The organism is Streptomyces sp. NPDC002623, from assembly GCF_053592635.1.
This window is the reverse complement of the sequence record NZ_JBSFWB010000050.1, coordinates 1-57,671: the sequence shown is the minus strand read 5'-3', so window position 1 is coordinate 57,671 and position 57,671 is coordinate 1. Positions and strand designations below refer to the sequence as shown.

Below are 57,671 nucleotides of genomic sequence, written 5' to 3'. Positions count from 1 at the left end.
CTCGATGACGACACGTGGCCACCTTGGACATCCCCTACGATCCGGCGGTTGTCTCCAAGGCCCGCTCCGCATATGCGCCGCGCCCGCGCCTTCGACGAGGGCGACCCACAGAGAATTGCCCGGCAGTGGTCGGCCGCTCATGGGACCACTGCCGGGCTTCTCCACCGCACCGCTCCCGTCCCTAGGGCGCGGTGCGGTCACCGGGGGGTGTCACGTCAGGGTGAGATGCCCCCGGAGTACTGAAGAAGCATCAGAGACGGTCAGCTCACGCTCCTCGTCTGACTTCTGCTGTACTTCCGTCAAAATGCTCAATCAGGCCCTCTCCATCCACGTCCAGGGCGAGAACGGCCGGGCCAACAGTCATGCGGACCACGAAGGCGTCGAAGAGAACCGCGATGGAGAGGCCGAAGCCGACCATTTTGACCATCGCGCCATGGGATTCGAATCTCCTCAGCCGCGGCGTGGATCGTGCTGGGCGGTCGGATCAGGCACGTCCGCCTTGGCGAGCAGGGCGACGCCGACACCGAGACGGGCGCGCGGCCACGCCGATGCCCTGGCTGCCACCGCACATGGGCATCCTGCGGCCCTCAAGCGGCTGGCCGATCACTTCTTGACGAACTTACTGATGGACGCCCTCGCCTCGTCGGTCAGCGAGGCTGCGGCAATGCTCTCCGATTCATCCTGCCCGCTGTCCACTCGGGACTGGTCGAATGAGGAGCGAATGAGACGCCGGGCCTGACCAAGGGCGAACGGCGACGCCGCGGTCAGCCGCGCCGTCAGTTCGGCCATAGCGTCGTCGAGGCCGTCGTCGTCAACGACAGTAGTGACAATGCCCCACGCCTGGGCCTCCTCGGCCGACAGGATCCGACCGGTGAGGGCCAGCTCGAGCGCACGCTGCTGGCCGACAGCTCGCGGCAACAACCACGAGACACCGCAGTCGGGCGTGAGGCCGATCCCGGCATAGGCCGTGAGGTAGCGGGCAGTGCGTGTTGACACGACGAGGTCTGCGGCGAGTACAACCCCGAGACCGGCCCCTGCGGCGGCGCCTTGCACCGCCGCAACCACCGGCTTGGGGATCCGTCCGAGCCGTTGAAGTGCACCGTCGAACACGCCCGCCAGCTCTAGTAGTGCTGCATGCGTGTCGCCGGCCGACGATATCCACGCAGCGTCGCCGCCGGCACAAAACCGCGGTCCGTCGCCCCTGAGCACCACGACTCGCACGGCATCGTCGGCCGCTGCACGATCGACTGCGGCACCGAACGCGGTCGCAGTGTCGAGGTCGACACTGTTGGAGACCTCAGGACGAGCCAGGGTAATAGTGCCGACCGCCGCCTCGACTTCGAATCGGACTCCGGACAGTTCAGACATCGGTGCTCCTCGCCACGGCCAACGCCGCCTTAATCGATACTTCGTCGATCAGCCCTATTGCAGGGTTGGGTTCAGATCTCGAGCGGTGTGGTCAGCTCGTCCCACGGACGGGGACCACAGTCGGTCGGCCTGTCGCGGCAGGCTTTCTCGCGAAGTACGAACCCCACCGGTACTGCATGAGTTGGACAGCTCCGTGAAACAACGCGCCACGGCCATTGACCAGTGCACGGTGCGGCTTCGTACGGTCGACATCCAGAATTTCGATCTCGCCGCGAACGTCCATGCCAGGTCGCAACGGGCTCGTCAGCTGGATCTCGTAGATCGTCCGCCCGGCGAGGACGTTCCAGTCCCGGTAGAACCCGAGCACGGCCAGGCGCTGGAAGATCGCCATCGTGTGGGAGCCCGAGCCGACCAGACCTCCGAAGACCGAGGAGGCAGCCGCGTCTTCGTTCGTGTGGAAGTCGAAGGGATCCCACTGCTGGGCGTAGGCGATGATCTCCTCCCTGGTGACGTGATATGACCCGAGGTCGATCGGTGCGCCGATGGGGAGGTCGTCGGCGTATCCCTTCGCGCTCATGGGCGAGGCACTCACTGGGAGAACGAGTAGCCGCCGTTGACGGGATAGGTCTGTCCCGTGATCCAGCTCGACGCATCGGAGGCCAGGAATAGCGCCATGTTGGCCACGTCCGTCGGCTCACCCACACGACGGATCACATAGTGCCGCAGCATCTTCTTCATCGCCTCGGGGTTGGCGAGCGTTGCCTCGACGGCGGGCGTGTTGATGCTGCCGAGGGAAATGGAGTTAACACGGACGTTCGCAGCGCCGGCCGACTTCGCCAGAGCGCGAGAGAATCCCGCTACGCCGGCCTTCGCAGCCGAGTAGATGGGCAAGTGGCCCTCTCCGACACGTCCGGCGTCGGAGATGATGTTGATGACGCTCCCCGCGCCTGAGGCCAGGATCGTCGGCATGGCCGCCCTGGTCACGTTGAGCACGCCGTACAGGTTGGTGCCCAGCCAGGGCGCCCAGTTCACGGGTTCCGACTCCCAGAACGGAGCCAGCTGGACGTCGTCGAGGACGGGCCCGGCGTTTCCCGCGTTGTTGACGAGGATGTCCAGGCGGCCGAGCTGCTGGACGGCTTCGGCGATCTTCGCGGACATCGTCGCGTAGTCGGTGACGTCACCGGTGAGGGCGATTGCCTTCGAGCCGAGCGCCTGGACCTCCGCGGACACGGCAGCAGCTCGCTCTTCGATGAAATCGTTGACGATCACCGCCTCCGCACCGTTGGCGGCGAAGTGAAGAGCGACCTGACGGCCGACGCCCTGGCCGGCGCCCGTCACCAGTGCGACACGACCTTCGAGTGAGAGAATGTTGTTCATGACTTCCTTCTGAGGGTGGTGGAGTCAGCGGTGATCAACGGCCGATGAAGACGGGCGCGCGGCGTTCCCGGAAGGCCGCGAGACCCTCCTTGCGGTCTTCGGACTTGGAGTACTCCACGGCTACCGACAACTCGTTGTCGAGCGCCTGCTCGGGACCCAGGCTCAGTCCGGCATGTACGAGTTCCTTCATCAGGCTCACGCCGATCGGGCTCGCCGCACCGACAGCGGCGACGATCTCGTCGACGGTGTCCTGCAGCTGCTCGTCCGGTGCGACCTTCTCAACGAGAGAAGCCGCCAGCGCTTCCTCGGCAGTGAGTACGGCGCCGGTGAACATCAGGTACTTCGCGAAGGACGCCCCGACGCGACGGGGCAGGCGGACCGTCCCGCCGCCGGCCGGAAGCTGACCGAACTTCACGTGGCCGTCACCGATCTTCGCCGATGCAGCTGCCACGATGATGTCGCAGGCCAGGGCGATCTCCAGACCGCCGGCGAGCGTGATCCCGTTGAGAGCGGCGATCGTCGGGCGCTTCGCGTTGTCGAGACGCGAGAACAGCTTGAGCGCGCGTTCGAGCATCGCGCGGTACTGACCCGTGCCTTCGCCCTCGTCGCCGTCGGACCCGCCTCCGATGCTGAGGTCGGCACCGGCGCAGAACGCCCGCCCTGTGCCGGTCACCACCAGTGCGCGAAGGTCCGGGTTTTCGTCGATCTGGTCCAGAGCCCATTCGAGGGTCTCGATGATGCCTTCGGTAAGGCTGTTCATCGCCTGGGGGCGGTTGAACGTGACCCACAGCGCGCCGTTCCGCACCTCGGTCAGAGCGTCCTCGCTGATGGTCACTGTCTTGGCTGTGGTAGACGCCACGATCCTGGTCCTTCCAGTACGGAGCTCCGATCTCGTGTCGGAGCAGCTTGCAGTTGCCACTGAGCGGCAACGAATCGGTGATGACGACACGCTGCGGGGTGGTCACGCAGCCGAGCGGGGGCCGACAGTCCGCGATGATCTCGGCCTCAGTGACGTCGCCAGCCGGGCACAGGGGACCCACGGCGAGAACTGCCTCGCCCCCGCTTCCCGTCCGGGATACCGACGCCCGCACATTCCTGGACCGAGTACAGAAACGCATGGCCATCGTCGGAATATCCGACGTCAACGGAGTGCCACCACCCGTGCGCCGGTGGTTCCGCGGTCACGTCTGAGTTTTTGTCGCGCTCCCCCATGACACTGCCGCTGCGCACGACGATCCGTGGTTCGGCAAGTAGATCGCGACGTCCGTTCCGGGTTCGAGACCGTCCCCGATCGGACCTGCTGCGCAGTCGAGATGCAGCTCCACGACGGACACCTCTTTTCGTCAGGTCATTACTCACATGCCCCCACCTGATCGGTCGGCGGGCCTGCGACCTGTAACGCCTGGAGTTCATGGCACACACAGATCAATGAGTGCAGAGTATGATTAACTAACTCTAAAGTCAACTTGTTAGGGGCACCATGCAGAAGATCGCCATTGCAGGTACCGGCATGACGCCGTTCGGCCTGTTCCCCGACGTCTCGAGCGCGGAGCTCGCCCAGCGGGCGGTCGCGGCCGCTCTGGCCGATGCGCAGTGCACACCCGCGGACATCGGCTTCGTCGCCTATGCGAACGCCACCGACGCGATGGCCGGCCAACACTCGATCCGTGGCGAGGTCGCCCTGCGTCACACCGGCTTGCTCGGTCGCCCGATGGTGAATGTCGAGAACGCGTGTGCGTCCGGCTCGTCTGCGTTCCGGCTCGCTTGCAACGAGATCGCATCGGGTTCCACTGACATCGCCCTCGTCGTCGGAGCGGAGAAGATGTCCTACCCGGACAAGGTGGCGGTCCTCGGCTCGATCGCCTCGGGTACCGACGTCAAGGACATCGACCGCCTCCGCGAGCGGTTGGGGGGCAACCCACGCGGGTCGATCTTCATGGACATCTATGCGGCGTCGGCGCGCAGCATGGTCGAGGAGCAGGGCGTGACGCCCGAGGACTTCGCCGCCGTCGCCGTCAAGAGCCGCACGGCCGGGGCGCTGAATCCCAACGCCCAGTTCCGCACCCCCACCACCGTCGACGAGGTCCTGTCGATGCGGAGTGTCGCAGGGCCGTTGACGCTTCCCATGTGCTCGCCCATCGGCGACGGCGCGGCGGCGCTCGTGCTGATGTCTCCCGAGGCAGCGCGCAAGCGTGGCATGGATCCCGTGTTCGTGCGCGCCAGCATCCTGCTCACCGGGCTGGATGAGCAGGACGGCCCGCTGGTCGCCGAGCGTGCAGCACGTGCGGCCTACGAGCAGGCAGGAATCGGACCTGAGGAGGTGCATGTCGCTGAGGTGCACGACGCCACGGCGTCGGCCGAGATCGCACTGTACGAGGAACTCGGCTTCTGCGCTCCCGGTGACGGCGTCAAGCTGCTGCGCTCGGGCGACACCCAGATCAACGGGCGGATCGCGGTGAACTCCGGTGGCGGTCTGCTCTCGCGCGGCCACCCCATCGCCGCGACCGGGTGCGCGCAGCTGGTCGAGCTCTCCGACCAGCTGCGCGGCCGCGCCGGCGCGCGGCAGCGCGAGGGTGCGACCGTCGCCATCGCGGAGAACGGCGGCGGCTGGCTGGGGAACGACTCCGCCGTTGCCGTCGTGACCATTCTCAGCCGATGAGCGGATCCTGGCGCCGAGCCGCCCACAAACCGGCTCGGCGCCAGGGGCCCCAAGCACCCGAAACTCCGGTGGGCCGACCTCGATCGAACAGGACGGCAACTGGCAAGACACCGGCTCCTGATCGGCGAGCAGAGGGAAGCTGCCGGACCATCGACACCACTCAACTCACCAGCACGTGGTGGCGTAACGGCTGGCGGCCGATCGGCAGACACAAGGGCGGCCCGCCATTCATACCGGCCAGGGACAGCCGAGTCAGGCCCCAGCCTCTCCATAGTCAGCCGGGAGCTCCGGCCCAACGGCACGCCCGTCGAGGGCGGCCCCAAGACGATCTACCGAACCCTTTTTGTCCAGGACCGAAGTGAACCGCACCGCGAACTGCCCCGAGCCATGCGCAAGCCCCGCCGTGAGGCTCCGCAGCACCGAGTCAGTGCCGCCCCGCGGAAGTCGCCGCCTGGCCGAACCCGAACACGGGGAGGACGACCTGTCGTCAGGAGGGGTCGATGCATTTGGAAGCGAGATCCTTCCGCGCTGGCCAGGCCGAGCAAATCAACGTGTGCTCCCGTGACCGCGTCCCACGGTGACGTTGCAGTCAGCGAGTTTGACTACTGGGTTCAGTACACTGTCCCGAGCAGTCGAACTCGATGAAGTCAGGCACGAGAGGGGGCCCAACTTGGCTCGTTGGGAGAATCAGAGGAACACCGGCGGCGAGATCCGCCGGCTGAAACGAGAGGCCGTGCTACGCGAAGCCGCGCTCGCCTTCGGCAGGCACGGCTATCACAACACCACCTTGGACGACATCGCCGAGACACTCGGGATCTCCAAGGGGACGCTCTACAACTACGTACGCGACAAGCAGGAGATCCTCTACGAGTGCCACCGAGAGGCCCTCGAGATCGGAGAACAGGCCGAGGCCCACGGAGCGAAGCATGGCGGCTCTGGCGCCTCCCGGCTGCGGGCGTCGATGGAGTACTACATCGAGAACCTCGTCCGTCAGCTGGGTGCTTGTGCGGCACTGATGGAGGTCGACGCACTGCGCCCGCCGGAGAAGGAGATCATCGTCAAGGGACGCAGGGCGTTCGAGCAGAAGTTCAAGGACGTGGTCCTGACTGGACGCGAGGATGGAACGCTGCGACCCGATGTCGACCCCGACCTCGTGCTCGTCACCTTCATGGGGGCCGTGAACTGGATCCCCCGGTGGTACTCGCCGGAGGGGAGGCTTGGAGCTGCCGACGTCGCCGCCAAGATGGTGGACCTTCTGATGAGCGGCGTCGAGGAGACCCGTTCGGGCGAGACGTCAGCCCAAGGCTGAAACCACAGCGCAGAGCTGAGCAAGATCATGCCGGGTGAGGTTGGCGAGGGACCTCTTGACGTGCGACCACACACCTCGTCCGTGGTGAAGCTCTTTCTCCACGGACGGGACCGCAGTCCAGCGGCTCGGCTGGCCGCGACCTGCAGGACATGGGCGGAAGCTGTCGATACACGGGCTGGGGCACCCGCCCGGTCTGATCCTCTGCGTGATGCGCCGGAAATCAGTCGGTGAGGACGGCGTCCGCAGTGTTCGACGAGCGCGGGATGGCCAAGGCAAGCAGCGCAGCGAGGACCGCGACGGTCGCGCAAATGACGAAGAGCAAGCGGTAGGCGCTCAGCGACGGCAGGGTGTGCCCGGCCAGGTCGATGGTTTGCGCGGCCAGGATGGCGCCGCCGATCGCGCTGGCCAGAGAGCTGCCGACACTGCGGAAAAGGGTGTTGAGGCCGTTGGCCGCGGCGAGTTCCGAGCGGGGGGTGGCGTGCATGATCAGACCGGGCATCGCGGCGTACGCCATACCGATGCCGGCGCCGACAATCGCGTTACCTGCGACGACCTGCCACATATGCTCGGCGAGCACAATGCGAGTGGCGAAGCCCACTGCGATGACCAGCGCGCCGACGGCCAAGGCGGTACGCGCGTTGAGCCTGGATGAGGCGAGGGAGAGCACCAACATCATCAGGCCACCCGGCAGCATGCACAGTCCGCCAGCAAGGATCGATGAGCCGAAGCCGTACCCGCTGATGGCCGGGGCCTGTACGTATGAAGCGGTGCCGATGAGGCTGGCGAAGAGCGTGAAGCCCACGCAGACCGAGGCCAGGTTGGTCAGGAGCACGGGGCGGCGGGCGCTGGTCCGCACGTCCACCAGCGGGGACGTCCGGCGCAGCTCCAGCAGAACGAAACCGGTAAGGAGCACCACGGCGGTGGCGAACAGGCCGAGGGTGAGCGGGTCGGTCCAGCCCCATGACTGTCCCTGGGCAAGCGGCAGCAGGAGTGCCGGCATCGCGGCGCCGAGCAGCAGCGTGCCGGGGACGTCCATCCGACCCTCCGCGTCCCGCGCCGGCTCCGGCACCAGCCGCAGGATCAACGGGTAGACGACAGCGCCGCCGATGATGCAGATCCAGAACAGCAAGTGGTAATCCGCGTACTGTGCGACCAGTCCGGCCAGCGGCAGGCCGAGCGCACCGCCCACCCCCAACATCGCGCTGATCAGAGCGATACCCGCACCGGCGTGCTCACGCGGCAGGATCACACCGACCAGGCTGATGCTCAGCGGGATCGCGGCCGCAGCGAGCCCCACCACAGCCCGACCGACGATCATCATGGCCAGGTTGTCCGCCACAGCGCAGATCAACGATCCCACAACCAGTGTGATGAGGGCGACGAGCAACATCCTGCGGGTGCCGTACAGGTCGCCGAGGCGGCCGAAGGTCGGGACGGCAACCGCGCCGACCAGCAGGGTCGAGGTGAAGATCCAGGCGACGCCGTCTGCGGACGCGTCGAGCTCGGTGCCGAGTTCGGACATGACCGGTATCAGCAGCGACTGAGTCAGTGACACCACCAGCGCAGCGAGGCCGATCACCAGCACAATCACGAGCTGCTTGCCGGTCCAGGCATGCGTCTCGGATACCGGCGCCTGGGTCGGCCGGGCGATGCCAGAGGTTTGGGACACGCAGGACTCCAACGGTTGTAGCTGCATCTGACCCGCGGTCAAACTGCCTCCTGGCAGGGAGAACTCTCCGTCAGATCTGCGATGGGCACACCGACACCCCTGGCAGGCGTGCTGGAAATTGGCATGATCACGCACCTTGATGGGAGGCGACCGCGATTGCAGATTACACTCAAATTTGAGCGCAGTCGTTAATTCGCGGTACCGGCTCCATGAAGGGCGCGGATCGACAGGTAGGGGTGTCGGAGGCGCTCGCTCATGAGTTCGACCTGGAGAGCGCTCGACGACATGACGATCGGGCCGGCCGAGCATCGCAGCGCATCGGACGTCGACGCCCAACTCGACCCGGCGAGGGAAACGGCGAACCACCCGGGCACACTCGACAGGTCACACTTCTCGTACCTCGACCCGCTCCTTGCCGTCCCGGCCATGAACCCGCACAGGCCTGGCCACGTCGGGCACAACAAGGCCGCACAGATCAGCCCAGCCCGCGAGAAAAATACGACTACGATCGAAAATGAGTATAGTCTGTTTCAGTGGTAACGAAACATCGGAGTGATGCAGTGAAGGAACCACCCGTGATGACGAACGCCGCCGCGCCACTGAGTCGGCGCGAGAGAAACAAGCAGGACAAGCTGGCGCGGATCTTCGAAGCGGGTGTGGAGCTGTTCGACGCCCACGGGGTGTCGGCGGTCACGACTCAGGAGATCGCCGAGCGCGCCGATATCGGCACCGGCACCTTGTTCCAGTACGTCGCGACCAAGACCGAACTGCTCGTCATGATCTACAACCGCCGGTTCGGTCAGTCGGTTCAGGACGGCTGGGAGGCCCAGGCCCGAGAGCACGGGCTCCGGCCGCGGCTCCTCGCGCTCCTGGAGCCGGTCGTTGAATGCAACCGCCGGCATCTGGAGAACGGGCGCGCCTATGTGCACGAAATCGTCTACGGGACGACGAACACGCGCTACCGCAACGAGGCACAGGAGATCGTCGAAGAGCTGCAGCGGCACATCGAGCATGTCCTCGTCGACACCGGCGCTGCCGAAGTGCAGTCCGCCGAGCCGAGCGGCCGGGTCGTTTTCGCCGTCGTTTTCATGGCGATGTCCACCGCCCACACCGCTCAGCGCGACGCGCATGTGTTGATGACAGAAATCGATCGGCTGCTCGCCACCCACTTCGCCGACTGGAGGGACGACAGACTCGAGGCTGAAGAGGAACGATGACATCTCGAGAACACCAGCCTTGACCAATAGCTCAAGCAGCACGGCCGCTTCGCGATGGAAGCGGGCTATCACGTCACACTCGTCACCGACGCAACTGCGGCCTGAACCAGTCAACGTCTCGACTCCACGCAGTTGTTGGCGGCACTGGCTGCGCCCCCTTCATCGAAGCGAGACCGGCGCATGAGCGAAGTCCAAGCAGTTCGGCATCAGCAATGCCTGTAGCGCAGTCAGGAAACAGGAGTGAATCATGGATAAGACCATGCTGGCCGGGCGAATGAACTTCGCCACCAAGTCGTTCGCCGTCACAGAGGTCCCGGTGCCGACGCCCGGGCCTGGTGAGGCCCGTGTGAAGGTCCGTGCGGCCGGAGTATGCCTTTCGGACGTACATCTCATCCAAGGTGTCCTCAGCCCGCTGCTCCTGGCCGGGGACGAAGTCACCCTCGGCCATGAGGTCGCCGGTGAGGTCGACGTTCTCGGAGACGGTGTCACAGGACCCGCACCGGGCACCCGCGTCATCGTCGGTGCGGGCAAGCACGTCGGCGACGCTGTTTGGACGATGGGCGTGGACTACGACGGCGGTTGGGCCGAGTACGTCGTGGCCCCCGTCGAGGAACTCATCCCCATCCCCGACAGCCTCCCTTTCGAACAGGCCGCGATCATCCCCGACGCCGTCTCCACTCCCTGGGCCGCGATCGAATGGACCGGAAAGATCAAGCAGGGAGAGTCCGTTGGAGTGTGGGGCATCGGTGGCCTCGGCGCACACGGAATTCAACTGCTGCGTTTCTCTGGCGCCGCCCCGATCATCGCTGTCGACCCTGTCCCGGCTGCCCGCGAGCGCGCTCTCGAATTCGGCGCCGACCTCGCTCTGGATCCCACCGACCCCGAGTTCGCGGCCAAGATCACGACCGCTACGAACGGGAAGGGCCTCAACGTGGCCCTCGACTTTGCCGGCGTCGCACCTGTACGCACTCAGGCGCTGGCCTCTCTCGGCATCGGCGGAAGGCTCGTGCTGGTAGGCATCAGCGGCGGCTCGTTCACAGTCGACAGCGACGTGGCCTTCCAGTACGCACGGAAGCAGATCCTCGGCCACTACGGTTCCGAGGACGGGCACGTTGCGGAGCTGGTACGCCTCGCCGAGCTCGGGCGCCTCGACTTCAGCCGATCTGTCAGTGCCACCTTCCCTCTGGCCAAGGCCGCCGAGGCCATCGAGCGCCTCGAGTCGAAACAGGGCAACCCGATTCGTCTTGTCCTCATCCCCTAGCAGTACTTGGACAGGTTCGTATGCGGCGGAAATGCCTGCCCGAGCCCTGTGGGAGAGATGAAGTTGTTAGTCATGACGCCGACATCTCCAGCACGATCTTTGCCGCGGCCGAATTCGAGTACGACGTCGAGCTGCTGATCGCCGGTCTGGCGGCGCGCGCGTAGGGGCGTCGTACGACGGAGGAACGAGAAGGGCGTGCCCGTGAACCCGTCCGCGGGTGGCCGGTGACGCACAGGCATCACGGGGTAGTCCATGCGACATCGGACGGGTCGGTGAGCCCAACGCGCTGTTCCGCTCCCTCGCGACCCACCTGGCCCTCGTCCTGGTTCCCGATGCGTCACCCGCGCCCTGTCGAGTGCACCGCAGCGAGCTTGCGACCCGCTTCCTCGTGCAAGGCATCGCGGTCGCCCTCCGGCGCGACGCCCCCCGATGACCGGACCGCCGTACTTGCCCAGATGCGGGCAGCGATTCTGGGTGCCTTCCAGGCCTCGACGTGCCCTGATTCCAGTGACCAGGCAGGAGATCGTGCGTCAGGCCTTGGTGGTGGCCGATACAGAGGGCATGGAGAAGCTGTCGCTCCACAAGATCGCGGCGCGGCGATCGCGCGGACCATGTCGCTGTACAACCGCATCTCCGACAAGGCTGATGTGCTAGTCGCTATACCGGACGTAATCCTCTTTTCGCGCTGCCGCCCTGGGGTATCCCCGTTCCGCGTCCTTGGTGCTGACCCGGCGCCTGAACGCGCCCGCCGCCATGCATGTCCTGCGGGCCTTCATCGCCTTCCTGATCGGGGCGCTCCGGCCGGAGTGGGGTTCGCTCCGACGTACGCCGGAGCCATCCCCGGGGGTGACCGCCACGCGCGAACAGGAACTCGTCGCTCACACCCGAGCCTGTGAACACAGCCTGCCCGGCGTCTGCCCGGGCCCATCGATAACGCCTCCGACCTGATCACTCGGTGAACGCGTTTGGCCGGCGCTCAGACCGGACAGGTGCGGGCGCTGCTCCCTCAACAAGTTCGCGCGGACCGGACGTCTCTACCGTGCCGAGGTCGCCACGACGCGGCAGGCAGCTGCCGCGTCATCGCAATGGCTGGGCGCCTGGCCCGTCACCGGGGTCAGCCTCCGTAGACGTCCTCGACGTACCGTCCGTCAGCCATCAACCCCTGGAGCCAGGCACCGGCCTGGGTGTCGTCCGCGCCAGGGTTGGCGCGCACATACAGGGACCGGAATGCCTGGCGGACGCCGGGCGCCATGTGGGTCCCGTCGCCGCAGACGTACACCCGGGCACCCCCTCCGATCAGTTGCCAGACCTCGTCCGCCTCTGCGGCGATGCGGTCCTGGACGAATCGCCGGCCATCGATGGGGGCTTCGCTGAACGCTGGGCGCATGGAGACCGCTCCCGCTTGCTCGGCGGCGCGCAGTTCGTCGGCGTGCAGATAGTCGGCATCGGGAGTGTCGCAACCGAAGTAGCAGAGAGCCGGAGCCAGCCACACGCCGCCGGTGGCCAGGACCCGGCGGTCGGCGATGGCCCCGCGGAAGGGGGCGAGTCCTGTCCCCGCCGCGACCATGATGACGGGGCTGCTGACGGTGTGATCGATGCGGAAGGCCGCTCGGCACGGCTGTACGCGGGCGAGCACGGTGTCGCCGGGGCGGACCGTGTTCAGGTAGCCGGAGCCGGCACCCCGGTAAGTGCCGCGACCGGAGCGCGCCGGGCCTTGGAGTACGGAGACCATCAGGTCGACGTGGTGAGGGTCCTGGAGCGGAGAGGTCGAGATCGAGTAGTGCCGCGGCCGGCGCGGCGGCAGCAGTTCCAGCATCGTCGGCCAGGTGAGGACCTCGGACAGGGCGGGATGGTCCTCGATGAGGTCCAGCACGGTGCGCCGGTCGGTCGCGAGCGCGTCCTGGTCGTGGGCGAGGGCACGCAGCGCGGACTGTTCGGGCGGGCACGGATTCACCGCCGCCAGGACGTTCAGCTGCTCGGCAGTCGGTCGGTCCTGAAGCTCGACATAGTGCGTGAGCAATTCCCTCACGGTCAGCGGCCGGTCGATGGCAAGCCCGCTCCGGGACGGGCGATCGGGGACGATGCTCAGAACCGTGTCGAGGTCGGCGCGCAGCAGTTGGGCTGCTCGTGCGACGAGGGCCGGTGAGTTGGCCGGGAGCACGGTGAGGTGATCCGCGGTGCGGTAGGTGGTGCCCTCGGGCAGCGCCAGGCGGACCAGCCGCTTGACGCGCGGGTATCCGGGTTGGCTGAGGCTGCCGGTCTCGGTGACCGTCATCGCCGTCATGCTGTGCCGGTTGGCGAGGAGGTCATGTGTACCGCCCGTGACCTCTGTGACGGTGTACGCCGGGACCTGCCGTCGCGACGGGAACTCGGCGCTGTCGGGATCACCGTGGTGCTCCAGCAGGACGGTCCGCAACAGGGTAGTGAACTCTTTGACGCCGCCGTTCAGGTCTCCGGCGGCGTCGGCTTCGCCGCGGGCCATCAGGCGGGTGGCCCCGAGGGCGGCGAGACGGTCATCGATGAAGGTGGGGATGCGCTGGTACGTGGCGGACCAGTTCCGGTCGCCCACGCCCAGGACGGCGTAGGTGACACCTTCCGCTTCGCCGGGTCCGGCGGCCTCCAGCCACCGAACGAACGCGCCGGCGTCGTCGGTGGGTTGGCCGTTGTAGGAGGCGGCAGTGATGACGACAGGCCGGTCGGTGGGCAGTCCTCCGGTGTATGTGTCGAGGGACGCGACGGCGGTGTCACAGCCGATCTCCGCGGCGGCTTTACCGAGTTGGGTGGCGAAGTCGCGGCAGGTGCCGTAGTTCGAGCCGTGCAGCAGAAGCAGACCGGTGCCCTGCCGGACACGTCCCGGTCCGGCGGTGTCGGCTGCGGGCGCTTCGACGACGGTGGCCGGCGCGGTGCCGGAGGGGAGCGCGGCGCGGTTCGCCGCACGGTCGGCCACAGTGCGGCGGATCAGAGTAAGGGTAAAGCCATCCGGCTTGATGGTGAGGGCTTCCTTCACCTTCAGCTGGTAGTCGTCCTGGTCGATCAGCCGGTAGCGGTGGGCCAGCAGGCCCAGCACCAGGATGGCCTCGTGGATCGCGAACTGCCGTCCGATGCAGGCGCGTTCGCCGGTGCCGAACGGCTTGAACGCGTGCGGAGATCGCGCGGCCTCCGCCTCCGGAGCGAAGCGGAACGGGTCGAACAGCTCGGGGTTGTCACCCCACACAGGGCCGCGGTGCAGCATGGTGCTCACCACACTGACCAGCTGACCGGCGCGGAGCGGGATCCGGCCGCCGATGACCGTGTCCTGTCGGGCCGCCCGGCTGAACCCGGGAGCGGCCGGCCACAACCGGAGCGTCTCGTTGAGTACCTGGCGGGTGAGCGGCATCCGGCCCACGTCCTCGTATGTCGGCTGCGGGTCAGGGTCGTCGCCCCACAGCTCGTCCACCTCGCGCTGCACCAGCCGCAGGCTCTCCGGGTGCTTGGCCAGGTGGTACAGCGCGAAGGCGATGGTGCCGGAGGTGGTCTCGTGACCGGCGGCCAAAAAGGTGAGCACTTGGTAGCGGACGTTCTTCAGGTCGAGGGTGGTGTCGTCGGCGGGGTGACGGGCCGTGAGCATGAGTTCCAGCAGGTCCGTGAACTCGGGCCGGGCACCGTCGGTGCGGGCGGCGATCACCTCGTCGACGGCGTCGGCCAGGTAGCTGGAGTCCGTGCGGAACCTTCGGTCGCGGTCGCTGTAGTCGATGCCGGGGACACGGGACTGCTGGGTCATCGCCCAGTCCAGGCATCCGATCAGGGAGGTGACAAAGGGGTGGGGTTCGGTGCGGTCGAAGGACTCGAAGTCGAAGCCGAACCCGGAGAGTCCGATGGTGTCCAGGGTCATCCGTGTCGCATCGTGGGCCACGTCCACGGGCGTACCCGCTGCGGCATGGCTGTCCCAGGATTCTATGAGTCGACGGGCGACCTTCAGCATGACCGGGTGATACGTGCGCATCGATCCGAGCGCGAAGGCGGGCATCAGGATGTCATGGGCCTTGGCCCAATTGGGCTCGTCGTTGTGGGCGGTGAACAGTCCGTCGCCGGCGAACTCCCGGACGTATCCCAGGTTGGGGTTGATGAACTTGGCAAACCGCTGCTCGTCGGAGATTTCCGTGACCAGGTCCAGATCGCTGACGAAGAGTGTGTCATGCCCGCGCAAACGTAGCGCGAAGACCGGGCCGTGGCGCCGGGTCAGCTTCATCAGTTGCTGTCCGGGTGTGTCACTCATTCCGACGTCGGAGACGTCGACCACAGGGATCTCGTGGCCGATCAGTTCCTGCGACGTGGGCAGCGTGTCAGTCATGTGGTCAGCCGTTCCTTGTGTGTGGGGGGGTAGGCACGTTCCTCCGCCGACCGGCATGTTCGACTGCTGTCTGAGACTTGATCGGCGCTGCTTCCAGCCTGGGGCCGCGCGGTCGGCGCCGAAGCAGTGATCTCTACGAGTTCTTGTAGTGCAAGTGACCAGCGGGAGTGGTGACATGGACGTGCGAACGTACGTGTGGGAGAAGGTCGGGGACGGCGTGCCACCGGACAGCTGGCGGGACCTCGCCATCGCCTGGCGTCATCAAGCCCTGCTCGTGTTCGACCGAGTGCCGATACCCATCGCGCTGTGCGACGCCGACGGCACCATCAGACTCGCGAATCCCGCCATGGCTGCGGAGTGGGGCCAGTTGCCCGGCCGGCTGAACGAACGCAACGTCCTGGAGCTCTTCCAACCGCGGACCGAAGCGGCTATCCAGCGCATCAGGGAAGCGGCCCGCTTGCGTCACGTATCCCGCTTTCCCGTCGACGTGACCTGGACAGCCCCGGATGGAACGCGCCGCCGCGGCGGGATGAGCGTCGACCTGATTGGCGACATCCCCGACGCGCCCATCGTGTTATTGCTCATGCTGCGCCCCGCGCCTGACCGGTTGACCTCGGAACACGAACCGGTCAGTGCGATGGAGGCGCAGATCCTCGCGCTGGTAGCCAACGGTTTGACAAGTGCTCAGATCGGCAGGCAGGTGGGCTTGACTCCGGACGGTGTCAACTACCACCTGGGGCAGATGTCCCACCGTTGGAACACGTCCAACAGGACAGCTCTGGTGGCGCGCGCCTACACGTTGGGGATACTCGAACCCCAACGCTGGCCTCCGGTGCCCGCTCTCTAGCGCACCGGGCGAGATCCCAAGTCACCGATCATCGTCTCCCCCTTCGGCGATAGTTGGTCGGCCACAGCACATCGCGCGTTCCGAGGTGGCGCAGCGCAGCGTAGGCATGTGCTCCGCACTCCGCACCAGGAAATCCCCTCGCTCGACGCAGCGAGTACGCAGACCGGTCGACGGTGATGCTGCGCGACCGCGAGCCCCTTCGTCCCCGACCAGGCCTTCAACACGGCCCCCTTGACGAGGGGCGGTCGCGATACCCTCCGTCGCCCCCGGGACGCGCCTTGCGCGCGAGGTACCGCCGAGTGCCGAGCTCTGCCATGCGCGTCGGCGCGGCCCCTCACGCCGGCAAAGAGCCCGCACGCACTCCGTCGAGGAACAGTGCCAGGGCCTGCTCGCGGACGCCTTGAGCGCTGACGCCGCGGAGGCGGGCGAACGGTGTGCTGAAGCCGGAGACCGCGAAGGTGAAGATCTCGGCAACCACAGAGCGGTCGACGTCGGAACGCAGTTCACCACGCCGCTGCGCGTCGAAGAGGACGTCTTCGACGACAGCGAGGGGCTGGTCTATACAGTCCCGCTGAAATGCCGCGTAGAGCTCTGGGTGGTCCGGCAACTCGAGGGAGCAGCGAGCCACGATGAGCGCTCGGGGGCTGTCCAGGGCCTCGATGCTCGCGTCGTACAGCAAGCGCAGGTCGTCCTGGAGACTGCCGGTACGGGGCGGGCTCAGGTGCACGGCCAGGACGGACAGGCCGGCCAGGATCAGATCGTCACGCTCGGCCCAGCGGGAGTAGAGGGTCCGCTTGGCGACCTTCGCGCGCGTCGCCACGGAGTTGATACGGAATCCGGCGACACCGCATTCGGCCAGCTCATCGACAACAGCCCGGAGAATCCGGTCGTCCGCCCCCGGGTCCCGAGGCCGCCCCGGCTTCGCCGCGACCGGTGACGTGCTCGCCATGTGGCTTCCTTTCAGGTCTGTTTCCGGTCCAGTTTCGCAGGTTCCACGGACTTCGGAATCAGCCGCGGAACCTCCCTGCCGGGCCTCGGGGGCACGCCGTGACCCATTTCACTACCGAAACGGTTTCGTATTTATAAGCATCGCGGGGTAGCGTCCAAGGCGTACGAACAGCTCCATCCGGGTGAGGGATCAGGCATGTCAGCAGCAACCGGGAGTACGACCCAGGGAGATGCACAGCGAGCGCGTCTCGGCCGGATCACTCCGGAGCGCGAGGCAGCCATCTACGCGGCCCTGCTCGATCTACTGCGGGAAGTCGGTTACGAGGCCATGACCATGGACTCCATCGCCGCCCGCACCCGGTGCAGCAAGGCCACCCTCTATCGTCTGTGGACGGGCAAGCCGGAGCTGGTCACGAGGGCACTGCGGCACGCCAAGCCCATCGACCTCTCCGGGATCGACACAGGTTCCCTGCGCGGCGATCTCCATGCGGCCATAGCTCAGACGGACGACGCGCGGATGGCCAAGGACACCGCACTGCTGCGGAGCCTGATCCACGCCGCACACACCGATCTCGACCTGCTTCATGCGCTGCGCGAACTGCTCATCGAACCCGAACTGAGCGGGCTCGACACCCTGCTGCGTCGGGCGGTGGACCGGGGCGAAATCGCGCCGGACTCCCCCGCGTTGGCATTCGTCCCGCACATGGTGATCGGCACCCTGTTCACCCGTCCCCTGATCGATCAACGGCCGGCCGACCGGGCCTTCCTCATCCGTTACACAGACGCCGCGATCCTCCCCACCCTGGGCGTCTGACACCTCCGTACGGCGCCATACGGCATCTCGAAGAACTCTCTCCACACCCCCACCTGACGCGCACCGCTCTCGCCGTCGGGCTGATTCCCCATGTCCTTTTTCGCCACCCGACCTGACCGGGAGTACGCCCCGTGGCCACATTCCTCTACAAACTCGGACGGTTCTCCTTCCGTCGGCGAAGGCTCGTCGCCCTGCTCTGGGTAGCCGTGCTGGCGGCGATCAGTGTCAGTGCCGCCAACGCCAACACCACTGGCAGCAACAGTCTCTCCATCCCCGGCACCGAGGCGCAGAAGGCCTTCGACCTGCTGGACAAACGCTTCCCGGCACTCCACGCGGACGGCGCCCAGGCCAATGTCGTCTTCCGCACCCACGACGGCCAGAAGATCACCGGCGCCAGGAACAAGGCGGCCGTCGAAACGGCCGTCACCGAACTCGGCGACGGCAACAAGCAGGTCGTCACCGTCCTGGACCCGTACAAGGTGGGCGCCGTCAGCAAGGACGGCACCACCGCGTACATCACGGTGCAGTACAAGGTCCAGTTCAGCGAGCTGACCGACGCCTCCAAGGACACCCTCGACACAGTCCTCGACGACGGCCGGCACGCCGGCCTCACCGTCGAAGCGGGCGGTACCGCGATGGCCGAGCTGCCGGAGACCGGCACCGCCGAGATCATCGGTATCGCCGTCGCGGCACTCGTCCTGGTGATCACCTTCGGCTCGCTCGTCTCCGCCGGGCTCCCCCTGCTCACCGCGATCATCGGGGTGGGAATCGGTGTCGGCTCGATCAAGGCGCTCACGGAGGCCCTCAGCCTCTCCAGCACCACCCCGATCCTCGCCTCGATGATCGGCCTCGCCGTCGGCATCGACTACGCCCTGTTCATCGTCTCCCGCTACCGCGGCGAACTCGCCGCCGGCCGCAACCAGGAGGAAGCGGCCGGACGCGCGGTCGGTACGGCCGGATCCGCGGTCGTCTTCGCCGGGCTGACCGTCGTCATCGCACTGGTCGGTCTGGCCGTCGTCGACATCCCGATGCTCACCAAGATGGGCATCGCCGCGGCCTGCACGGTCGCCATCGCGGTCGTCATCGCGCTCACCCTCATCCCCGCCCTCCTCGGCTTCGCCGGAAAGCGAGTCCTCAGCCGCACCGCGCGCGAGAGCGCGGATCAGGAGCATGCCCGGCACGGCAAGCCGAACATGGGTACCCGGTGGGCCCTGTTCGTCATGCGCCGACCGGTCACCATGCTGCTGACCGCCGTCGTCGCCCTCGGCGTGGTCGCCATACCTGTCGCCAGTCTGAAGTTGGGGTTGCCCGGTGACGGCGACCAGCCGACCAGCACCACCCAGCGCAAGGCGTACGACATCCTCGCCAAGAATTTCGTCCCCGGCGTCAACGGGCCCCTGCTCGTCACCATCGACACGGCCCACGGCGGCAACCTGAAGACCGAGACCGCCCGGGTCAGCAAAACGATCACAGGCCTGAAGAACGTCGCGGCCGTCGTGCCGACCGCCTCCGACAAGGCGGGCAGGACCGCCATCCTGACGGTCATCCCGGTCACCGGCCCCGACAGCGGCAAGACGGAGGACCTGCTCGCCGACATCCGCGACCACACTGACGACAAGGTCATGGTCACCGGCTTCACGGCCATGAAGGTCGACGTGTCCCAGAAGCTCGACGACGCCCTCGTTCCCTACCTCGGACTCGTCGTCGGCCTCGCCTTCGTCCTCCTGACCCTCGTCTTCCGTTCCATCCTGGTACCGCTCAAGGCCGCGCTCGGCTTCCTGCTCTCCGTGCTGGCCGCCCTCGGCGCCGTCGTCGCGGTCTTCCAGTGGGGCTGGCTCTCCAGCCTTCTCGGCGTCGAACAGCCCAGCGCCATCATGAGCATGATGCCGATTTTCCTGGTGGGCGTCGTCTTCGGCCTCGCCATGGACTACGAGGTCTTCCTCGTCACCCGCATGCGAGAGGCGTACGTCCACGGCGAGAATCCCCGTCAGGCCATCGTGACGGGCTTCCAGCACGGCGCCCGGGTCGTCACCGCCGCCGCGATCATCATGATCAGCGTCTTCGCCGGGTTCATCGAATCCAATGACGCGATGGTCAAGATGGTCGGCTTCGGCCTCGCCATTGCGGTTCTCTTCGACGCCTTCGTGGTCCGCATGACCATCGTGCCGGCCGTGCTCACTCTGCTCGGCCGCGCCGCCTGGTGGCTGCCGAAGTGGCTCGACAAGGCGCTCCCCAACGTGGACGTCGAGGGCGAGGGCCTGACCAAGCATTTGGCGAAAGAGCAGCAGAAGCCCGACGAGGAACGTGAGCTGACCCGTCTCTGAAGCTCCTTCAGTGCTCCGAGGACGTCTCATCCTGAGGGGACGCCCCCGGCAACCGCACCGGGCCGTGGGGACGGGAGCGGTGCGGTAGGAAGCCCGGCAGTGGTCACACGAGCGGCCGACCACTGCCGGGCGATTCCTCTTTCCACCGGCTCGATCGACACACTCACCATGCGCCGCCGATGCTGCCAAGCGGCCGTTGGTCCCCGGGGCAGGGCTTCGGCGTAGTCGCATGACGTCCGGTTCGTGATCATCCGAGGCCGAGGAGTGCGAGGGGGCAGCGAGGGTCGCGGGCGTTGCGGCGGAGGCCGGTCGCGAAGTTCTTCACTCCGGCCGCGCGGAGGGCTCCGATGGCGAGGTTGCGCCAGGTGGCCATCGCGCGGGGCGCGTTGCCGGTCCGCAGCTGGGAGGCGTCCTCGGCGAAGGTGGTGCCCGTCGCCTTCGGGCGTCGGTCGGCGAGCCAGCGTCCGACCGCCCGGTCCAGCGCGTCGCCGTCGATGCGGGCCAGTAGCCGCCGGACCGTTGTTTCCGCAGGCAGGAACCGCTTCTGGAACAGTGGGTCGAGGCGTGTGCCGAGGCGTTGAAGGATGTGCGGCGGGGCGTCGGCGATCCACTCGCTGACTGCCGGCACAGAGGGCGCCCCCGCCAGAACCGCGCACGCGGTCAACGCGAGCACGGCAACCAGAGCGTGCCGTACGCCGCGTGGGTCTCGCGGGTCGGGCACCTCGGACAGCCGCTTCAGCAGGCACGGGACCTCGTCGGACACGACCTCGGGTTGCTCGCGGAGCTGGTCAAGAGCAGGCGGGAGAAAAATAGGTGATTCCTAGACCAGCCATGTGAGGTCGCGCCGGTAGAGGTGTGCGGTCATGGCCGGTGGTCGGGGCGTTCGTCCCAGCGGTGGGTGCGTCCCCCCTTCAGGGGACCCACCCCTGAGGCAACCCGGACAGCGAGGCGACCGCCCAGGTGTCGGTCAGTGCCCGGTGGTCAGGTCGACGCCGAGCTGGCGCAGGAAGGCGACGTTGTCGTACTGGACCCACTCCGCGGCGAGCTGACCGTTCTCGTAACGGAAGGTGTTGATCAGTTCGAGCCGGATCGGGTGCCCGGTCGGCTCGATCGTGCCGACCAGGGATGCCTTGAAGGCCGCGGTGAAACGCCCCGACATACACGTACGGGACCCGACATAATCGCCCTCGCTGACAATGGTCCGCCGCTCGCACGCGAATCCCTCGAATGCGTCACGCATGGCTGCGAAGAAATCACGGAGCTGTGCGTAAGTCATGTCGCCCAGTGCCCTCCGCGTCGTGCGCGCGGTCGCCGCGCATGGCTCCCTGAGCGGCGCGGCCCGCGCCCTCGGCTACTCCCAGCCCGCCATCTCCCGCCAGGTCGCCGTCGCGGAAAAAGCCGCCGGGCAGCCGCTCTTCGTGCGGGGCGTGCGCGGCGTCAGGACGACACGCGCGGGAAAGTTGATCGCCCGGTTCGCTACCGAGACCCTCGCCGGCCTCGACCGGCTGGACGAACGGCTCGACGAGATCACCCACGGGCCCGAAGTGCGCGTCCGGGTACGGGCCTTCCCCTCCGCGAACGCGGCCCTGCTCCCCTTCGCACTGGCCAGAGCGCTGGAGCAGCAGCCCAGACTGACCTTCGCGCTCACCGCCGCTTCGGACTCGTCGCCGCCGGTCTCGGAATCTGCGTCATCCCGGACATCCTGGCCCCGGTCGTCCCAGAAAAAGTCGCTCTGGTACGCGTGGACGACCCGAACTGGCTCGGACGGCTCATTATCGCGATCACCAGGAATGACGGAAACGAAGCCCACGAAATCATTGTCCGGGCCCTACGGAACTCCCCCGATGATGAAGGATGAAACATCCTCGGAACCCAGGGCCCCGGCGGTCTTTCGATTCGTCCGGTTCGTCTCGCGGCTGGACCTCAGCCGACCTGTGTCCTGACGGGGGTTTCGATGACGCCCCAAGGCTGGGGCCGAGGCAGTGAACTGGACATTTCACGAGAACGTCGGGGCCCTGGTCCCCGGGGTCGAAGACCCTCGCCCCGAGCAAGTCGGTCGCACCAAAGACGAATGCGGCGCTCGACGAACGATACAGACGCCTAATAAGGCATGCGAAAGTCCTGTAGCAGGCAAGGCGGCTGATTAGGTTCAAGAAGATTCGTCTGACCTGGACTTCCCGGCGAAGGTCTTCTTGTGGTCAAGAACCGTCTTCACGCCCTGCACCACCAGCGGAGGGCGGGTGGCAGTCTCGGCGGCGCCAGCACGGGCCGCAATGACATGGCCTCCGGATCGGCAAACATGTCGTCGGCCAGGCCCGATCCGGGCGGCACGCTGGGTAGCAGACCTGCTCGCGGTTGTTATGCAGGCACCGACCGTGATCAAGGTGAGTGCAAGGACCACTCGGCCGTAGCCGCCGAGAGGGGTGGGCGGCCGGGGGGGGGGGCGCCGAGCAGGTCGACGAGGCCACAGGGGCACACGAGGGTCAAGGTGCGACGGATGGTCGAAGTGCCGGGCGCGTTGCCCACCCCGCGCGGGCCGCGGGCAGGTCCGCACGAGCATCCTGCCGGGCGTACCCGCCCACCGGCCGATGGAACGGGCGCCGGCCAGGACTGCGCAGACGGCAGGTGGTGCCTGCCCTGCGCAGGCCTCATTGATCAGCAACGGACCGGGCAAACATCTGTGCCGGAATCCCGTCGATGACGACGGCAGCTCTCTCCTCAGGGACGCCGGCCGCGACCAACACGGCGAAAATCGTCATCGTTCCATCATCCAACCAAGACTCCGAACTGCCTCTTCCCGACAGGGCCATCGTGAACGCCTCAATCCCGGCACTGAGTACGGCAGGCGGTGCGAGAGCATGGAACACTCCGGCCTGTTGCCCCGTTGCAAGGATGGCCGTGCCTTCCTCTCGGATCACAGCCAGAGCTTCAGTGACCCGTTCCCTGTCGAGGCCTCTTCGTTCGAACACAAGCAGCAGTTGGTACGCGCCGCCGAGATCCCAGAGGGAAAGAACGAGGTGCGCGAGTGCTTGCTCAGGCCCCTCGGTGATGCTCGCCCTCTCTTCCACGGCCTTGCACAGGTCATGAGACGCTTCTTCAACGAGCGCTTCCACCAATGACTGTCGCCCTGGAAAATAGGCAAACAGGGTGCGCCGCACCACACCCGCGGCCTGCGCAATCTCCTCAAGTGGGGCGTCCGGGTTCCGGCTCAGTTCACGCCGAGCGGCTGCCAGTATGCGCGCGCGGTTGGAACGCGAATCACGCCGAGGAAGCTTGAGGTCCACTGAATTGTTCACGGTCACTCTCAGGAGATCAATCATTCGGCCGACAACACCAATATTCGCCACGGGGTGCTGGAACGCTGCCCGGTATACAGATGACCAAGCGAGCGATCCACGAGTCCTCGCAGGCAGGGGCGTCCACCCATCGCTATCGACCATCAAGCGTGCAGTGCCGCCATCACGCTCTTCGTATCGCTTATGACGTGCGCGAAGATCGGGCCGTTCAACTCATCAGCAGCCCGTATGAATCCATGCGTGCACGCCGCCGTGTCATCCGCCGCCAGCGGAACATGGAATCTGAGTTCCATCGCGTACCGCGCCGTGGAATCGATACAGATTCTCACTGGTACCCCTATCACATTCAAGTCGAGCTAGGCATACCGCACTCCTTTCGGTAGGGACGCCAGCACGGCACAGTCCGCGTCGAGTCGAGCATGGTGGCGTATACCCCACCGCGCACGCTTCCGATGGCGTTCAATGCTCCGCGCCCGGAACGAGAGCGAGCACCATGCGACCCTGCTCGACCTCCTCGAAGGTCCCCCTGACCCACGACCACGCTGAGGATGCTCGGGTCCCACCAGCCGCCGCACATCAGGCACCTGCGGGTTCCGCGCACGTAGCGACCTTCCGCCTGGCCCACAACGCCGACCGCAAGAGAAATTCGACTACACTCAAAAATGAGTATAGTCTGTATTGGTGGGTGCGACACGCCAGATCGATGCAGCGGAGGAGCCACCCGTGATGACGAACGGCGCGGTGCCGCCAAGTTGGCGCGAGCGGAACAAGCAGGACAAGCGGGCGCGAACCTTCGAGGCAGGCGTGGGGTTGTCAGACGCGCGCGGAGTGGCGGCGGTCACGACCCAGGAGATCGCCGATCGCGCCGTGATGGCATCCGGCACCTTGTTCAGGACGACTGGGAGGCCCAAGCCCGCGAGCACGGGCTCTGGCCACAGCTTCTGGCGATTTGGGGTCCCTCGCCAAGTGCCACCGCAGGCACGTCGAGAACGGGCGTGCCCAGGAAATCGTCTACGGATCGACTACGGAACGTTATGGCGGAAGCGCTGATTGCAGCCGTCCACCGGCTACTGACCACCCGCCTTGAGGGGTGGATGAGCGACAGCCACGGAACCGAAGAGGAATGATGACAACCCACTATGCGGCGGAGCGCACAGCGGTGCTGCTCCTGGACCCCTACAACGATTTCCTTGCCGAGGAGGGCAAACTCTGGCCGGCAGTGGAGCAGGTGGCCGTCGCCACTGGCACCGTCGACCACATGAAGGCGGTCGTCGCCGCGGCCCGCGAAGCGCACGTGAAGGTCTTTTTCGTCCCTCACCATCGCTCCGTGCCCGGCGACTTCGAGCACTGGCAGTTCCCGAACCCGTCGCAGCTGGGTGCGGGCCGCATCCAACTGTTCGCGAAGGACACCTGGGGCGGCAGTTTCCACGACGACTTCCCGGTACGGGACGGTGATGTCGTCATCGCCGAGCACTGGGCGCAGAGCGGCTTCGCGAACACCGACCTCGACCAGCAGCTCAAGCAGCACGGCATCGACCATGTGATCGTCATCGGCCTGCTCGCGAACACCTGCGCCGAATCGACCGGCCGCTTCGCGATGGAGATGGGCTACCACGTCACGCTCGTCACCGACGCAACCGCGGCCTACAGCACCGAGGCGATGCACACCGCACACGTGGTCAACGGCCCCACCTACGCGCACGAGATTCTCACGACTGAGGCCCTCGTCTCCGCTCTCGCCGCATCGCCGACACGTCGGTAATGACTGTTTCCCCGTGCGTCGAGGTAAGGCCGTCCACGCACAGGAAGAAGTCAATCAATTCAATGTGCCTGTACCGGAGGCACGCGGACAGGAGTGAACCATGCGCGACTCCGCGTCGGCGGAAAGAAAGGCCGATGTGTGCCTCTCGGACGTGCACCTGGTCCCGGACATCCTCGGCCACGAGGTCGCCGGCGAGGATGATCTCCTGAGGGACGGCGCCATCAGGCCCGCGCTGCGCGCCGCGTGATCGTTACCCCCGAGCTGTGGCCGTTGCGTGTCGCCAACATCCTGATCAGCCTCGTATGCGGAGATCGTCTTCAGTGGCGGGCCCGACGGCGACACCCTGGACGGTCTCACTCTCGGCGACATCGTCGACGACATCTGCCTCCCGCGGCCCATCAGCAGTGTCGCCCGGCTTGACCATCAGCGGTCGAGCGGCGAGAAGGGCGTGGGTGACGAGGCCGGATGTTGGGCCCAGTGGTTGTCTTCAAAGAATGGAGCTGGAACAAATGAGCGACGTAGAAATCACACACGGATCGCCTTCAGGAATCCTCGTGGAGGCGGAAGCTTTTGAGGACTTCGGCGGTTGGACCCTGGATTCACAGTTCGATATTCAGATGGGCTCGCCTTATCTCCTCGCCCACGGGCTGGGCCAGCCCGTCGAAGATGCTCGAACCGTGGTCGTCATCCCGGAAGCCGGCGAGTACAAGGTCTGGGTACGGGCGAAGGACTGGGTGCCGGCGCATCATCCCGGACGGTTCACACTCTCCGTCAACGGAACAACGCTGGAAACCGAGTTCGGTGCCAACGGACGGGATTGGGCGTGGCAGTCGGCAGGAGTGGTGGAACTTCCTCAAGGCGATACGACCCTGGCACTGCACGACCTCACCGGCTTCGACGGGCGGTGTGATGCGATCTTCCTCAGCCGTGACGACCTGACACCACCCGATGGGGCGGACGGAGCAGCTCGCGCATGGCGAAAGAACCTCCGGGGCTTGCCCGACCAACCGGTCGCTGCAGGGGACTTCGACGTTGTGATCGTCGGAGGCGGCGTGACCGGGGCCGCCGCCGCATTGTCGGCAGCCCGTTTGGGGTGCCGGACAGCGCTCATCCAGGACCGTCCGTACCTGGGAGGCAATGCAAGCCTGGAGATCGGTCTCAGCCCCAGGGGAGAGACGGGACCCCTGATCGACGAACTTTCCGAGCGCTGGGACGACGGGGACCTGCACGCGCTGAAGCTCCTCGATTTGGAGCCGACCGCCGAAGTCTTCCTGGAGCAATGCGTCTTCAACGTCGTCATGGACGGGACGACCATTGTCTCGGTCGACGCCCGTGATGCCCGCAGCGGACTGGAAAGCCGATATAACGCACCCGTCTTCATCGATTGCACAGGGACTGCGATTCTCGGCCTGCTCGCCGGCGCCGAGACGCGTTTCGGCCAGGAAGCGCAGGCGGAGTTCAACGAGAGTCTTGCTCCTGAGCATCAGGACGACATGCACCACGGAAACACGGTGTTCTTCCGCACCCGGATGGCTGACAAGCCCGTTCCCTTCCCGGACGTGCCTTGGGCCTTGGACGTGGCGAAGGACTACGCCAATCTGAGTGGGCAGTTGGCGAAGCCCGGAATCGAGAACGCGCCCGGTCCCATTGCTGGAGCCAGCCGTCAAGCAGCCGATGGCAAGCCGGCGGGGATAATGAAGTTCCCGGCAACCCACTTCTGGGAGTACGGCCAGTGGCTCGATCCCTATACCGAGGGCGAACGCATCCGAGACCATCTCCTCTGCGCGATCTACGGGACCTTCTCCAACGTGAAGCGCCTGGAGCCCGAGACCTACGCCAACCTTGAGCTGGAATGGGTGGCTTACGTTCCCGCCCAGGGAGAATACCGGCGTTACGTCGGCGACTATACCCTCACGGAAACCGACATCCGCACTCACAAAGTCTTCCCCGACGCGGTGGTGCAGAACTCTGGAGCTTTCTGTTTGCACTATCCAGGCGACGAGAAGTACGACTTCCGCCTCAAGGACTGGGTGTGGGACACCAGGGATGAGGAACCGTACTCGGTTCCCTTCCGCTGCCTCTATTCCGCCAACATCCCGAACCTGATGATGGCAGGGAAGCACATCAGCGTCACCCACGTCGCCGGGTCGAACACCAAATTCATGGGCAACGGCGGCCAGCATGGAATAGCCACTGGAGTAGCGGCCTTCCTCTGCAAGAAATACAACACGGAGCCCCGAGGCATCTACGAAACACACCTGCAGGAGCTCCAGAACATCACAAGGGGCGTAACTGGCGAGAGCACCCACGATTGAGGGCGGCGGGCCAGCGAGCTCACAGGGATCCTTGCCGACGGCCGCCGTTACCTCGCGCTTTCACGAGTTGGACTGTCCGGCTGGTGATCGCGTAGGTAGAAAGTGCCTCTGCCCAGCGAGAACGAGGATTGGCAATGCGCCTGCATGGCGGCCCGGCATCGCGATCTACATGACCTTCCCCCCGTACCGCCGACAGATCGCTACAAGGATGTGTCGGCGGTACAACCTCGTGCGCAGACCACGCAGGGGAAGTCGCGGGGAATCAATGCATGCCGAGATCAGGCCGGATCGACGAAAACGCCGAGCGCGAGTTCGCCCTTGAGGCCGGCCGAGCTGTAGACGGACAGGTCGGTAACGCCTTCTGCTGCCGAGACCTCGTCGTCGATGAGCAGGTTGGCGGTGCACTTCCGCGCGTAATGCGTGACGACGGCGTACGCGGAGTCGGCCATGATCCACGGACCGCGCGACGCCGCCGACCACGTGCGTACCGGCGGCTGCCTCGATCAGGGTTCGCGGCCACAACGAGCAGGCGGCGATACCGTCCCCGGCAAGTTCCTCCGCGAGCCCGATAGTGCGAGGTTCATGCCGTACCTCGACAGCGTGCAACTGCTTCCCCACCCAGTACGGCGTGAGGCTCAGCGGAGGGGAGAGCGTGAGGTGTGCGGGGTTGCTCGACTCGCACAGATGCAGGATCGCCGTCCTCGCCGACCTGAGCACCACACAACGGCAGTCGCTTCATGCCCTATTGGCCAGCGGCCACTGTCCGCCCAGTCTGCTCTGTCGTGCGCGACATCCCGTCCGAGCTGTATTGATCACGCCGCCACCACGCGTAACCGCGTCGTCGCCTCGGACGACCAGCAGCGCGCCGTCAACACCACCGACACCCGGCGGGACCAGGAGTTCGCCACGTCGTCATCATCGCGACCACGGGCGGGCGGTGGCCTGCAGCCTCGCCCTGGGCGTGCTGCGCACCGCGTCCGACCATTGCCTGGACGGGCAGGCGCGGGCGATGCTGTCCTTCATCGTCGCCATCTCGGAATGTGACGCCAGCTGAACCACCTGAGACAGGTTCAGTCAGCGGCGCTTCCCGGCGGGCGACCGTCCTACGCTCCCGGCGGCGCTTCGGCTTCCGGCACGACGGGAAGAAGCGCGGCAGCCCCGGCCCGCAGGAACGCCATGGCCCCGTCGATGTCGGTGTGCTCGGGGTCGTGGCACAGCTCGGCGATGATCGCCGCCGCGGCGGCGGCCACCATGCGCGGACCGAAGGCATCGGGGGCGCTGCCGCTTTCCTCGGCGAGCAGACGAGCGCCTTCCTGTACGACTTCCGCCAGGCGGCCGTTACCGACCGCCCTCAGCTGCGGATTCAGCTCAAACATGCGCTCGGACAAATCATCGAGGTCGCTCCGGTTAGCGATCTCCTCGCGCAGCCAGTCCTCAAGCGCGTCGAGTGTCAGCCAGTCCTCCCGCCGCTCGCGCAGCGCCGTTCCCAGGCGGTCCGCGAGCGCGTCGGAACGGGCCAGCGCCAGTTCCAGCTTGGACGGGAAGTACAGCGTGACCGTACGCGGCGAGACTTCCGCCGCCTCGGCGATGTCGGCGATCGTCGTCGCCTCGAACCCTCGCTCGGTAAAAAGCCGGTACGCGGACTGGAGGATCGCTTCCGTGCGCCGCGCCTTGCTTCGCTCCCGAAGGCCGTCCCGTGGCCCGTCAGTCACCATACCCAAATATTACCATGCAGAGTTAATTTACATTAAACTGCAATTGTGCCTTAAGTTGCAGCCAGTTGTGGCTCTCTCATGGGGGTCCACCGCAACCGGAGGGATCCACAGGCATCGGAAGATGAAGGTAGGGCGGACGAGGCGTATCGCCGCTACGCATGGGGCGGCTACAGAGTGAGCTCTGCTTCCTGGCCACCAGAAGTGCGCAACAGCGTGACTACGTCAACAGCGGTCGTGCGACGCGCCTTTAAGAAAGGCGGGTCTGTCGTAGCGGTGGGCACGAGTGCCTCCTCCGAACCGGGTTCGCTGCTGACCGGCTGAGACGGAGATAGGCGGTCAAGACTGTGAGGATGCTGAAGCGAAAACCCCCATAGGGACACGTCCGTTCGCTGAGTACTGGCACGTCCCGCTTGCACCACGGCTGACAAATCAATTCTCGGGACACCAGACCGGCGCGGCCGTGAGGATTCGCCCGGCCGGTAGCAGCACATCGCGGCGATCGACCAGCGGAGCCCCCACTACGCGGCTCCCGCCCGGGCCACCGCCACCGACCTGGCGGGGTTGGCCGCCCACGTACATCTCCGTCATGGAGTTCGACCCCCTGCGCGACTACGCCGACGGCGGCGGCGAACTCCACTTTTCCCCGCACCTTTCACGGATCCGGCGTGATCGGTTCGCCGAGGTCTCCCAACGCGAGCAGACGGAAGAGTGGCATGGTTCCGGAGGGGATCGACGGTGCTTGGAAGGGGAGTTCGTTCGGTGCCCCGAATCGGCGCACATCGCGACTGCGGGGTGTGGTGCGCGGGTTGCCTTGGACGGCTCTGCTGTCCGTCGACAGCTGCAACAGCTGCCGACAACAGGTTGTCGCTGCTACCCATGCTCAAGGGACCGTAGGTGCTGAAGCCCTTTAGACACCAGGAACGGTACTGCCTCGCCCGCCCCTTCGTAGCCGTCGCTCACTGTCTGACCACCGATGTATCGGGCGTGGACGCCTTCGAAAATCACGGCGAGCTTCATCGCGCTGAAGGCCAGATAGAACGGCAGGAGGCTCAGGTCTCGGCCGGTCAACGTCGCATATTTTTCCGCCACTTGGCGGCTGCTGGGAAAGCCCTCCTGCGTGGTGACGCCCACTGCGACGGGCACCAGTGCCCGATCCGAGTCGTCCCGGTCGTGCCAGTACGTCAGCGTCATGGCGAGATCGGCCAACGGGTCTCCCAACGTGGAGAGTTCCCAGTCGAGAACGCCGGCGATCCGCGGCGGACCGCCCAGGTCGACGATGGTGTTGTCGAGGCGGTAGTCGCCGTGCACGATCGAGGCGTCGGAACTCTCCGGCACATGGTCGGAGAGCCGTCTCAGAAGTACGTCCATGTCCGGGAGCCTGCGTGTGTGCGAACGGCGCCACTGCTCGCCCCACCGGGAGACCTGGCGTGCGCAGTAGCCCTGTGGCCGTCCGAAGTCCGCCAGGCCGACGCTCGCAGGATCGATGCTGTGCAGGTCCGCGAGGGCGTTCACCAGACCGTCGGCCAGCGCCGAGCGCGCCTCGGGGCTGAGCCCGGCGGTATCCTCCGCCGTGCGTATGACCGCCCCGGGCACCTCGGCCATGACGTAGAAGGGACAGCCGAGGACATCGGGGTCCGTGCAGAGCGCAAGCGTCCGTGGCACGGGCACATCGGTCCCCGCGAGCGCGGTCTGGACGCGGTACTCACGCCTCATGTCGTGCGCGCTGGGGAGCACTTCACCGAGCGGCGGCCGCCGGAGGATGACGGTTGCGCGCGGGAGGCGCAGCCGGTAGGTGATGTTCGACAATCCGCCGGAGATCAGCTCAGCCTGCCAAGGACCGTCGTCCAGCAGATCCGGCAGTGTTTCCCGAAGCCACTTCTCGATGTCCGCGGCCGGCAGGCCGGGCAGATCGGTGCTCATGACCGGACCCCGCTTCCGTGTGCGGCGGTACCGGCACGACGGGCGGCCCGCTTGGCGATCGACATACGGTGCGCCTCCGAGGCTCCGTCGTAGATACGGAACGCGCGGATGTCGGCGTAGATACGGCCGATGACCAGGTCCTCGCTGGTACCCAGACCGCCGGCGAGCTGTACCGAGCGGTCGACGACGCGGCCGACGGCCTCGCTGATGAACACCTTTGCGCGGGACGACGATTCGGTGCCCTTGCCGCCCTCGGCCACCTCCCAGCAGGCCTGCCACAGCATGGCCCGGGCCGCGACCAGGTCGATCTCGTTGTCGGCGATCATCTGCTGCGCCATCCCGAGGCCGGCGAGCCGCTGCCCGAACAACTCCCGGTCGACCGCACGCGAAAGAGCGATCTCGTGTGCGCGTCGGGCGGCACCGAGCCACCGCATGCAGTGGGTGAGCCGAGCGGGAGCCAGCCTGACCTGCACATACCGGAAGCCCAGCCCAGCCTCGCCGAGCACGGCGTCGTCCGGCACGAACACGTCCTCGAACAGCACCCGGCAGTGTCCGCCGACCATGGTCGAGTCGATGGTGCGGGCGTGCTCCTTCACCGCGAAACCGGGAGTGTCTGTGTCGACCAGCAGCATGGTGGCCCCGCTGTTCTCGCCGTCACGCGCCATCACGATCGTGAACGCGGCGCCCTCGGCTCCCGTGATCAGGTGCTTCTCACCCGAGATGCTCCAGCCACCGGCGACCTTGGTCGCCAGGGTGCGTACGGCTGACGGGTCGGAGCCCGCTCCGGGCGGCGGCTCGGTCATCGCGAAGCAGGAGCGGATGTCGCCGTTGACCAGCGGCACGAGGTACTTCTCCCGCTGAGCGGGCGTGGCCACCACATTGAGCAGGTGGATGTTGCCCTCGTCCGGGGCCGCGCAGTTCAGGGCCAGCGGTCCGAGAAGGCTCGTACCGGCCTCCTCCAGGAGGACGGCCGCCTCGTCGAAGCGGAAGCCGCCTCCGCCGAGGTCGGCCGGTGCCTGTGGCGCCCAGAGCCCGGCGGCCTTCGCGGCCTGCTGCAACTCGGTGCGCAGATCGTCGCTCAGGCCGTTCGCGAATGCCTCCTGCTCGCGAGGGACGACCACCTCCGTCACGAACTCGGCGATCCTGTCGCGCCACTCCACGACTCTGGGTGCAAGAGAGAAATCGAAGGACATCTACGGTGACTCCGTCCGGCTCGTCATGTCGTTGTGCGGGCCGAATCCGACCCTGGTTCCCCCGGCGGTGGTCATGCGCGCCACAGTGTTTCTCCAGGTCTGGTGACCACAATGTTGGGCACTGCGGCGTATCGCGACAGTCGACACAGTGTCACGGTGAGTTCCGCGATGTCCGAGACCTGGATCATCGTGGCGGGGTCGACGCGTTCGTGTACCCAGGCCGCCATGTCGGTGTCGACGTACCCGGGTGACAGCGCCGTCGCGCTCACGCCCCGGGTGCCCTCGGCGTTCGTGATCGATTCACAGAGGGAGATCAGGGCCGCCTTGGTGGCGCCGTACGCCGCCAGGCCCGGCTCGCTCACGACTCCCGTGATCGAGGCGATGGCGATGATCTTCGCCCCCGGTCCGGACGGCGCGGACCCAGCCGTGCGGAGCGCGGGCAGGAGTCGCTGGGTGAGCTGGAAGGTGCTCCTGAGGTTCACCGCCATCATGGTGTCGAGCTTGTTGAGGGGGTAGGTGGCCAGCTCGCCGCCTATTCCCATGCCGGCGGCGAGCACCAAGACGTCGATGCCGCCGTGCAGTTGGAGATGCGTGTCGGCCAGGGCCCCGACCTGCTCCGGGTCCGCCAGGTCCGCGGACACGGCCTCCACCCGGCCCCCATGGGCGCGCAGCTGATCGGCGGTGTCCTTGAGGGGCCCCTCAGCGCGAGCGGACAGGGTGAGATCGAATCCCTCTTTCGCGAGCCGCTCCGCGATGGCTCTTCCGATTCCGCGAGATGCGCCGGTGACGAGCGCGGTACGTCGGACTGTCATGCCACTCCTTAGAAGCTAATGACCGTTAGCTTGATCCTGATCTTTTGATCAGAAAGTTGTCAAGGGACCGAGTGATAGCTCACGTAGTCGGAGCTAACGATCAGTAGCAGGTATCCTCACCTCATGACTGAGGTGCTTCATGACGAAGACGGGGAGCGTTGGGCGGGACAAGATGCCGACAGGCCGCAGAAGCAGCAGACCGTCGATGCGCGGACGATCTCCGCGGCGGCGCTGAGACTGTTCGCCGAACGGGGCTACCGTGCGACGACGATGTCCGACATCGGTGCGGCGATCGGCATCCGTGGTCCAAGCCTGTACCGCCATGTGAGCTCGAAGCAGGTGCTGCTCGGGGAGATCATGGTCGAGACGATGCGGGCGCTGATCGCCGACCAGCAGGCGGCGCTCGACGCCGGCGGCGACGTGTCCCTGCAGCTGCGGCGGATCGTCGAGGCGCATGTTCGCTATCACGCGGCACATCGCGAGCAGGCGTTCGTCGGTAACCGTGAGATCGGGAACCTGGAGCAGCCCTACCGCGACCAGGTGCTGCGGCTGCGGCACACCTATGAGCAGGGACTGCGTACCGTCATTGAACGGGGATGCGCCGAAGGCGACTTCACCGTCGCGGAACCCCGGCTCGCCTCGTACGCGATTCTCGACATGGGTATGGGGGTCTCGGCATGGTTCCGCCCGGACGGACCGCATGGCGCCGAGCAGATTGCGTACACCTACGCCGACCACGCGATCCGCATGCTCACCGGCCGGCCGCCGGGCGATGCGACGTCCGCCGACGCATGACGGTGCGTGTGCCGCTGTCGTCGGCACACACACCGTCCTTGTCTACGCTTACTTGTCGGCCGATGCGGGCGTACGCCTTACGGCGCGGCCCGCTCGCCAACACCGCCTTCGCTCTCGCCAACACCGCCTTCACTGACGACGGCCACCTCGAACGCACCCTCCGCCGGGGTCTGGGTCACATTCAGCTCCGCCCCGACCTGATCGACTTTCGTCGGGTCTTCGGGAGCCCACCAGCCCGACACCAGGACCCGCCGACTGCGTGAGGTGTCAAGGTGCGGTCGGACGCTAGTCGCACTGCGGAGATTCGGGCTTCTGCCTCCCCGCTGCGCGCGGCGCTACTGCGGGCTGCCAGGCAGCCGACCCGGCTGACCACTCCCTCGACGCGTTCATGGTCGATGGCCTCGCCGATGAGGGCCGGCCGTGTCGCTTCGCTCTCAACAAGATCCGCGCGCAGACCGTGCGGGCCGGCATCGATCGTCAGTTCGCGATGCCTTAGCATGGTCGCTCCAACGCATCTAGGGCGAGCGCCTGCCTGGGTTCTGACGACCCCCTGCGGCGACAGTGGCTGGTGTGGTTTCAGTTCGACCTTGTTCTCGTCGGGATCGCTGTCAACGACTCGATCAGGTCCAGCTTCCTCAGCGATGGCGTCCCAAAGAGCGTTTGCAGTTGGCGGGCATCCCTGAACCGCTTTTCTTGGCCGTAGTCCTTCATGTAGCCATAACCGCCGAGAACCTGAACTCCGTCGTTGACCACTTCGCAGGCGAGCTCATGTGCAAACAGTGCAGCCGCCTTCGCCTGGGGCGATACATCGTTGCCTGAGTCGAAGAGCTCGCAGGCCAGACCAATGCTGAGTTCTATGGTTGCGCTGCGAGTGAGCATCCCCGCGAGAAGCGACCTGACCTCGCTCCAGTCGATGATCGGGCGACCACCCTGATGTCGGTCGCTCGCGTAGGCGAGCGCTGTGTCCAGGCATGCTTTCGTGAGGCCGCCGGCGATCGCTGCGGAGGCAATCTCCAGTGGTGCGACCGCGCTCCGGAAGTACGCTGCGCCGGCTCCTGGCGTGCCTACGAGGACAGCGTTGGCTCCCGCGAGCTGGATGTCGGAGACCTGCAGCGAGTGAAGGCCATGCGTCAGCACCTGTGCGCGCGTCACCGCCTCCATGTCGAGGTCGACCAGGAAGAGGGAGTAGTCGTCTTCGTCGAGGATCCGTGCGGGGATAAGGGCCTGGTTGGCCCATGATCCCAAGGCGAGGCTCTCCAGCTCGCCGTTGAGCCTCCACTGGCCGTCTGTGACCGTGGCCATGGGGAGGATCTCGGTGTCGCTGGGATCGTTGAACGCGGGAAAAGCCAAGGCGTGTTCGCGTGCGCTGGTGGCCGTCTCGACCATGGCAGAGAGTCGACGCTCCTCTCCGGCGGCGAGCAGCAGGCGTTGGGAGAGCTCGTTCACCAAGACGAAGGAAGCCGATGAGGCGTCCACTTCAGCGAGGGTGCTCACAACGGTGCACAGCGCTCGCAGACCTTGTCCCAGCCCGCCACATGCCTCGGGAAGCATGACTCCTAGCATTCCGAGCTGGTAGATGCCCTGCCACGGATCGGCCCCTGCATCGTGGTCGTTGAACGGGGTTCGATCCAAGGCCAGGACGTGAGGCGCTACCTGCTCGGTGGCGAACTCTCGAACCACGTCAGCGAATTGACGGAGCTCATCGGAAGCGGGTGCCTGCATGATGGTTGTGTCCTGACTACTCGGCGAAGAGACGACCGTGCTGGTAGCCGGGCGCAATGAGCGACTTGAAGGTGTCGACTCGATTGAGCTGTGCGGTCCCCTCGTAGATCTGAAGCAGCTTGGTGTCGCGCAGGAGCTTCTCCACCCTGCCCTCGTGACGTGTCCCCTGCGATCCCATGAGCTCGAGAGCGATCTGGCAGTTCTTCATCGCCAGGTCGGCCGCTGCGAATTTCGCCATTGAGCCGAGTCCTGCCCCCAACCTCTGATCGAGGCCGCGGTCGAGCAGCATCCTGCTGGCGAGGCGACTGGTGCGCGGGTGGTCCCAGAGCCGGCCGAGCACCTTCCTCATCGGCTTCCACGGCATGGCGTTCTGGCTGTGGAAGACCAACTTCGATGTCATCAGGTTGGACAGCGCGTTGGCACCTGCAGCGTCGATGTAGGCGAGACGAGCGAGCCGGGCATTGGCGTACATCTCGGCAAGCCGGCTTTGCACCCACCCATGGTCGATCATGGGCATCCCACGTAGCTGGGTCTCGTCAGCGAACGCCGCCGCAGCCTCGAAGGCCCCCCGGGCGGCACCCGCCGCCATGGCCGCGATCGACACGCGGGACATGCACAACCAGTAGTCGAAGTGCCGCGTCATGATGTCGTGGTCGCTGGAGTCACTGAACCCGCGGCGCTGAGCCTGGTCGAGAATGACGAGGTCGTCGGGGACGAAGCAGTTGTCGAAGTTCAACGTGCTCGCCGGCGAGAGCCGCTGCCCCATCTTGTCCTCGAACCGACCGAGTGTGAATCCTTCGGTCCCTGCCCGCACTGCCAGCACGACCATCGTCTCGACGGGCCTAGCAGGGTCGGTGCACGTATAGAGAACGTCCCATGTGGCGAAGTGCCCGTTGGAGGAGAAGACCTTGGACCCGTTGACGAGGTACCCGCCCTCGACCTTGGTCGCACGACAGCCGATCTGTCCACGCCCCGTGAGGTCGAGATCCTGCAGGTCGGTTCCAGCGTTGGGCTCAGTGACCGAAACCGCGAACATGCAAGCTCGCCCATCCTGTTCACCGCGGAGGACGTCGTCGAAGAGACGGCGCGCGACTCTGAGGTTGCCTGAGACCATCAAGCACGCGGTGCCGAGTCCTTGGAGCCCGATCAGCGTGGCGACCCCGGGGCACACGGTCGCGATCTCCTCGAAGAAGTAGACCGCCGCCGAGATGTCATAGCCCTGTCCACCGAACATCTTCGGGATCATCAGGGAGAACAAACCCCAGTCATTGCAGGCGCGCACGAGATCGTGGGGCAGGAAGTCGTGATCCTCGAAGGTGGCCCGTTCAAGCTCAAGGACGTGGGGCCGTGCGACTTCGACATTGAACTGTCGTGCCAGCGCGACCAGCTCCTCCGCCTGGCGAATGACCCCACGACGTGCGCCCGGCGGACGATAGAGGCCAAGCGAGTGCTCACGGAAGTCAGGACGATCGCCAACACGAGAGACGACCAGGCGTCGAGACTGTCGCGGCGGAGTGCTGCGGAAGCTAGTGGGCGCTGCGGTCGCTTCACCCGGCACGGAATCACCCGCCACGGATGTGGCAGCCGGCTCGCGGTGCGCATTCGTAGGCATGGAACCTCGTTCAAGTTACTCAGAAGAATTGATCAGCACTTTATGAAGGCCGCCGTACTCACGGTGATTGCTCTGGCGGCCGCTGTTCTTGTCACTTTCGCCGGCCGCTCCGCCTAGCCACTCACTGGCAATCGGAGCTCACGCGCTGGCCTGCCCAAGAGAGCTCCCGAAGCGAACCCCGAGCCCGTTTGAGGAATCTCATCGGGAGCGGGTTCAGACGGCGCTGCTCGTCGTCCTGGCACGGTCGAGCAGGATCGGGTCGTGCGCGTTGACGATGATCAGGCCTTGGTCGTGCTGGTGGAGTTCGGTCAGACGTTGGTGGTTGTGCCGCACCTGTGCAAGATCGAAGGCAATAAATCGTTCGAGCGATGCCAGGATTCGCGGCGCGCGATCCCGTCCGTCCAGGACCGAGTGATGGTAAAAGCTGTCGCCGGCGTGCAGGATCCATCCATGGTCCGATTCGACAGCGAAGGCGGTGTGGCCGCGACTGTGACCGGGCAACGCGATCATGACGATCCCGTCTGCGACTTCGTCTAGGGGTTTCGCCGCAGCAAAACCCCTCCAAGCCTCACCGGTGATGTCGTGCTCGACAAGGTGTGGGTCATGTGCCCACTGTTGGGCACGGTATCGCTGGCGTTCCTTTACCGAGGGTGACCATATGGCACCCAGCGCCTCTGCCGAGCTCACATGCACTTGGGCATCGGGGAAGTCGGCCAGACCGCCGGCGTGGTCGACATCCAGGTGGGTCATCAAGATGTCCCGAACATCTCTTTCGTCGTAACCCAGCGCACGCACCTGGTGGAGCGCAGTCTCTCCTGGCTGCAAGGCGGGCCGGAGCAGGTGGCGCGACGGACCGATGCGTGACGGTCGCTCGATGTCCTGGAGGCCAAAACCGGTGTCTACAAGGACGAGGCGGTCGCTCGCCTCGATAAGGAGGACGTGGCAAACGATCGCAGAGGTGGGTATCCGCATGCTGCCGCAGTTGAGGTGATGCACCCGCATGAACGCTCACCCCCTTCCAGCGGCGACTGGCGGCACGCCGGTGCGTGTTCTCGTTTGGCCACGATGGCGAGGAAGGCCAGCGCGACCATCACGTTGGGTCATGTCGGCCACGAGGTCGGTGGGGGCGGCCATGCGATGTCTCCTCATCATGGTCGTTCACGCGAGAGAAGGGCGCTGACTGGTCTGATGAAGCGGGACTCGTCAACGACCAGTTGGTTGTTGAATCTCGACAACGTAGGGATCCTGTGAGTACGGCTGAAACATATAGAGGGCAGTGATCCAACCGCTATTGGACGCGCCGTCATAGCTCGGGGACCTCACGATTCCCAACTGTTCGCCGAGCCAACGAATGTTCGCGTCAATGGGACCATTCATCGACCTGAAGAGGTCGGATCGGCGCATCCTCTCACGCCGTTTCGCGAAGACGGACACTGTGATCGGAATCAGGCGTCATCCCCGGACGCTCAGAGTAAGGAGTCGTGGTGAACAGCAGCCTTTCGAGCAGCCTGGCGACTCGGCCGTGGGATGGTTACGGTCATCGGGCTTCCCTGGCGTTGGCTGCCGACGTAGTCCCGAGCTGGCGGTAGAGGACGAAGAACAGCACCCCGAAGGCGACGTCATAGAAGCCCAGCAATAGCATCCAGTAATACTCTCCGAACACGGCATAGAGGCATGCCGTGATGCCCCATACCTTCGCGATCACCGCGACACCGATGAACGATCGATACTTCGCGGGATCGCGGGAGGCCTGAATGTAGAACAGGCCGAGTATGCAAGTGCAGTAGAAGAACGAGTAGATCCACACCGGGAAGATGCCGACCCCGACGCGGTCATGCTGAACGTCCCACCAGTGGAAGAACACTGCACTCAGCGGCGATCCGATGAGATTGAACGTGCCACCGAATCTGAGGATCCGCGTGAGGGCGTCGGTGGACATGGCTGCCTCCTTGGTTGCCGTTGTGGGTGGCAGGAACGGGGGTGTACTCCCTAAAGCCGGGCAGGCTCCAGTTGCGGCGGCCTCACCGCGATGTCCCGGCGGATCGATAGGCCCCTGGTGTCGTTCCGGTCCGGCGACGGAAGGCGCGATAGAAGTTGGGCAAATCGCCGTACCCCGCCACCTGCGCAACGTCGCGAATCGGTAGCGTGGTCGTCTTGAGAAGTCGCACCGCCTCATCGAACTGGAGTCGGGTGACCACGTCTCGATAGGTCACCCCTTCGTCGTTCAACCGGCGGCGAAGGGTCCGCGAGGAGATGTTCAGCAGCCGTGCCATCTCGTCCAACGCCGGCGGTCCATCGCCACGAAACAAGACTTCCTGAACTATGCGCTGCGACAACGGACCGTTCGCCCGCACCCTGTCCAACGCTGACTCACAGGCCCGTTCAGCTGCTTTCAGCGTCAACGGGTTGGCTAGCGGAAGGCGATGGTCGAGCCATCTAGCGTCGAACACCACGGCATTCGTCGCCGCACCGAAGACCACGGGACAGCCGAGCCGCTGCGCGTACCGTGGTCCATTCCGAGGTGCCACGTACGCGACGCGAATCTCGGTGAAGTCGACGGGCACGCCGATCAGATCGGTGAACACCCGCCTGACCGAAGCGAACTCGCGTTCGCAGACAAGACGTCGTGCTTCCTTCAGGTCCAGGCGCTCACAGATCATCAGAACCGCTGCGCCGGCTCTCGTGCGCATTTCGAACCGGAAGTAGGAGCCGAGCAGGTCGGCGAGTCGTCTGAATGTCTCCAGCGCCGCGCCCAACGTCTCGCAGGAAGCCGTCGCGACCCCGAGCGGGCCCAATGTGCCCAGATGAGATCGCTCGCCCAATTCGAACCCGAGGTCGGGGTCGCCGATGGAGCAGGAGAGGTTCCGGAGCAGCGAGAACTCCTGCGCCGGCGTCACCAACAGGTCGGGGTCATCGAAGTCGCACTCATCCAGGCCGCTGTGCGCCAACAGGGCTTCCGGCGCGATCCCGAGCTCGGCCGCGTAGCGATACACGACCGCGGCGAACTGGATCGAACGGTGTGTCGGCATCGACTGACCGAACAAAGCCGCAGTGGCAGGCGATGGCATTGGCTGCGAGCCCTTCGCATGCCCACCGGGCGAATTCTGGAACGGCAGCGAGGGGCCCGATCGCCCAACCCTGTCGAGAACTGACTCATAAGTCACCGAAATGACTCCCTCCTGCAATATCAGGAAACGCGCAAAGGTAGGCAAGGAAACGGCGTTCGGAGGAGAGACGAGATAGCCGGCCGGGTGAACGAGCGGAACACGGGTTCGGAGATGCGTCGCCTGAAACGAGGGTCAGCGCCGCGTGAGGCTGCCCACGCGTTCGGGCGCCGCGGCCGCCACAACACCTCGCTCGATGACATCGCCCGGTCGCTGGGCATCTCCAACAGGACCCTCTGTAACTACGTTCGCGCAGGAGTTTCTCTGCGAGCGCCATCGCGAGGCCTTGAACTTCGGTGACCACGCGGTTACTCACGGCTTCTCGGCCAGTGGGTCCGGGGCGCAGCGCCTGCGTGCCGCGATGGAGTTCTACGTCAAACGAACGATCGATGGGCTCGGGGAGTGTGCCGCTCTGCTCGAGGTCGACGCACTCCGGACAACGGCTCGACGCGACGAGACCAGGTCCACGCCTACAACATCCAGGCTGCCACGAACCGTGCTGCCAGGACGCAGTGGTGCGGTCAGTTGGACATCACGCACAGATCGACCAGCCAGCACAGCCCAGTGCTGGCAGACCCCCAGCGTGGCAAGACTCTGATAGATCGCCATGGAGTGAACTCCTGATCCAACAAGGTCTCCGAGCACATGCTCGAAGGTGGTGATGGTCATACCGAGCGGGACCTGCCGGCCCAGTACGGGTCACGGATGGCTCTGCGCAGGACTTTCCCGTTCCCGCTGCGGGGGAGCTCGGCGACGAAGACCGCATGCTTGGGTGTCTTGACCCCGCCGACGGTGGCTCGACAGTGCGCGATCACCTCGTCCTCGCTCAGTGTGGCGCCGGGCTTGAGCTGGATCGTGGCGAGGACCGCCTCGCCCCACTTGTCGTCGGGCACGCCGACGACGGCACAGTCCTCCACGGCAGGGAGCTGAAGGATCGCCCGCTCGACCTCGCTGGGGAAGACGTTGAACCCGCCGGTGATGATCATGTCCTTCTTGCGGTCGACGATGTAGAGGAAACCGTCCTCGTCGATCACGCCGATGTCGCCGGTGTGGTGCCAGCCGAACTGCTGGGCCTCTGCTGTTGCTTCGGGGTTCTTGTAGTAGCCGTCCATCACCAGGTCGCCGCGCACCACGATCTCGCCGCGTTCGCCCTGGGGTAGGAGCTCGCCGGCCTCGGACATGATCTCGACCGAGAAGCCGGGCGTGGGGCGCCCCACGCTTTCAAGCCGTTTGGCGTGCGCCGGGTCCTCGATGGCCTCGCGATGGCTCTCGGTGTCCATTACTGCGATGACCATGAGGGCCTCGCTCTGGCCGTAGCCCTGCATGAGAACGGGGCCGAACACCTCCCATGCCTCACGCGCCTTGGCCGGAGCCATCGGCGCGGTGCCATACACGATGGTGCGCAACGTTCTGTAGTCGTAGGACTTCACTTTCGGGTCCGCCATCATCATGTAGACGAGGGTCGGCGGTACGAACAGCGTCGTCGCCCCGTGCTTCTCGATGGCCTCCAAGATGTCGCCGGGGCGGGTCGAGTTCATCAGGATGTGGGTGCCGCCGTGCGGGTGCAACATGGCGGCGTACATCCCGGCGGCGTGAGTGATCGGCGCGACCACGAGGTGTCGCGGCGGCACGTCATACGAGACCCACTCGTCGAAGCCCTGCTGCGCGCTCACCCACGCGCGATTCGAGACCACGATGCCCTTCGGCGTGCCTGTGGTTCCGCTGGTGAGCAGCAAGGCGGCCGGGTCGCTTGAGGTCCGGGCCGGGTAGGTGACGGCGGGGTCGAGCTCGCTGGGCAGCCACTGGTCCAACGATGGCGCGGCCGGGCCGGGGCGATCGAGGCAGACCGTGCCGACCGATTTGGCCTCGATGGCGTCCAGGTCCGCCTCCAGCGAACTGTGATAGAAGAGCCAGTCCACATCGAGGGAGTCCACAGCCTCGGCCATCGCAGCACCACCCATGCGGTAGTTCAGCGGCACCCAGAGGCAGCCTGCCCGCAGCAGTCCCCACTGACAGGCGAAGCCGTAGACGTGATTGGGGCTGTAGACGCCGACGTGCGAGCCGGGCGCAACTCCAGCAGCCATCAGGCCTTGTGCGATGCGACTCGCCAGCTCATCGACCTGTGCGTACGTCCAGCTCTCATCACCGCTGACGATCAGCGGCCGCTCACCGAACTTCCGGACGCCGGCCTCGAAGGTATCCAGATACAGCTCCACGCGCTTCACCTCTCTCTTGCGTTTTACATCCGCACCCCGAATGCAAACGTCGACTGAACGCTGCGCGACCCGCTCGATCCGGGCCTGGCGGCTTCTGTGCCGCTCGTTACGGACGCAACGTATAAACAACTAACTTTGAAGTCAACCATTTGGAGGAGATATGCAGAGACGGTCGTCGGTGGTAGCTGTACCACCCGGTTCGGGTTGCTCCCCGAGCGCACCCGTGCAGACTGGGCGAGTCAGGCCGTGCGAGACCGCCGACGGACGCGGTGTGCGATGCGGACGACATCGAGTTCGTCGCGTACGGAAACGCTGCCGGCCGTTTCGCCGGGCAGAGGTCAATCCGGGGCGAGGTCCCGCTGCGACGTGACGGCCTCCTTCCTGGGCCGACCGGTCATCAACGTCGAGAACGCATGCGCCTCTGGCCCCTCCGCGTTTCACTTGGCGTATGCACAGGTGACGGCGGGTTTGTACGAGGTCTCGCTGGCCGTCGGCGCGGAGAAGTTGTCCTACCCGGACAACCGGGCGATCTTGGCGGCTATCCCCTCGGGGACGGATGTCAACGACATCGACCGGCTTCGCGAGCGCCCTGGTGGCGACCCGAACGGGTCGATCTTCATGGACGTCTACGCCGACTCCGCACGGCGGATGATCGAGCGCTACGGCGCGACGCCGGCTGACTTCGCCGCTGTCACGTCAAGAGCCGGGCCGTCGGTGCCTTGGAACGAGATCGCCCGGTTCCGGACACCAATGACCGTCGAGGAAGTCCTGTCGATGCGCAGTGTCGCCGGTCCGCTCGCACTCCCGATGTGCTCGACGATCGCCGACGGCGCGGCCGCGCTCGTGGTGGTGTCGCCGGACCAGACGAAGCGGCGCGGGCTTGCTGCCGTGACGGTGGAGGCCTCGGTGGTCACTACTGGCCTTGACGGCCAAGACGTTCCGGTGCCGACAGCACGTGCCGCATGCCGGGCCTACGAGAGGGCAGGATCGCACTTCGAAACGTCAAAGTCGCGCCTGGCTGTGCACAGTTCGTTGAGCCCCGCGGCCAGCTCCGTGGTGGTCGGGGAGATGCTCGTCAACGGGAGGGAGCAACGGTTGCCCTGGCCGAGAACGGCCGTGGCCGGCTCGGCGGAGGCGCGGCCGTGGCAGTCGTAACGCTCCTCAGCAGGTAGGCAGCCCTGTGAGCTGGGCATGGCAGCAGCCGCTGGCCCGTCATCCTCAGCTCCACTGGTTCCCAGCGCTGTCGGTCTCCCCGTGGACCGCCCGTAGGCGGAGGTTGCTGTAGTGCGTTGCACAGCAATGACGAGGCTGTGGACACGAGCATCGCTCTCACGATCAAGCAAGTCAACGTGAGCCACGCGAGGGCACACACCACCAGTCCAAGGCCGATCAGCCGCACCACGCAATCTCGACGCTGCCGATCGAGAGGTGGTCCAGGTCTCTGAGCCATCGGATGATGAGCCGTTTCGATGAGCGACTCCCGGTGCCCTGTAGTGCCCCACAACTCGGTCATGACGCTCTACGAGGACAAGTAGTTGAAGATCTCTCGCTCGTCCGCGACGAATGTGACGGCGGTCTCGATCTCCGCGAACTTCAGTTCGTCCTCGGCGAGCAGGGCGTTGGCCTTCTGGCCTTCCTCGCTCAGGAAGCCGGCGGCGAAGTCCTCTTCGCTCTCCCACCAAAGCTCGACGAGCCCGTCGGCCCGGTTCCGGTTTCCCCCGCGGGACTCGGCGTAGTGATTGATGAGCTCGTTGTGGAGGTTGAGGTTCTGTACGTAGCGCTTGATTCCGAGCGCCGGCGACACGCTCTCCACAAGTGAGCGATGCGTCTCGGTCCAGTACCGGACGAACTCCTCGTGTGGCATTTCTGGCCGACGCGCGAACATGATGACCATCTTGAGCATGAGATCTCCTTGGCTGGTAGGCGACGTCAGGCCCGCGTCGCACCGACGCCGAGCTTGTCTGTGAGGAAGTCGACGGTCCGGGCGACGATGTCATCGAAAGCGTCGAAATACGGCCCGTAATGGCCGATGGGATAGCCGACGTAGACGGCATCGCTCATTCGGGACGCCGCGATCTTGCCGCCGAACGGATGGAACAGCATGTCTTCTTCCATCCCGATGATCAGGGCTGGACAGTTGATCTTTCGAACCTTCGACAGGGGGCGGTACATTCCGAAGGTCAGGGCGATCTCAGCAGGACAGAAGTTCATCTGCTCGTAGGCCTCGGCGTCACCGCCGAAGAGTTGAATCTCACCCGGCAGGGCATCCGGGGTCGATGCGACCGCACAGGCGCCCTTGCCGAACTCCCCCGCGATGCGCACATTGTGACGTCTGCCGAGCAGCTTGGCAGATATGACGTCCCTTATCGCGTGCCCCGTGAGCTTGAGCGCGTGCAGAGGTGGCTGGCGCAGAACTGCGCGCGCACCCGACCCGAGCGGCCCTTGCGCCACGATGGCGCTGACGGTGAGGTCCTCTGCCGCTGTGACCAGAACGTGCCCTGCGCTGAAAGCTGTGCCCCACAGCGCGAGGCGTGACGTGTCGAGGTCGATCAGCGTTCTCGCATACGCGATGGCGGACTTCCAGTCCGCCAGCTGCCACTTCGCGTTGATGTACTGGCGGGGCTCGCCCTCGCTGTCGCCCCAGCACCGGTAGTCGAACGTGACGACGGCCATGCCTGCTTCGGCGAAAGCCTGGGCGTAGTCCGGAATTCTCATGTCGCGGGTCGCACCGAACCCTTGGCCCACCACAACGACCGGGGGTCTGGTGACACCACGGGGGCGAAACACCGTTGCCCCGCAGACCAAGCCTTGGCTCTGGAAGGTGGTTCGCTCGACGTCCACCTCAAGGTGAACCGTTTTGTTGATCGCGCTCATTACATCTCCTGTTTCCCGTGAGGCAAGCATGGTCAGCGCCAAGCCGGGGGACGATTGCCACATAGGTCAGATGCCGTTGCAGATTCGGCCAGGGTCTGCACGACATCGCCTTGACCGGCCGCACCACGCTCATCTCGACTCCGTCGACAGCGAACCGGCCAGGCGGTCGTCACTAACACGGCTGTACAGCAGATAGAACGCGATACAGCATCCGACGTCGTAGACGCCAAGAACGAGCAGCCATTACGCGCAACTGAAAGCGCATAGATGCATGCGACGATCCCCAGGTCTTCGCGATCGCAGCCGCACCGACTAGCGGGCGACATCCCACCAGTGCAAGCACAGGGCACGCAGCGGCGACCCGAACAGGTTCATGAAGCCTCCCCATCTCACCCACTGGCTCGCCGCAAACCACTTGATCGGGGGATACGGCATGCACCTGCCTACACCTCCGTCTCTCGTCACGCTGAGAGCGTATTTAGTTCTGACTATTGCGTCAATACTTTGTTTGCGTATTCAGATCGCTGATCCGGCTGCTCGTCGAGAGCAAGTCCCGACCCGTGCAACCCACGCCACGTTTCGCATCTGTGCTGCCGCAGGTGTGACTACGAGACCCAATCTGCCAGCTTCGAGGCCATCCTCCGCATCGCCTCAATCGCAAACCTCACCAAGCGCGACCGGAGTGCTCCTGTACGTGGCCAACCCCGACGCGATCGGTGTGCTGCCGGCCCCTCGACGCGCACGGCCGGTGGCTGTGCCCAGAACTCCGTCCCACCGGAGTCCGACCTGGAGGTGGATGTACGGAGTGTGGCGTGCGGCGGATGAACGGCACCGACGCGTCGATCGACACTGCAGTGTGACCACGGCACTGCGCCTGCTCCGCCGACATCACGACGGGCGCGGCTGCACCGTTGCCGATCGGCGAGCGCATGGCGAGGGCGAGCGGGCCGGCGACGGCTCGCATCGACAACACCTCGCCCACCGTCGTGGAGGTCCGGAACTGGGCACTCTCGTTCAACGCGCCCGCCGTGCGACTCTTGACCACGACTTGGGCGAGGTCGGCTGACGTCACCTCGTGACGGTCCATGCTGCGCCGAGCGGAGTCGGCGTAGATGTCCACGAAGATCGGTCCACGCGGGTTGCCGCCCAGGCGCTGGTGGATCCGCTCGTGTCGTTGATGTCGATGCCGAAGGGATGGCGGCCAGCGCGGCAGCCTTGTAGGGCAGGGAGAGCTTCTCCGCGCCGACGATCCCGACGCGCATGGGTTCTCGACGTTGGTGATCGGCGCGCCGCGCAGTCCTGTCGGTCGCAAGGCGACCCCTCCCTGTAGGGAGTTCTGGCCCACCATGCCCGTCGGCCGCGTTGCCATGGGCGATGAAGTCAACGTCGGACGGCCGGTCCGAATCCAGTGATTCCGGCGCCTCCGACAACGGTTTCTACATGCCTACTCCAATATATTGACTACCAAGTCATTCATATATAACGTGCACTGAGATCGGGGTGCGTGATCTGCACCATGGCGATCCGCGAGTGATGCCGATCGGAGCGGAGTCAGGACATGGTCATCTCGGGCGGGTTCAACATCTTCCCGAGCGAGATCGAGCGCGCGATCCTCCAGGGCCGCGACGTCCAGGACTGCGCCGTCGTCGGCGTCCCGGACGACAAGTAGGACGAGGCGGTCATGGCCGCGGTCCAGCTCAAGTCCGGCGCAACAGCGACTGCGGACGACCCTAAGGCGCAACGTCGAGCTCTGTTCGGCGGCCGCGAGGTGCCCAAGGACGGTGCCCTCCTCGACGACCTGCCACGCAGCGGCAATGGAAAGGTCCTTCGCCGCATCATCCGTGATCCCTACTGGCGGGTCGGCTCCCGGTCCGTCTGACCTGCATGCACCACCCGCATCGACGAACAGGAGAACGAGACGTGGCCGACATCGCGACCCAAGCGCGAACCGAACTACGCGATGGGACCCTGTGGCTGACGCTCGACCGGCCGGAGGCGATGAACAGCCTCACGCCGTCGATGATGCACGAACTCGAATCCGCTCTGGACCGACTCGCCGAGGCCCCCCTGTCCGGGCCTTGGTCATCACCGGGGCGGGCCGCGCCTTCTGCGCCGGCGCCGATCTCCAGGCTGTGCTCGCGGGCGGCCTCGAGGTGGCGCTGGCGTGCGACGTCGTCGTTGTGCTCGAGGGGCCAGGATCGGGGAGGGTCACGCCAAGTGCTGCCAACTCCCCGGTGGCGGTGGGTCAATGCGACTCCCACGGCGCGTGGGGGCATCGCAAGCCAAGTACCTCACGTTCACGGTGACCGCCTGGCGGCGCCCGAAGCGCGGGCGATCGGGCTCGTCCACGTCGTCGCTCCTGACGGTCGACTCGAGGAGGTCGTGGTCACGATCAGCGCGGCCAGCCAGCCCCCTTCGTGAGATGAAGTGGCTGGTCGATCACGGCCTTGACCGAGACGTCGACGACGCTCTGGCGATCGAGTTGGCGACGGCCGTCACCTACGCGGAATCGCACGACCGGAACGAGGGCCTGCAAGCCTTCGCAGAAGGTCGGCCACCGCGCTTCACCAGTGAGTGAACGAACCGTCACACAACTGACCACACGGCGCTGCGCCGCCTGCAGCGCGCCCCGCGCGTGAACGTTCGCGGGAAACCTGCACCAAACAGGAATCGTGTCATGACTGACATCCTCACGCTCGAGAACGGCGTCGCCCTCGTCACCGGTGGGGGCCAAGGGGTAGGCCGCCAGGTCGCCCTGCACTTCGCGGCCCACGGTGCAAAGGCCGTGATCGTCAACGACTTCGTGCCCGAGCGCGCCGCCGCCGTCGCAGCCGAGGTCGAGGCACTCGGCGCCCAGGGCATCGCGCTTGCGGGCGAAGTCACTGACTTCGACGCACTCTCGGCCGGTGTTGAGCAAGCGGTGGCCACGGCAGGCGGACTGGACATCCTCGTCGACAACGCTGGTCCGCGCCCCGACACTGTGAAGCCGGCCCCGTTCTGGGAGACCGGACCCGAAGACTGGGGTATCTGGCTCGGCACGAATCTGCACAGCGTCCTCAATACGACGCGTGTCACGCTGCCGGCCATCCTCGCATCAGGTAACGGCAGCATCATCAACGTCATCTCGGACGCTGGTCGGGTCGGTGAGCCGCACCTGCCGATCTACTCGGCGGCCAAGGCCGGTGTCGGCGGTTTCGGTCGGGCACCGGCAAAGGCCACCGGTGCTCAGGGGGTGTGGGTCAACGCCGTGTGGCTCGCGAGCGTGAACACACCCGACGTTGAGGCTCAGTTGGCCGATCCGGAGGCCGTCACGCGCATGCTGCGGCAGTACATCACCCGCCGCCTGGGCGAGCTGTCCGACGTGGCGAACATGATCCTATTCCTGGTCTCAGACGCGTCAGGCTGGATCACCAGGCAGACGTACCCGGCCAACGGCGGGTACTCCTTTGGCCAGTGACACGCCAGCCGACGCTGACCACGCACGACCCCACCCATTGACCAGCACAACCGAGAAGGAGACGCGGTGTCCACCAGAGTACTGACCAAGACGTTGACGTACGGCGGCATTATCAACCTCGTCGGCTCGCCGCTGTCGGCGGTATTCCTCCGCTGGTGGGACGATGACCATGGCCGCTTCGGTGACGGTTTCCCGGTGTGGATCTACTCCTTTTTCTACTGCACGTGCATCCTCGGGCTGATGTACATCCAGGCCGGCCGCGACCCCGAGCGGTACCGTTCGTTCATCGGCGTGGCTGTGGTCGCCAAGGTGTGGGGCGTCCTGGCCTGCACCTATGCGATCGCCGATGAGTACTACTGGATGCTGCCGCTCGGGATCTACGACGTGGTGTTCGGCACCGCCTACTACGTCTTGTACCGCCGGTTGGGAGCGTCGTTCGCCGCGTCGGCGCAGGTAGCCCGATGACGGCGCTCCCCGAGCCGCCCGCCAACCGCGGACGTCTGGCCGCAGCCTTCGACAGGCTTCTGTTCCACCGCGCAGTTGATGTCGACCGACCGGAGCCTGCCGAGGACCGGACGATGAAGGTCTTCGTGCTGTGCAAACGTGCCAACGCCACTCGCCGGCGGGCGTTCTTCCGCAGCATGCCGATCTCGGTCGACGCCGACGTCAGCCGACTCGCCCCGCGACTGCGGATCGACGGCTACCGTCGCTACCACGACGCGAGCGCGAACGGCCTGGTCACAGCTGGCTACATGCTGGCACGCACCCACGCCAACACGGCGTTCCTCCGGCGGGTGCGCGGCGAGGGCCGGCCACAGAATTTCCGCACATCGCTGCGGCCGGTCTACGATGCGATGCTCGAACTCACCTTCTCAGGTCCCCTCGACCCTGCACAGGTCGAGGCGTTCAATGAGCTCACTCAGGCCCTGCGCGGGTTGTGCTCGTTGGTGGACGTCATAGAGTCGCCACTGAGGCGTCGACTCCGCGTTGGCGCGGACTCGCCCCGAGCGGTCCACCTCATCGAGCTGGTGAACCGCGTTGACGGCTGGACGAGGCCCGAGTTGCAGCGCTACTGGATCGCCCCTCATGGCCACCTGGTTGTCGACAACCGTCAGCTGATCGGGTACGAGGAATACCAGCAGGTGCACGTGCCCGCAGTAGGCGAGACCGCCCTACCCGACTGCTTCGACGGCTTCGCGTGGGTGCGTTGGCCGAGCCTGCGCCACTACGTACTGGCGAATTGCAACCCCAAGGTTCTTCGGTTCAACAACGAACTCGTCGTGGACGAGTCGAGGTTCATGCAGCAGGTGCGGGCCATCCTGGTGCGGGAGCAGGAAGTGTCGACGGGGACGAGCGCACAGCGATGACCGGATGACTCCGGGCGGGCGCCACCTTGTCGAAACGCCTGACGGTCCGGCGCTGGTCGACACAGGGTTCGGTACCAGGGACGTCGGGGAGCACTGAAACAGCGCTGTACCAGGTCAAGGCTTTGGGCTTTGGCACCTGAGACGTTCGTGGCGTGCTGCTGACCCACTTGGACCTGGGCCACGCAGGCGGGCTCGTGGACTTCTCGGAGGCTCGCGCATCCACGTGGCGTCATCCGAGGTCACTGGCGCGATGCGGTCGCCGTCATTCGAGGAGCGCCACTGGTTCCGGTGACAGCAATGGGCCCATGGACCCCGCCTGGTTGTGGCTTGCATGCCGGGAGCGCACCAGGAACCCGATGCTGCACATCCTGGTCACAGCCAATGACAACGAATGAGGCCAGCAACGCCATCGTGACCTGCGTCACGATGACAGAACACTTGAGGCTCAACACAGTGGAAGGAGCCGCCATGCCGTTGTTTGTTGAGTGGATGCGTCGTAAGCCGGGACTGAGCCAGGAGGAATTCACGGCCTACTGGCGGGATCATCACGCGCCGATCGTGCGTGATCGCCCGGACGTCAGGTCGTCGCTGATGGCCGACAGCTACACGCACTACCGCACCCGCTCCGACGACGAGCTCGTCGGAGCGATGATCGCTGCCAGGGGGATGGGGGTCGAGACCTACGACGGCGTGTGCATCCCCCGATCTTCCTCTGTGGCGTTCGACGAGTACGCCCAGGCTCTGAGCGACCCCACCAGCAGCACAGTCGGTGCATGGACCACGCTCCTGGAAGACGAGGTCAACTTCATGGACCTGTCCACGTCGGTGCCCTGCTTCGCCGAGGAAGACATTGTGATCTCTTCGGAGAGCCCAGTAACGACTCACCTGATGGTGTGCATCCGGCGAAGCGACGGCGTTTCGACCGAGAACTTCCTTGAGTTCAAGCGAAAGCGCAGTGCCGATCACGTGTCGAGTCTTCGTGACCAGCTCGGCTTCGCCGAGTACCGACAGACAGTTCCCATCGATACGCCGCTCAACGACGGCTTCCGCGCCGTCCGCGGCTGCGAGGAACGTCATTTCGACGCCATGGACGTTTTCGGATTCGCGTCGCGAGACGACCTGGCCGTTTCGTGGGATACACAGCGTGGAGCGTGGGAGGAACTTGCGCGGCGCGAGGACGGTGTCATCGATCTCGAGCGCTCTACCTTGGTGATAGCAGACAAGTTCGTGATCTTCGACGATCAGTGAGCAGGAGCCACGCTCTGTTGTCTCAGAACGCGGCGTCTCGTGTCGCCACATGAGCGAGGGGTGCGCAGTGGCGTCGGAGATGGGAATGCCGGAGGAGGGGAAGCCTGCCGCGAGGGTGCGGGTCTGTACGGTCAATCTGCTGGCCGGCCTGCGCCGCCGGGACCGGCAGGCCAGGACAGCGCAGCCGAGATCCGCGGGTCTCGCCACGACAGGTAACCACGGCCGTGTCGGGCCTGGGCACCGTGCGGGTCGCCACGGTCATCGGGCATGCTGGCGACATCAGCCGCTTTCCCACAGGCGGGCCCGGCATGGCTATGTCCCCCTGTCGAAGGCATGACCTGGGGGTGGTCCTACGTTGTTGATGGGTCGGATGGGCTGTCGTACGGTCCGGAGGATCCAGTGGCCCCGGGTATGGCTTGGGGGTGGTTGCCTTCAATGGTTCCTGTGACACCTGGCCGCCCGGGGCCGCACGACGACTCGACCACTGATGAGGAGCTGCGGGCCCGCGGGTATCGCTGAGTAGGACCATGCTGGAGGGGTCGTCCGGATGTGCGGAGTACGTCGAACGACCGGAGGAACCATGGCCTGGAACTGGGCGGGAACCGATATCGGAGTACGGCTCGGTGGCCGGCACCGCGTGGCCGCGCTGGGCCGACAGGGTGCCGAAGATCCCCACCATGTAGTGCATGCCGCCGGGCCTGGACCCCGTGGCGGAAAAGCGGTGGGGTCGCCGTAGCCGGCGTCCGCGACGGCCAGCGGCACCTCGATCCCGCACGAGCGGGTCTCGTCCAGCATGTCCAGGGCGAGCTGCCACTTCTCCACGTGCACGACATCGTCGGGGATCCGGCAGGCAGCGCGGCGGGCGACCTGGTCCGCAGCCGCCTTCGGCGAGGCCGGGTCCCAGGACCGAGGAGCAACAGCCGCAGCCGACCGGACGGCGATTTCCATCGTCCAGGCCAGGCGGGCCCGCACATGGGCGGGATCCCACGGGCCGGTGGTGATGAAGTGGGCCAGGGCCTGGCGGTTGCCGTCCTCCCCGAGCCGGGCCGGGCAGCAATCCGTCCGGAGTCACACCCCTTCAACGCACCACCACACACGAATGACACACCTCACCAAGATCACCGTAACCGGACGAGCCCCGCAGGACATACAGGAGGAACGACCGAAGGTGCCAGGTGTATCTGCGGGCAGGGAAAAGGACCGATCGTCGGAGCACCCAGACGGGCTGGACTCTTCGGCCCGCCCGGGGCCACGGCAACGTTCGGCCGAGCCCCCTGGCCGAACTCTTTCTGCACACGTCTACTCGGAAGCCACCAGTAACGACCTTGCGCAGGAACACGCCTGGCCCGACCGGATGGAACTCGACAAACACAGGCCTGTCGCCGACATCTTCGGCTGATTGTGGTTGCCAAGGCACTGCGCCAACGCGGCAGCCCGGCAAGGCAGTCAGCGTGACCTTCCCCTGTACCGCCGACGTATCCCCTACAGGATGCGTCGGCGGTACAGCCCCATGCACAGACCGTGCAGGGGCAGGCACGGGGCTTCACTACATGCCGGGATCAGACCGGATCGACAAATATGTCGAGAGCGGGTTCGCCCTCGAGGCCGGCCGGGCTGTAGACGGACAGGTCGGTGACGCCTTCCGCCGACAGGACCTCGTCGTCGATGAACAGGTTGCCGCTGCACTTGCGCGCGTCACGCGTGAGGACGGCGTACGCGGCGTCGGCCATGATCTGCGGACTGCGGGCTTGCCCGGCGCCACCGACCACGTTGCGCACGGCGGCCGTGTCGATCAGGGTTCGCGGCCACAACGAGTTGGCGGCGATGCCGTCGCCGGCGAGTTCCTCCGCGAACCCGATGGTGCACAAGCTCATGCCGTACTTCGACAGTGTGTAACCGAGATGCTTGCCCACCCAGTACGGCGCGAGGTTCAACGGCGGGGAGAGCGTGAGGATGTGCGGGTTGCCCGCCTCACGCAGGTGCGGAATCGCGGTCCTGCTCAGCAGGAACGTGCCGCGCGTATTGATGTCCTGCATCAGGTCGTACCGCTTCGTCTCCAGTTGCTCTGACGGCGACAGGTCGATCGCGCTGGCGTTGTTCACCACGATGTCGATGCCGCCGAAGGCACTGACCGCCGCGTTGACAGCGGTGCGCACATCGTCCTCGTTGCGGACGTCACCGACAATGGCCAGCCCCTTGCCGCCCGCCCGCTCAACCGCATCGACAGCAGTGTGCACCGTGCCTTCGAGCTTCGGGTGCGGCACCGCGGTCTTGGCGAGCATCACCACGTTCGCACCGTCGCGGGCCGCGCGCAGGGCGATGGCGAGTCCGATGCCTCGGCTGCCCCCCGACATGAGGACGGTCTTGCCGGCCAGGGTCCGTGTCATGGTCGCCTCCAAAATTGATTGTGGAGCTAATCGTATGTGATGCTAACGATAAGGTCCACGTACGACTTTCACTCCCACACGCCAGAGCGACCGGCAGGGGTCTTCCGCATCCCTTCCCCAGCGAGGTCGACGGCGACGAACTGTCCCAGTCTTCGAAAGGAGCGCCCGCACCCTGTACACCGAGGCCGCACCGCGCCTGGACGCCGGCAACCCGTCCCCGGAACCCGAGGCGGCGATGGCGAAGTACTACGCCCCCTCGTACGATGGGCACAGACCATACGCATCACTAACCATGGGCGGGATAAACGATGTCCGAGGCTCCGCTGGTACCAGGGACAGTGACCGAACACACCATCTGCCTTCTGGTCAAGCTCGGACAGGTGGCGTTCAAGATCGCCGAGGACGGCATCGGCGGGACCGGTCTGCGCGTGAGGCACTACAGCGTCCTGCAGGCCTTGGCGGACAACGGGGCGATGCCTCAGCTGGCACTCGGCTCGTTCCTGCGCATCGATCCGGCGACGATGGTGACAAGTCTTGACGACCTGGAGCGGGCCGGGTATGCGTCGCGGACACGAGATCCACAGGACCGACGCCGCTATGCCGTGGACATCACCGACGACGGGCGCAAGGTCCTGGCCGACCTCAACCGCACACTCGTCGGCCTCGACAGCGAAATCCTCGCCGACCTGGGCACCAAGGAACGGCAGTCGCTTCATGCCCTGCTGGGCAGCCTCGCCGGGAGTCCCGCTCTGACCTCCCTGTTCGATACCGTCCGGGAGCAGAACGGAACGAAGAGGGCCTAGCCGACGGACGTTGCTGACAGGTGGGTCAGATCCCTGGAAGACCGGCATGCCCGAACGCGAGCCTGCACGACGCGCCCGGCACCGGCTCCCTCTACTGCGCCACGCAGAAGACGTGAACGGCGATGTTGCCGCCACGTGCCGCTACTACGGCATCAGACCAGGGCACCCCCGGGCCGGGCCCGCAACCGCAAACCAGTCGATCACCCAGCGCTTATCCGCACACCACCCGCCCGGGCTTGCCACGTCCACTGGCTATGCCGCCACCATCACGGGTGGTGCCAGGGGGCTCCCGTCGGCCGTGAGGGCCTGTTCCGCCCAGATGACCTTGCCGTCGCGGCTGTACCGCGTGCCCCAGCGCTCGGTGAGTTGTGCGACCAGCATCAGGCCGCGGCCGCCCTCGTCGAAGGTGCGGGCACGGCGTAGATGAGGGGCGGTGCTGCTGGTGTCGGAGACCTCGCACGTCAAGGTCGACTGCAGGATCAACCGCAGCTGGATGGGGCCTGTGCCATAGCGGATGGCGTTCGTCACCAGTTCACTGACCACGAGTTCCGTGGTGAAGGCCATCTCCTCCAGCCCCCAGGCCGTCAGGTGGTCGAGTGCGAATGTACGGGCCGCGGAGACAACCACCGGATCGGACGGAAAGTCCATGGTGGTGACGTGGTGGGCGTCGAGAGCTCGGGTCCGCACTACGAGGACAGCGATGTCATCGGCAGGCCGACCTGGGAGCAGCGCGGACAGCAGTCCGTCGCATGTGTCCTCCAGCGAGGCGGGTGTCCCGGCGAGGACGTTGCGCAGCAATGCGAGTCCTGTGTCCACGTCGCGGGAGCGGCTTTCGATGAGGCCATCGGTGTACAGAGCCAGGAGACTGCCTTCCTGCAGTTCGAACTGGGTGGTTTCGAAGGCGTACCCGCCCAGGCCCAGCGGCGGGCCGACGGACAGTTCAGGGAAGGCGACTTCACGTGAGGCAGCTCGGGTACCACCAACTGCGGCCTGGGGCGCGACCACGGCTGGTCCAACGTGTCCGGCGCTGGCCATGGAGCACAAACAGGAGACCGGATCGTAGACCGCGTAGAGGCAGGTGGCGCTGATCTCGTCCGCATCCTGTTCCTCGTGTTGGAGGCGTATGACCACGTCGTCCAGATGCGTCAGGAGTTCGTCGGGTGCCAGGTCGATGTCCGCGAGCGTACGGACGGCCGTCCGCAGCCGGCCCATGGTGGCGGAGGCATGGAGGCCGCGGCCGACCACGTCGCCCACGACGAGGGCGACGCGGGCGCCGGAGAGGGGTATCACGTCGTACCAGTCACCTCCCACACCCGCGCGGGATCCGCAGGGCAGGTAGCGGGAGGCTGTCTCGACGGCGAGTTGCTCGGGTATGTGGTGCGGCAGCAGACTGCGCTGAAGGGTGAGTGCGGTGGAACGCTCCTGCATGTACTGACGAGCGTTGTCTATGTAGACGGCCGCTCTGGAAGCGATCTCCTGAGCCAGGACCAGATCGTCGTCGTCGAACGGGGCCGCGGTTCGGTGGCGAAGGAACTGTGCGAGCCCCAGGGTGGTTCCCCTGGCACACAACGGAACCAACAGCACGGAGTGGATACCGAGGTCGCGCAGGGTACGTCTGTCGTCCGGATCTGCTGCCAGCCATGAGGGGATGTCGGAGGCCGTGATGCGGTGCCGCAGGGGTTGCCCCTTGGCCAGTGCGCGAGCTGGATCCGTCCCCTCGGGGTAGGTGTGCGTCTGCCCCGTGGCGACTGCCGAGTCGGGACAGCTGTCCAACACGGACCGCTGAGCCACCCGGCGCAGCGCCGGGAAATCGGGTGCCGGACGCGACTCATCATCCTGGAACGCGGCGTCGAGCAGGTCGACGGTGACGAGGTCGGCGAAGCGGTCAGTGGCGACCTCTGTCAGTTCCTGGGCGGTGCGTGTGGTGTCGAGGGTGGTCCCGATCCGTGTGCTCGCCTCGTCAAGCATGATCAGCCGGCGCTGCAGCCAGCGGTCGCGCTCCTCCTGGTGCGACGCGACAGCCTGTTCCGAGGTGCGATCGACGTACTCGAAACCGATGCCGTTCAATGCGATCATCGTCGCATTGATCACTTCCGTGTCGTCGGTGAGCCGGGGTACCTCTTCGTACAACAACCGCAGCAGACCGGCGTGGCCGACCCGATAGACACGCAGCAGCTTGCTGATCGGCACCCCGCGCTCAGCCACTCGGCGAGCGAACTCAATGGCAGCGGGCGGTGCCTTGACCTCGGTCACATCGAAGCCGTGCTCGAGAACATTCAGGATGGCGGTGACATATTCGGTCGTGACCACAGGCTGCAGGGCAGCGAGGTCCTCGTGCATCGACAACTCGGGAAACTCGGTGCGGAAGCGCTGCGTCATGGCGTCGACCAGCTGGTCGGCTCGGGGCCTGAGCTCTCGAGCGAGGCAGCGGAGCAAAGCGTCGACAGTGCTTTCCACAGTCCAAAATGTACGCTCAAACACCCGGGCGGACATGTCGCACAGAGCGCTGCCGCAATGCCGAGGAGTACACGTCTGACCGCGAAGCGTAAGTCACCTCTCACCGCGGAATGGCCCGTGGGCGCCCAGAGGGACGCCTGGGGGCTCGGATCGTGTGACGAGGCGAGGCTCATTCGGCTCTTGAACCACCGGCGACACCATCGACAGGCCCGGTTTCCGCCGGCGACGCATGGTCCGCGAACGGGAGCGACACTGCCGTGCCGGCCTGCGTCATCGACGCCCAGGCGCCAGAACCGCCTTCCAGCGTGATCATCGTCATCCCGGGCACCGACGCTGTGACGTCGCCGGCGGCGAGCCCATCGGCCCCTACCTCACCCTGATGCGCGGCATGGCCTTCGAGAGGGACGACCTCCGCTGGGGGGAGATGGCTCTG

At 65.8% G+C, this 57,671-nt stretch carries 46 protein-coding genes and 3 pseudogenes; 22 read left to right on the top strand and 27 right to left on the bottom strand.

Annotation, left to right across the window (positions count from 1 at the left end; translation table 11 throughout):
* Window positions 1-265: 265 nt before the first annotated feature.
* The 5 genes from ACWD4O_RS44140 to ACWD4O_RS44120 all read right to left on the bottom strand — a co-directional run bounded on the left by ACWD4O_RS44140 (window position 266) and on the right by ACWD4O_RS44120 (window position 3,550).
* Complete coding sequence (locus ACWD4O_RS44140) at window positions 266-427, bottom strand: hypothetical protein (RefSeq protein ID WP_451288696.1); 162 nt, start codon at window positions 425-427, stop codon at window positions 266-268.
* A 176-nt stretch (window positions 428-603) separates the two neighbouring features.
* Window positions 604-1,368 (bottom strand): enoyl-CoA hydratase/isomerase family protein, encoded by a 765-nt coding sequence (locus tag ACWD4O_RS44135; RefSeq protein WP_451288695.1) that lies wholly within the window; start codon window positions 1,366-1,368, stop codon window positions 604-606.
* A gap of 91 nt (window positions 1,369-1,459) precedes the next feature.
* Entirely contained in the window at window positions 1,460-1,945 is a 486-nt protein-coding gene (locus ACWD4O_RS44130) for a MaoC/PaaZ C-terminal domain-containing protein (protein WP_451288694.1), read from the bottom strand.
* Window positions 1,946-1,956: 11 nt separating this feature from the next.
* Window positions 1,957-2,706 (bottom strand): SDR family NAD(P)-dependent oxidoreductase, encoded by a 750-nt coding sequence (locus ACWD4O_RS44125; protein ID WP_451288693.1) that lies wholly within the window; start codon window positions 2,704-2,706, stop codon window positions 1,957-1,959.
* A gap of 73 nt (window positions 2,707-2,779) precedes the next feature.
* Window positions 2,780-3,550 (bottom strand): enoyl-CoA hydratase/isomerase family protein, encoded by a 771-nt coding sequence (locus tag ACWD4O_RS44120; protein ID WP_451288692.1) that lies wholly within the window; start codon window positions 3,548-3,550, stop codon window positions 2,780-2,782.
* A gap of 675 nt (window positions 3,551-4,225) precedes the next feature.
* Here ACWD4O_RS44120 and ACWD4O_RS44115 point away from each other — a divergent pair.
* Entirely contained in the window at window positions 4,226-5,404 is a 1,179-nt protein-coding gene (locus ACWD4O_RS44115; protein ID WP_451288691.1) for a thiolase family protein, read from the top strand.
* Window positions 5,405-6,074: 670 nt separating this feature from the next.
* The gene (locus ACWD4O_RS44110; protein ID WP_451288690.1) at window positions 6,075-6,713 is read left to right on the top strand and encodes a TetR/AcrR family transcriptional regulator; all 639 of its coding nucleotides are present in this window, start codon (window positions 6,075-6,077) and stop codon (window positions 6,711-6,713) included.
* Between the two features lie 220 nt (window positions 6,714-6,933).
* Here the strand turns inward: ACWD4O_RS44110 and ACWD4O_RS44105 are convergent, their stop codons facing one another.
* Window positions 6,934-8,382, bottom strand: coding sequence for an MFS transporter (locus ACWD4O_RS44105; RefSeq protein ID WP_451288689.1), 1,449 nt, complete (start codon window positions 8,380-8,382; stop codon window positions 6,934-6,936).
* 255 nt (window positions 8,383-8,637) lie between these two features.
* On the opposite strand from ACWD4O_RS44105, the gene ACWD4O_RS44100 reads away from it, so the two are divergent.
* The 3 genes from ACWD4O_RS44100 to ACWD4O_RS44090 all read left to right on the top strand — a co-directional run bounded on the left by ACWD4O_RS44100 (window position 8,638) and on the right by ACWD4O_RS44090 (window position 10,860).
* On the top strand, window positions 8,638-8,922 hold the full coding sequence (locus tag ACWD4O_RS44100) for a hypothetical protein (protein ID WP_451288687.1): 285 nt from the start codon (window positions 8,638-8,640) through the stop codon (window positions 8,920-8,922).
* A 38-nt stretch (window positions 8,923-8,960) separates the two neighbouring features.
* On the top strand, window positions 8,961-9,599 hold the full coding sequence (locus ACWD4O_RS44095) for a TetR/AcrR family transcriptional regulator (protein WP_451288698.1): 639 nt from the start codon (window positions 8,961-8,963) through the stop codon (window positions 9,597-9,599).
* Between the two features lie 247 nt (window positions 9,600-9,846).
* Entirely contained in the window at window positions 9,847-10,860 is a 1,014-nt protein-coding gene (locus ACWD4O_RS44090; RefSeq protein ID WP_451288686.1) for a zinc-binding dehydrogenase, read from the top strand.
* 1,114 nt (window positions 10,861-11,974) lie between these two features.
* Here ACWD4O_RS44090 and ACWD4O_RS44085 read toward each other — a convergent pair.
* Complete coding sequence (locus ACWD4O_RS44085) at window positions 11,975-15,190, bottom strand: bifunctional cytochrome P450/NADPH--P450 reductase (RefSeq protein WP_451288685.1); 3,216 nt, start codon at window positions 15,188-15,190, stop codon at window positions 11,975-11,977.
* Window positions 15,191-15,365: 175 nt separating this feature from the next.
* On the opposite strand from ACWD4O_RS44085, the gene ACWD4O_RS44080 reads away from it, so the two are divergent.
* The gene (locus ACWD4O_RS44080) at window positions 15,366-16,037 is read left to right on the top strand and encodes a helix-turn-helix transcriptional regulator (RefSeq protein ID WP_451288684.1); all 672 of its coding nucleotides are present in this window, start codon (window positions 15,366-15,368) and stop codon (window positions 16,035-16,037) included.
* 334 nt (window positions 16,038-16,371) lie between these two features.
* On the opposite strand, the gene ACWD4O_RS44075 is transcribed toward ACWD4O_RS44080, so the two are convergent.
* A complete protein-coding gene (locus ACWD4O_RS44075) occupies window positions 16,372-16,986 on the bottom strand; it encodes a TetR-like C-terminal domain-containing protein (protein WP_451288682.1) in 615 nt (204 codons plus the stop codon).
* 195 nt (window positions 16,987-17,181) lie between these two features.
* On the opposite strand from ACWD4O_RS44075, the gene ACWD4O_RS44070 reads away from it, so the two are divergent.
* Together ACWD4O_RS44070 and ACWD4O_RS44065 are read left to right on the top strand one after the other, a co-directional pair.
* Window positions 17,182-17,799: a TetR/AcrR family transcriptional regulator gene (locus ACWD4O_RS44070; protein ID WP_451288681.1), complete on the top strand. Its 618-nt coding sequence runs from the start codon at window positions 17,182-17,184 to the stop codon at window positions 17,797-17,799.
* A 131-nt stretch (window positions 17,800-17,930) separates the two neighbouring features.
* Entirely contained in the window at window positions 17,931-20,123 is a 2,193-nt protein-coding gene (locus tag ACWD4O_RS44065) for an MMPL family transporter (protein WP_451288679.1), read from the top strand.
* Window positions 20,124-20,589: 466 nt separating this feature from the next.
* Here ACWD4O_RS44065 and ACWD4O_RS44060 read toward each other — a convergent pair.
* Both ACWD4O_RS44060 and ACWD4O_RS44055 read right to left on the bottom strand, forming a co-directional pair.
* Window positions 20,590-20,886, bottom strand: a pseudogene (locus ACWD4O_RS44060) (transposase family protein); the annotation flags it as partial.
* A 204-nt stretch (window positions 20,887-21,090) separates the two neighbouring features.
* Complete coding sequence (locus ACWD4O_RS44055; RefSeq protein WP_451288678.1) at window positions 21,091-21,399, bottom strand: ester cyclase; 309 nt, start codon at window positions 21,397-21,399, stop codon at window positions 21,091-21,093.
* On the opposite strand from ACWD4O_RS44055, the gene ACWD4O_RS44050 reads away from it, so the two are divergent.
* Complete coding sequence (locus ACWD4O_RS44050) at window positions 21,398-22,066, top strand: LysR family transcriptional regulator (protein WP_451288677.1); 669 nt, start codon at window positions 21,398-21,400, stop codon at window positions 22,064-22,066. The genes ACWD4O_RS44055 and ACWD4O_RS44050 overlap by 2 nt on opposite strands.
* A 705-nt stretch (window positions 22,067-22,771) precedes the next feature.
* Here ACWD4O_RS44050 and ACWD4O_RS44045 read toward each other — a convergent pair.
* The gene (locus tag ACWD4O_RS44045; RefSeq protein ID WP_451288676.1) at window positions 22,772-23,443 is read right to left on the bottom strand and encodes a TetR/AcrR family transcriptional regulator; all 672 of its coding nucleotides are present in this window, start codon (window positions 23,441-23,443) and stop codon (window positions 22,772-22,774) included.
* Between the two features lie 1,099 nt (window positions 23,444-24,542).
* Here ACWD4O_RS44045 and ACWD4O_RS44040 point away from each other — a divergent pair.
* From ACWD4O_RS44040 to ACWD4O_RS44030, 3 genes are all read left to right on the top strand, one after another.
* Window positions 24,543-25,181 carry an isochorismatase family cysteine hydrolase gene (locus tag ACWD4O_RS44040; RefSeq protein WP_451288675.1) on the top strand — a complete coding sequence of 213 codons (639 nt, stop codon included), beginning with the start codon at window positions 24,543-24,545 and terminating at the stop codon, window positions 25,179-25,181.
* 100 nt (window positions 25,182-25,281) lie between these two features.
* Window positions 25,282-25,428, top strand: coding sequence for a hypothetical protein (locus ACWD4O_RS44035; protein WP_451288673.1), 147 nt, complete (start codon window positions 25,282-25,284; stop codon window positions 25,426-25,428).
* Between the two features lie 262 nt (window positions 25,429-25,690).
* A complete protein-coding gene (locus tag ACWD4O_RS44030) occupies window positions 25,691-27,496 on the top strand; it encodes an FAD-dependent oxidoreductase (protein WP_451288672.1) in 1,806 nt (601 codons plus the stop codon).
* A gap of 278 nt (window positions 27,497-27,774) precedes the next feature.
* On the opposite strand, the gene ACWD4O_RS44025 is transcribed toward ACWD4O_RS44030, so the two are convergent.
* From ACWD4O_RS44025 to ACWD4O_RS44005, 5 genes are all read right to left on the bottom strand, one after another.
* Complete coding sequence (locus ACWD4O_RS44025; protein WP_451288671.1) at window positions 27,775-27,945, bottom strand: hypothetical protein; 171 nt, start codon at window positions 27,943-27,945, stop codon at window positions 27,775-27,777.
* A 654-nt stretch (window positions 27,946-28,599) separates the two neighbouring features.
* Window positions 28,600-29,211 carry a TetR/AcrR family transcriptional regulator gene (locus ACWD4O_RS44020; RefSeq protein WP_451288670.1) on the bottom strand — a complete coding sequence of 204 codons (612 nt, stop codon included), beginning with the start codon at window positions 29,209-29,211 and terminating at the stop codon, window positions 28,600-28,602.
* An 870-nt stretch (window positions 29,212-30,081) separates the two neighbouring features.
* Window positions 30,082-31,131, bottom strand: a complete 1,050-nt coding sequence (locus tag ACWD4O_RS44015) for a phosphotransferase family protein (protein ID WP_451288669.1) — start codon at window positions 31,129-31,131, stop codon at window positions 30,082-30,084.
* Entirely contained in the window at window positions 31,128-32,324 is a 1,197-nt protein-coding gene (locus tag ACWD4O_RS44010) for an acyl-CoA dehydrogenase family protein (RefSeq protein ID WP_451288668.1), read from the bottom strand. The genes ACWD4O_RS44015 and ACWD4O_RS44010 overlap by 4 nt, the downstream gene beginning before the upstream one ends.
* Window positions 32,325-32,395: 71 nt before the next feature.
* Entirely contained in the window at window positions 32,396-33,136 is a 741-nt protein-coding gene (locus ACWD4O_RS44005; RefSeq protein ID WP_451288667.1) for an SDR family NAD(P)-dependent oxidoreductase, read from the bottom strand.
* A 123-nt stretch (window positions 33,137-33,259) separates the two neighbouring features.
* Between ACWD4O_RS44005 and ACWD4O_RS44000 the strand changes: the two genes are divergently transcribed.
* Window positions 33,260-33,931 (top strand): TetR/AcrR family transcriptional regulator, encoded by a 672-nt coding sequence (locus tag ACWD4O_RS44000; RefSeq protein WP_451288665.1) that lies wholly within the window; start codon window positions 33,260-33,262, stop codon window positions 33,929-33,931.
* A 576-nt stretch (window positions 33,932-34,507) separates the two neighbouring features.
* Here the strand turns inward: ACWD4O_RS44000 and ACWD4O_RS43995 are convergent.
* From ACWD4O_RS43995 to ACWD4O_RS43970, 6 genes are all read right to left on the bottom strand, one after another.
* On the bottom strand, window positions 34,508-35,653 hold the full coding sequence (locus ACWD4O_RS43995) for an acyl-CoA dehydrogenase family protein (RefSeq protein WP_451288664.1): 1,146 nt from the start codon (window positions 35,651-35,653) through the stop codon (window positions 34,508-34,510).
* A 16-nt stretch (window positions 35,654-35,669) separates the two neighbouring features.
* Window positions 35,670-37,265, bottom strand: coding sequence for an acyl-CoA dehydrogenase family protein (locus tag ACWD4O_RS43990; protein WP_451288663.1), 1,596 nt, complete (start codon window positions 37,263-37,265; stop codon window positions 35,670-35,672).
* Window positions 37,266-37,478: 213 nt separating this feature from the next.
* Entirely contained in the window at window positions 37,479-38,267 is a 789-nt protein-coding gene (locus tag ACWD4O_RS43985; RefSeq protein WP_451288662.1) for an MBL fold metallo-hydrolase, read from the bottom strand.
* A 535-nt stretch (window positions 38,268-38,802) separates the two neighbouring features.
* A complete protein-coding gene (locus ACWD4O_RS43980; RefSeq protein ID WP_451288661.1) occupies window positions 38,803-39,204 on the bottom strand; it encodes a hypothetical protein in 402 nt (133 codons plus the stop codon).
* 82 nt (window positions 39,205-39,286) lie between these two features.
* Window positions 39,287-40,294, bottom strand: coding sequence for an AraC family transcriptional regulator (locus ACWD4O_RS43975; protein ID WP_451288660.1), 1,008 nt, complete (start codon window positions 40,292-40,294; stop codon window positions 39,287-39,289).
* 800 nt (window positions 40,295-41,094) lie between these two features.
* Window positions 41,095-42,774, bottom strand: coding sequence for a class I adenylate-forming enzyme family protein (locus ACWD4O_RS43970; RefSeq protein ID WP_451288659.1), 1,680 nt, complete (start codon window positions 42,772-42,774; stop codon window positions 41,095-41,097).
* Window positions 42,775-43,011: 237 nt separating this feature from the next.
* On the opposite strand from ACWD4O_RS43970, the gene ACWD4O_RS43965 reads away from it, so the two are divergent.
* Window positions 43,012-43,800: a hypothetical protein gene (locus ACWD4O_RS43965; protein WP_451288658.1), complete on the top strand. Its 789-nt coding sequence runs from the start codon at window positions 43,012-43,014 to the stop codon at window positions 43,798-43,800.
* Window positions 43,801-44,164: 364 nt separating this feature from the next.
* On the opposite strand, the gene ACWD4O_RS43960 is transcribed toward ACWD4O_RS43965, so the two are convergent.
* The gene (locus ACWD4O_RS43960; RefSeq protein ID WP_451288657.1) at window positions 44,165-44,548 is read right to left on the bottom strand and encodes an EthD domain-containing protein; all 384 of its coding nucleotides are present in this window, start codon (window positions 44,546-44,548) and stop codon (window positions 44,165-44,167) included.
* Between the two features lie 26 nt (window positions 44,549-44,574).
* Window positions 44,575-45,519 (bottom strand): alpha/beta hydrolase, encoded by a 945-nt coding sequence (locus ACWD4O_RS43955; RefSeq protein WP_451288655.1) that lies wholly within the window; start codon window positions 45,517-45,519, stop codon window positions 44,575-44,577.
* 1,681 nt (window positions 45,520-47,200) lie between these two features.
* On the opposite strand from ACWD4O_RS43955, the gene ACWD4O_RS43950 reads away from it, so the two are divergent.
* From ACWD4O_RS43950 to ACWD4O_RS43925, 6 genes are all read left to right on the top strand, one after another.
* Window positions 47,201-47,398, top strand: a complete 198-nt coding sequence (locus tag ACWD4O_RS43950) for a hypothetical protein (protein WP_451288653.1) — start codon at window positions 47,201-47,203, stop codon at window positions 47,396-47,398.
* 543 nt (window positions 47,399-47,941) lie between these two features.
* Window positions 47,942-48,097 (top strand): hypothetical protein, encoded by a 156-nt coding sequence (locus ACWD4O_RS43945; protein WP_451288652.1) that lies wholly within the window; start codon window positions 47,942-47,944, stop codon window positions 48,095-48,097.
* Window positions 48,098-48,196: 99 nt separating this feature from the next.
* Window positions 48,197-48,976, top strand: a complete 780-nt coding sequence (locus ACWD4O_RS43940; RefSeq protein WP_451288651.1) for an SDR family NAD(P)-dependent oxidoreductase — start codon at window positions 48,197-48,199, stop codon at window positions 48,974-48,976.
* 66 nt (window positions 48,977-49,042) lie between these two features.
* Window positions 49,043-49,441 carry a hypothetical protein gene (locus ACWD4O_RS43935; RefSeq protein WP_451288650.1) on the top strand — a complete coding sequence of 133 codons (399 nt, stop codon included), beginning with the start codon at window positions 49,043-49,045 and terminating at the stop codon, window positions 49,439-49,441.
* Entirely contained in the window at window positions 49,438-50,343 is a 906-nt protein-coding gene (locus tag ACWD4O_RS43930) for a hypothetical protein (protein WP_451288649.1), read from the top strand. The genes ACWD4O_RS43935 and ACWD4O_RS43930 overlap by 4 nt, the downstream gene beginning before the upstream one ends.
* 381 nt (window positions 50,344-50,724) lie before the next feature.
* Window positions 50,725-51,591: an EthD domain-containing protein gene (locus tag ACWD4O_RS43925; RefSeq protein ID WP_451288648.1), complete on the top strand. Its 867-nt coding sequence runs from the start codon at window positions 50,725-50,727 to the stop codon at window positions 51,589-51,591.
* Window positions 51,592-52,305: 714 nt separating this feature from the next.
* Here ACWD4O_RS43925 and ACWD4O_RS43920 read toward each other — a convergent pair.
* Window positions 52,306-52,638: pseudogene (locus ACWD4O_RS43920) on the bottom strand (transposase); the annotation flags it as partial.
* Window positions 52,639-53,150: 512 nt separating this feature from the next.
* Window positions 53,151-53,978 carry an SDR family oxidoreductase gene (locus ACWD4O_RS43915; RefSeq protein WP_451288647.1) on the bottom strand — a complete coding sequence of 276 codons (828 nt, stop codon included), beginning with the start codon at window positions 53,976-53,978 and terminating at the stop codon, window positions 53,151-53,153.
* A 338-nt stretch (window positions 53,979-54,316) separates the two neighbouring features.
* Between ACWD4O_RS43915 and ACWD4O_RS43910 the strand changes: the two genes are divergently transcribed.
* The gene (locus ACWD4O_RS43910; protein WP_451288646.1) at window positions 54,317-54,781 is read left to right on the top strand and encodes a MarR family winged helix-turn-helix transcriptional regulator; all 465 of its coding nucleotides are present in this window, start codon (window positions 54,317-54,319) and stop codon (window positions 54,779-54,781) included.
* 252 nt (window positions 54,782-55,033) lie between these two features.
* Here the strand turns inward: ACWD4O_RS43910 and ACWD4O_RS43905 are convergent, their stop codons facing one another.
* Entirely contained in the window at window positions 55,034-57,274 is a 2,241-nt protein-coding gene (locus ACWD4O_RS43905) for an ATP-binding SpoIIE family protein phosphatase (RefSeq protein WP_451288645.1), read from the bottom strand.
* Between the two features lie 193 nt (window positions 57,275-57,467).
* On the opposite strand from ACWD4O_RS43905, the pseudogene ACWD4O_RS43900 reads away from it, so the two are divergent.
* A pseudogene (locus ACWD4O_RS43900) lies at window positions 57,468-57,671 on the top strand (hypothetical protein); the annotation flags it as partial.

Excerpts from the sequence above, each read along its gene's own strand:
- ACWD4O_RS44070 (WP_451288681.1), top strand. The coding sequence starts at position 17,182 with ATGTCAGCAGCAACCGGGAGTACGACCCAGGGAGATGCACAGCGAGCG.
- ACWD4O_RS44030 (WP_451288672.1), top strand. The coding sequence starts at position 25,691 with ATGAGCGACGTAGAAATCACACACGGATCGCCTTCAGGAATCCTCGTG.
- ACWD4O_RS44000 (WP_451288665.1), top strand. The coding sequence starts at position 33,260 with ATGACTGAGGTGCTTCATGACGAAGACGGGGAGCGTTGGGCGGGACAA.
- ACWD4O_RS44140 (WP_451288696.1), bottom strand. The coding sequence starts at position 427 with ATGGTCAAAATGGTCGGCTTCGGCCTCTCCATCGCGGTTCTCTTCGAC.
- ACWD4O_RS43980 (WP_451288661.1), bottom strand. The coding sequence starts at position 39,204 with ATGTCCACCGACGCCCTCACGCGGATCCTCAGATTCGGTGGCACGTTC.
- ACWD4O_RS44040 (WP_451288675.1), top strand. The coding sequence starts at position 24,543 with ATGATGACAACCCACTATGCGGCGGAGCGCACAGCGGTGCTGCTCCTG.
- ACWD4O_RS43905 (WP_451288645.1), bottom strand. The coding sequence starts at position 57,274 with ATGTCCGCCCGGGTGTTTGAGCGTACATTTTGGACTGTGGAAAGCACT.
- ACWD4O_RS43960 (WP_451288657.1), bottom strand. The coding sequence starts at position 44,548 with ATGCTCAAGATGGTCATCATGTTCGCGCGTCGGCCAGAAATGCCACAC.
- ACWD4O_RS43975 (WP_451288660.1), bottom strand. The coding sequence starts at position 40,294 with ATGCCGACACACCGTTCGATCCAGTTCGCCGCGGTCGTGTATCGCTAC.
- ACWD4O_RS43915 (WP_451288647.1), bottom strand. The coding sequence starts at position 53,978 with ATGACACGGACCCTGGCCGGCAAGACCGTCCTCATGTCGGGGGGCAGC.
- ACWD4O_RS44080 (WP_451288684.1), top strand. The coding sequence starts at position 15,366 with ATGGACGTGCGAACGTACGTGTGGGAGAAGGTCGGGGACGGCGTGCCA.
- ACWD4O_RS44045 (WP_451288676.1), bottom strand. The coding sequence starts at position 23,443 with ATGATTGATCTCCTGAGAGTGACCGTGAACAATTCAGTGGACCTCAAG.
- ACWD4O_RS44020 (WP_451288670.1), bottom strand. The coding sequence starts at position 29,211 with ATGGTGACTGACGGGCCACGGGACGGCCTTCGGGAGCGAAGCAAGGCG.
- ACWD4O_RS43995 (WP_451288664.1), bottom strand. The coding sequence starts at position 35,653 with ATGCAGGCACCCGCTTCCGATGAGCTCCGTCAATTCGCTGACGTGGTT.
- ACWD4O_RS44005 (WP_451288667.1), bottom strand. The coding sequence starts at position 33,136 with ATGACAGTCCGACGTACCGCGCTCGTCACCGGCGCATCTCGCGGAATC.
- ACWD4O_RS44075 (WP_451288682.1), bottom strand. The coding sequence starts at position 16,986 with ATGGCGAGCACGTCACCGGTCGCGGCGAAGCCGGGGCGGCCTCGGGAC.
- ACWD4O_RS44135 (WP_451288695.1), bottom strand. The coding sequence starts at position 1,368 with ATGTCTGAACTGTCCGGAGTCCGATTCGAAGTCGAGGCGGCGGTCGGC.
- ACWD4O_RS43950 (WP_451288653.1), top strand. The coding sequence starts at position 47,201 with ATGGCCGCGGTCCAGCTCAAGTCCGGCGCAACAGCGACTGCGGACGAC.
- ACWD4O_RS44025 (WP_451288671.1), bottom strand. The coding sequence starts at position 27,945 with ATGGCCGACTCCGCGTACGCCGTCGTCACGCATTACGCGCGGAAGTGC.
- ACWD4O_RS44090 (WP_451288686.1), top strand. The coding sequence starts at position 9,847 with ATGGATAAGACCATGCTGGCCGGGCGAATGAACTTCGCCACCAAGTCG.
- ACWD4O_RS44130 (WP_451288694.1), bottom strand. The coding sequence starts at position 1,945 with ATGAGCGCGAAGGGATACGCCGACGACCTCCCCATCGGCGCACCGATC.
- ACWD4O_RS44010 (WP_451288668.1), bottom strand. The coding sequence starts at position 32,324 with ATGTCCTTCGATTTCTCTCTTGCACCCAGAGTCGTGGAGTGGCGCGAC.
- ACWD4O_RS44035 (WP_451288673.1), top strand. The coding sequence starts at position 25,282 with ATGCGCGACTCCGCGTCGGCGGAAAGAAAGGCCGATGTGTGCCTCTCG.
- ACWD4O_RS44100 (WP_451288687.1), top strand. The coding sequence starts at position 8,638 with ATGAGTTCGACCTGGAGAGCGCTCGACGACATGACGATCGGGCCGGCC.
- ACWD4O_RS44055 (WP_451288678.1), bottom strand. The coding sequence starts at position 21,399 with ATGACTTACGCACAGCTCCGTGATTTCTTCGCAGCCATGCGTGACGCA.
- ACWD4O_RS44015 (WP_451288669.1), bottom strand. The coding sequence starts at position 31,131 with ATGAGCACCGATCTGCCCGGCCTGCCGGCCGCGGACATCGAGAAGTGG.
- ACWD4O_RS43940 (WP_451288651.1), top strand. The coding sequence starts at position 48,197 with ATGACTGACATCCTCACGCTCGAGAACGGCGTCGCCCTCGTCACCGGT.
- ACWD4O_RS43945 (WP_451288652.1), top strand. The coding sequence starts at position 47,942 with ATGAAGTGGCTGGTCGATCACGGCCTTGACCGAGACGTCGACGACGCT.
- ACWD4O_RS43990 (WP_451288663.1), bottom strand. The coding sequence starts at position 37,265 with ATGCCTACGAATGCGCACCGCGAGCCGGCTGCCACATCCGTGGCGGGT.
- ACWD4O_RS43930 (WP_451288649.1), top strand. The coding sequence starts at position 49,438 with ATGACGGCGCTCCCCGAGCCGCCCGCCAACCGCGGACGTCTGGCCGCA.
- ACWD4O_RS44085 (WP_451288685.1), bottom strand. The coding sequence starts at position 15,190 with ATGACTGACACGCTGCCCACGTCGCAGGAACTGATCGGCCACGAGATC.
- ACWD4O_RS43985 (WP_451288662.1), bottom strand. The coding sequence starts at position 38,267 with ATGCGGGTGCATCACCTCAACTGCGGCAGCATGCGGATACCCACCTCT.
- ACWD4O_RS44050 (WP_451288677.1), top strand. The coding sequence starts at position 21,398 with ATGTCGCCCAGTGCCCTCCGCGTCGTGCGCGCGGTCGCCGCGCATGGC.
- ACWD4O_RS43955 (WP_451288655.1), bottom strand. The coding sequence starts at position 45,519 with ATGAGCGCGATCAACAAAACGGTTCACCTTGAGGTGGACGTCGAGCGA.
- ACWD4O_RS44095 (WP_451288698.1), top strand. The coding sequence starts at position 8,961 with ATGACGAACGCCGCCGCGCCACTGAGTCGGCGCGAGAGAAACAAGCAG.
- ACWD4O_RS43925 (WP_451288648.1), top strand. The coding sequence starts at position 50,725 with ATGACAACGAATGAGGCCAGCAACGCCATCGTGACCTGCGTCACGATG.
- ACWD4O_RS44115 (WP_451288691.1), top strand. The coding sequence starts at position 4,226 with ATGCAGAAGATCGCCATTGCAGGTACCGGCATGACGCCGTTCGGCCTG.